This is a genomic window from Stenotrophomonas sp. Sm2128 (genome assembly GCF_030985535.1).
Lineage (GTDB): Bacteria > Pseudomonadota > Gammaproteobacteria > Xanthomonadales > Xanthomonadaceae > Stenotrophomonas > Stenotrophomonas maltophilia.
The window spans coordinates 1-56,886 of sequence record NZ_JAPTFQ010000011.1 but is presented as its reverse complement, the minus strand read 5'-3'; the positions used below and the strand labels follow the sequence as shown (position 1 = coordinate 56,886).

Sequence of the window (56,886 nt, the reverse complement as noted above, 5' to 3'; positions counted from 1 at the left end):
TGGAGCCGGACCTGCGCCCGCTGCTGGGCCGCAAGCTGCTGCTGGACAAGCTGGAGCTGACCAACGCGACGCTGAACCTGGCCAAGAGTGACGAGCCGTTCAAGCTGCCGTCGTGGCCCGATTCGCTGCCGCAGATCGAAATGCCGCTGGCGATCCAGGCCGATGCCATTGCCATCGACGGCTTCCGCATCAGCCAGGCCAACGAGCCGGTGATCGACATCAGCCGTGTGCGGGGTGGCATCGAGATCGCCAACGGCGAGTTCCAGGCGCACAAACTGGTCGTGGACAGCGACATGGGCAATTTCACCGCCCAGGGCCGCTACATCCCGGCCAAGGACTACGACACCGACGTGACCGTCACCGCAGTGTTGCCGGCCCCGCGTGGCCGTACCGCAGCGACGGTGGGGCTGGTGGCACGCGGTGACCTGGCGCACATGGAAGTGGCCGTAGCCGGGCGCGCGCCGAAGCCGCTGCACGCGATGCTGGTGTTCGATGGCCGCACCGATCCGAGCTGGAGCGCCAGCATCCGCAGCGATGAACTGGATCTGGCGCTGCTGTCGCCGGCACTGGCCAGCTCGGCGATCGCACCGCTCGCACTGGACTTCACCGCGGCTGGCAAGGGCGGCAACGCCAACCTGCGTGGCAAGGTGAAGCAGGGTGATCAGGAGCTGGAGCTGGCACCGTCGGTGGTGTCGCTGCAGGACCAGGTGCTGAAGGTGTCGCCCCTGCTGGTGAAAGGGCTTGGCGGTGAGGCACGGCTGGAAGGCACCGCCGACTTCAGCCAGGAAGACCAGCAGAAACTCAATTTCTCGGTGGTCGCCCATGACCTGACCTACGTGCCGGCGCCCGATCCGAACACGGCCGGCAGCGCACCGGTGCCGGTCACCCTGAAGGAAGCGCGCTTCGGCCTGGCCGGTACCTTGAAGGCGTGGGCCGCGATCGGCCGTGCCGATGTCGAACGCGAAAAGCAGAAGGCACAGCTGCAGTTCGACGTACGCGGCAATGACCAGGCCGCGTCGATCCACCAGCTGCAGGCGCAGACGCCGGGTGGGCAGCTGCAGGTGGAAGGCCAGGTGGCGTGGGCACCGCAGCTGGACTGGGATACCAAGGCCACGCTGAAGGACTTCGACCCCGGCTATTTCGTGCCGGGCTGGAACGGCCGCCTGTCCGGCAACCTGGCCTCCAAGGGCCGCCAGCTGCCGCCGCCGGCAAACGCGCCGCCGGGCACGGCCGGCACGCTGGAAGCCACCGTCGACCTGCCGTCGCTGAAGGGCATCCTGCGCCAGCGCAATCTCGACGCACAGGGCAAGTTCGCGCTGCAGGGCGCGCAGGGCCAGGGCGACCTGAAGCTGTCGCTGGGCAGCAGTCGGGTGACCGCGTCGGGCAAGGTCGGCGACCGCCTCGACATCGACGCGCGTTTCGAACCGCTGCAGCTGAGCGATCTGCTGCCCGGCGCCGATGGCGGCCTGCGTGGACAGGTACAGGTGAAGGGCCCGCGCGATGCGCCGGACATCACCGCCGACCTGGTCGGCAACAACCTCAACTGGGACGGCTACGGCGCCGAGAGCGTGAGCATCAAGGGCCACCTGCCATGGCGCGGCGACAGCGGCACGCTGGCGGTGCAGGGCCAGCAGGTCAACGCCGGCATGCTGCTGGAACGCTTGAACGTGGATGCGCAGGGCAGTGTCTCCAACCTGCGCCTGGCCGCGCAGACCCGCAACGAGATGGGTGCGATCGAGCTGCAGGGCAGCGTCCGCCAACAGGGCGCGCAGTGGCGCGGCGAACTGGCGTCGCTGCGTATCGCACCGGTGAAGGGCGATGCCTGGTCGTTGCGTGCACCGGCGGCGTTCGCGATCAACGGCAGCACCTACACCCTGTCCGAAGCCTGCCTGGCCGCGGCCAGCAGCGGCGAGCTGTGCGCACAGGCCAACTGGCCGCGTGAGGGCCTGGTGGTGCGCAGTGATGCGCTGGCGCTGGCGCTGGTGCAGCCGTGGCTGCCGCCGCAGTCCGGCCGCCGCATCTACCTGCGTGGCGATGTCAGCCTGGACGCGCAGATCCGCCCGCGCGGCAATGCCTGGGAAGGCCATGTAGAGGTGCGCTCGAAGGAAGGCGGCGTGCGCCTGGGCGAGAACCGCAACACCGTGGGGGATACCACCCGCGGCGAGCTGGTGCGTTATGACCAGTTCTCGCTCAAGCTCGACATGACCCCGGCCAGCATCAAGGGCTACCTGGGCATGGGCTTCCAGGGCAACGGCTTCGTCGATGCCAGGATGCAGACCGGCTGGGAGGCCAGTGCGCCGCTGAACGGCGAGCTCTACCTCAACATGTCGCGACTTTACTGGCTGGAGCTGTTCTCGCCGGACATCGTGCGCCCGACCGGCCTGATCGAGGGCCACGTCAGCCTGCGCGGTACGCGCGGCCAGCCATCGCTGGGCGGTGACGCCCAGCTGAGCAACTTCAAGGGCGAATTCCCCGCGCTGGGCCTGACCTTCGACCAGGGCAAGGGCAGCTTCGTGGCCCAGCCCGACGGTTCGGCAAAGATCACCGCGCAGGCCAACTCGGGCCAGGGCACGCTTTATGTCGATGGTGGCCTGTCGTGGTTCGGCGATGCACAGCCGCTGCAGCTGAAGATCCACGGCGAGAACGTGCTGCTGTCCAACACCAGCGAGCTGCGCATCGTCGCCAACCCCAACCTCGACTTCACCCTGGCCAAGGCGGCGATGGAGCTGCGCGGCACCGTGCACGTGCCCGAGGCCGACATCGATCTCGAACGCCTGGATCGTGGCACCTCGGTGTCCGAGGACGTGGTGGTGCTGGACCCGGCCGACCCGGAAGAGTCGCGCACCTCGCCGCTGGACATGGACCTGACCGTCAGCCTCGGTGACAAGGTGAAGATGACCGGCTTCGGCCTGAAGGGCGCGCTGACCGGCAAGATGCAGGTCTGGGCCAAGCCTGGCCGCGAAATGACCGCCAATGGTGGCCTGGAAGTGAGTGGTCGCTACAAGGCATACGGGCAGGACCTGACCATCACCCGTGGCAACCTCACCTGGAACTACAACGCGGTGTCCGACCCGCGCATCAACATCCGTGCCGAGCGCCGGATCGGTGATGTCACCGCCGGCATCGACGTGACCGGGCGTGCACAGCAGCCGCGCGCGGACGTGTGGTCCGAGCCGGCGATGTCGCAGTCCGAGGCACTGGCCTACCTGGTGCTGGGGCGCAGCCTGACCGGTGCCAGCAGCGACCAGGCCCAGCAGGTCAACGCGGCCTCGGCGGCGCTCTCGGCTGGCAGCGGCCTGCTGGCCTCGCAGCTGGGCGCCAAGCTGGGCCTGGACGATGCCGGCGTGAGCCAGTCGCGCGCGCTGGGCGGCTCGGTGATTGGCGTCGGCAAGTACATCTCGCCCAAGCTGTACGTCGGCTACGGCGTGTCGCTGGTCGGTGCCGGTTCGGTGATCACGCTGAAGTACCTGCTGCGTCGTGGCTTCGACGTGGAAGTGGAGTCGAGCACGGTGGAAAACCGGGGGTCGATCAACTGGCGGCGGGAGAAATAACCCGCCGCCTTCTCTCCGGTAGCGCCGGACCCTGCCGCGCCCGATTCATGCGAGAGATTCGTGTTGGTCAGTTGTCTTTGGCCAGCTGCAAAGAAGCGCGGCGTTCAAGTTCGTCCAATGATCGCCCGTCAGCGGATTTCCAGTCGTCCCATCCGTTGGATGGTCGTCCAAGCAGACAACCAGAGGCGGCGCTGGGAGATCGGAACTGATGATCCTGAGTGAATCGGATGTTTCGGCCGTCTTCGATGATCACTTTCTCGGCGAGCAGCTGCTCTCGAACCGCTCTGGAAGCGGCGCCGAAGGACGCGACGACCTCCCGACGCCCCACAGATCCTTTGAGGACAACCATTCCTTCGCTGCCGTAAAGTCCCTTCGCTTCCGTATCAGGTCCTTTGCAGAGAAGTTCTGTTGCTTGGCTTCTATCTGCGAGTGGTTTGAACGGTGTGTAGCCCAATGTAGCCAGCAAGACGGAAGCTGTCTCGTGTATCTCTTGGCAATCGGCTTCCAGCGGGGGCGGCGTATGGGGCCGAGATCCTCCATTGACGTTCTCTAGCCGGAAACGTGCGGCTCTCCGTGCCTCCTGAATGGAATGCCATTCCAGATAGCCGACATGGGTGCTGGTGAATGCATTGGTTAGGGAAAGTACGGCAACAGCCCGATTCCATGAATCACGAGTACCTTGATGCGTGTACAGGCGATCTTTGAGTGCCCCAGTTTGGCCGATGTACATTGAAGGCGAACTTTCGTCATCCTCACTTCCAAACAGGAAGTAAAGTCCCACTTGCGTTGACTCCGGCATTTCCAGAAATCGGGACAGCAACTTTCTAGGAATCTCCACGGCTCGCACTGTTCGCGTGGTGATCTCGGCAATCCGGATGCCAGTTGGATCGCCATGTGGGAGAAAGATCTGGATTGTTTGGGGTCGGGGATTCAAAGAGCACGCCCTGTGTGATTCCGGATTCAATAGCGTATCCGGCAGCGTGCCACGCGAAAAGGCAGTACCCCCAACCATCGGCCGTTGCCCCATCCGGCCCCAGCGGCTATGGTCCCGGGCTGTTCTGTCGTACCGGATTGCCTCATGTCATCACGCAAAGCCCTTCCCACCGCCCTGGCCCTGGGCCTGACCCTCGCCGCCGGTGCCCACGCCGATGAAGGCATGTGGATGCCGACACAGCTGCCGGAGCTGGCCAAGCCGCTGCAGGCCGCAGGTTTCAAGGGCAATCCGGCCGACCTGGCCAATGTCACCGCGCCGCCGCTGAGCGCCGTGGTGCGCGCCGGTGGTGGTACCGGTTCGTTCGTGTCCGCCGACGGCCTGCTGCTGACCAACCACCACGTGGCGATGGGCGTGATCCAGTACAACAGCTCGCCCGAGCACGACCTGATCACTGGTGGCTTCATCGCCAACGGCCGTGCCGACGAGCGCCCGGCCAACCCGGACTTCCGCGTGCTGGTCACCGTCGGCTTCGACAAGGTGACCGATCAGGTGCTGGCGCAGGCGCGTGGCAAGACCGGCCGTGCCTACTTCGATGCTGTCGATGCGGCCAGCAAGCAGATCGTGGCCGAGTGCGAGAAGGACGGCAGCGTGCGCTGCTCGGTGGCCAACATGTACTACGGCACCGACTTCTACCGGATCGCCCAGCTGGAACTGAGCGACGTGCGCCTGGTGTACGCGCCGCCGCGTGCGATCGGCAACTACGGCGACGAGATCGACAACTTCATGTGGCCGCGCCACACCGGCGACTTCACCCTGCTGCGCGCCTACGTGGGCAAGGACGGCAAGCCGGCCGCCTACAGCAAGGACAACGTGCCCTACCAGGCCCCGGCACACCTGCAGATGTCGGTGGAAGGCCCGAAGGAAGGCGACTACGCGATGCTGGCCGGTTACCCGGGCATCACCTACCGCCATCGTACCGCGGCCGAATTCGCTGGCCAGATCGATACCGTGCTGCCGCGCCGCGTATCGGTGTTCCAGCAGATGATCGACACCATCGAGGCCGCCAGCGTGAAGGATGCACAGGCGCGCACCCGCTACGCCTCGCAGCTGCAGTCGTTGAAGAACAACCGCAAGCGCGCTGCCGGTGAGCTGGAAGGCCTGCTGCGCAGCGACGCCAAGGCCCAGCGTGCCGCCGACGAGACGGCGATGCTCGCTGCCACCGACCGCAGGTACCAGGGCGACATCAAGGCCTTGCTGGCCAACCTGTCGCAGGGCGCGGCGGTGGGCGAGCGTGACCTGCTGCTGGACCAGATGGCCGCGCAGAGCCAGCTGCTGCGTTCGGCGTTGCTGCTGGAGCGCCTGCGCATCGAATCGGCCAAGCCGGACGCGCAGCGCGAAAGCGGCTACCAGCAGCGCGACCAGGCGATGATCGAAGGCGTGCTCAAGCAGGTCCAGCGCCGCTACGCACCGGAGGTCGAGAAGGCGCTGCTGACCACCCTGCTGACCCGCTACCAGCAGCTGCCGGACGCGCAGCGCGTGGCCGAGTTCGACGCGGCCTTTGGCCGTACCCCGCAGCAGCTGGCCAAGGCGCTGGATACCCTGTATGCGGGCACCCAGCTGGGTGACGAGGCGCAGCGCCTGTCGCGCTTCGCTGCCGCACGCGAAGGCAAGGCGCTGGCCGCCGATCCGCTGATCGCCGTGGCCGGCCCGCTGGTGGCCGCGCAGCTGCGCATCGAGAACGAGAGCAAGACCCGCGAAGGCGAGCAGCTGCGCCTGCGCCCGGCCTACATGCAGGCGCTGTTCGCCTGGCGTGCCAAGCAGGGCCGCGCCGTGTACCCGGATGCCAACCGCACCCTGCGCATCAGTTACGGCAAGGTGGAGGCGCTGCACCCGCGCGATGGCGTGACCTACTCGCCGGTGACCACCGTGGCCGGCATCGTCGAGAAGAACACCAACGCCTATCCGTTCGATGCGCCCAAGCCGCTGCTGGCGGCGATTGCCAAGGGTGACTTCGGCAGCACCGCCGATCCGGCGCTGAAGACCCAGACGGTCAACTTCCTGACCAACCTGGATACCACCGGCGGCAACTCCGGCTCGCCGGTGCTCAACGCCAAGGGCGAACTGATCGGCCTGAACTTCGACAGCAACTGGGAATCGGTCAGCGCCAGCTGGTGGTTCGACCCGCGCTACAAGCGCGCCGTGCACGTGGACATGCGCTACCTGCGCTGGCTGCTGGCCAAGGTCTACCCGGCGCCCGAGCTGCTGAAGGAAATGGGCGTGCCGGCCCAATAACGCCGGTACCTGGCAGGTGCCCACCGCTTCCTGGTGGGTGCCCATTGATTCCCGGTAGGTGCTCACTGTCAGTGGGCACGGATGTCCCCGTCACGACCAACGGTCGTGACCCACCGCCATGACCTACCCTCACGACCAACGGTCGTGATCTACTGGCCCCTGTTCCGACGGAAACGCACGCGTGGTCTCCAGCTGGATCCTGCTGCTGGTCTCGGTTGCCTATGCCGCGCTGCTGTTCGGCGTGGCGTGGTGGGGTGACCGCCGGCCGATGTATCCCGATCGGCCGTGGCTGCGGCCGGTGGTGTACAGCCTGGCGCTGGCCGTTTACTGCTCGTCGTGGACCTTCTACGGCGCGGTGGGTACGGCCGTGCGCAACGGCATCGGCTACCTGCCGATCTATATCGGTCCGTTGCTGCTGCTGTTGTTCGGCTGGCGCATCATCGAACGCCTGGCGCTGATCGCCCGCAGCCAGAACGTGGTCTCCATCGCCGATTTCATCTCCTCGCGCTTCGGCCGCTCGCGGCGGTTAGCGGCACTGGTGGCGATCATCGCCCTGATCGGCATCATTCCGTACCTGGCCCTGCAGTACAAAGCGGTGGCGATGAGCCTGCAGGTGCTGACCGGCAACAGCGGCCCGACCGGCTTCTTCACCGATCCGGCGCTGTACGTGGCGCTACTGATGGCGCTGTTCGCCACCCTGTTCGGTACCCGCCAGGTCGATGCCACCGAGCACCACCACGGCATGATGCTGGCCATTGCCTTCGAATCGGTGATCAAGCTGCTGGCGATGCTGGCCGTGGGCGTGTTCGCCTACCTGTGGCTGAGCAACCGCACCGACGCGGTCGTCGAGTCGGTGCATACGCTGTTCACCGGCCTGCCGCCGGTGGGCTTCATCTCGCAGACCCTGCTCAGCTTCCTGGCCATCATCTGCCTGCCACGCCAGTTCCACGTGGCCGTGGTCGAGTGCGGTGACGTGCGCGACGTACGCCGCGCGCGCTGGATGTTCGGTGGCTACCTGGTACTGATCTCGGGCATGGTGCTGCCGATCGCCACCGCCGGCGTGACCCTGTTCGGCACCGGCGGCAGCGTCGCCGACGACTCGATGGTGCTGGCCCTGCCGCTGGCCGAAGGCCGCAACGCGCTGGCGCTGATCGCCTATGTGGGCGGCTTCTCCGCCGCCACCGGCATGGTCATCGTCTCGTCCATTGCGCTGGCCACCATGGTCAGCAACGATCTGGTGATGCCGGTGCTGCTGCGTCGCAGTGGCGACCATCAGGAAGCCGCCGACGTTGCCTCGCGCGTGCTGTGGATCCGCCGCCTGGCGATCCTGCTGCTGGCGCTGATGGCCTACAGCTACTACCGCACCAGCAGCAACGACAGCACGCTGGCCTCGTACGGCCTGATGGCGTTCGCGGCCGTGGCGCAGTTCGCGCCCGGGCTGATCGGCGGCCTGTACTGGCGCGGCGCGAGCCGGCGTGGTGTCGAGGTGGGCATGCTGCTGGGCTTCGCCACCTGGCTGTACACACTGCTGCTGCCGGCGATGACCATGGCCGGCTGGGTCGATGCTGGCTGGGTGCAGCACGGCCCGTTCGGCATCGAGTGGCTGCGCCCGCAGCAGCTGTTCGGCATGACCGGCTGGGACCCGCTGACCCATGGCACGTTCTGGTCGCTGCTGGTCAATGCGGCGACGATGATGCTGGTGTCCGCGCGCTGGCGGCCCGGTGTGGACGAGCGGCTGCGCGCCGCGCCGTTCCTCGACCCGTATGCCGAGCGCCCGTCGGTGGCCGGTGGCTGGCCCGGTCATGTGCACGTGGGCGACCTGCTGGCACTTGCCTCGCGCGTGGTCGGCGAGCGCCATGCGCGGCGTTCGTTCTTCGAGCAGGCACAGTCGCTGGGCCGCGAGCTGCAATCCTCGGCGCCGGCCGACCGGCCGTGGGTGCAGTTCACCGAGCGCCTGCTGGCCGCGTCGATTGGTGCGGCCTCGGCGCGCCTGCTGCTGACCAGCCTGCTGCGCGGCTCGGGCATGGACCTGGGCGAAGTGGTGGCGGTGCTGGACGAAGCCGGGCAGGAACTGCGCTTCAACCGCGAGATCCTGTCGACCACACTGGAGAACATCAGCGCCGGGGTCAGCGTGGTCGATCCGGACATGCGGCTGACCGCATGGAATCGTCGCTACCAGGACATGTTCGGCTACCCCGACGGCATGCTCTATGTGGGCCGCCCGGTGGCCGACCTGATCCGCTACAACGCCGAGCGCGGCGAGCTGGGCGAGGGCGATATCGAAGTGCAGATCAATCGCCGCATCGGCTACATGCGCGCCGGTTCACCGCACGTGTTCGAGCGCACCCGCAGCGACGGCAAGGTGATCGAGATGCGTGGCCAAGCGCTGCCCGGCGGCGGTTACGTGACCAGCTACAACGACATCACCGACTACAAGCACGCGGAAAAAGCGCTGCTGGAAGCCAACGAGACGCTGGAACAGCGCGTGGCCGAGCGTTCGCATGAGGCCGAGGTCGCACAGCAGTCGAAGACCCGCTTCCTGGCGGCGATCAGCCATGACGTGCTGCAGCCGTTGAATGCGGCGCGCCTGTTTGCTTCCGCGCTGCGCGATAGTGATCACGTGAGCGACGAGCAGAAGCATCTGGCCGAACGCGTGGATGCGTCGCTGCGCGCGGCCGAAGAGCTGCTCGATGGCCTGCTGGATGTATCGCGTCTGGATGCCGGTGGCCTGCATCCGGTGATCGGCGAGTTCGACGTGAGCGCGCTGATGCGCGAGCTGGCCGCACAGTACACCCCGGTCGCCGCCGGTCGTGGCCTGCGCCTGGACCTGTTCGCGCGCCCGGCGTGGGTGCGCAGTGACCGCCGCCTGCTGCGCCGCGTGCTGCAGAATTTCATGGCCAATGCGCTGCGCTACACCCGCCAGGGCCGCATCGTGCTGGCCGTACGCCAGCGCGGCGACGAGGTGGAGCTGCAGGTCTGGGATACCGGCCCCGGTATTCCCGAGCATCACATGCGGCAGATCTTCGAAGAGTTCCACCGTTACCAGCAACCGTTCGATTGGGGTGAGCAGGGGTTGGGGCTGGGCCTGTCGATCTGCCAGCGCATCTCGCGCCTGCTCGACCATCGCCTCAATGCACGCAGTCGCGTGGGTCGTGGTTCGATGTTCTCGATCATCCTGCCGCGGGTGGCGCCGCTGCCGGGCTACACCGAGCTGGCCACGCCGGTACAGGCCGTGACCACACCATTGCGCAGCGATTCGCTGGCCGGCCTGCGCGTGCTGTGCGTGGACAACGACGAAGAGATCCTCGACGGCATGCGCGCACTGCTCGGTCGTTGGCAGGTGCAGGTGATCACCGCCGCCACCGTTGACCAGGCGCTGGAAAAGATCGCCGAGCGCCCGCAGGTGATGCTGGTGGATTACCACCTGCACGACCGCATGGACGGCCTGGACGCGCTGGTGGCGTTGCGCGAAGCCGCCGGCTACCCGCTACCGGGTGCGTTGCTGACCGCCGATGGCCGCGACGAGCTGAAGCGGATGGCACGCGAACGCGGCTACCGCGTGCTGACCAAGCCGATCAAGCCGGCCTCGCTGCGCGCCTTCCTGGGCGCGCTGCGCGACGCGCAGTAGTGCCGGCCGCTGGCCGGCAACCACGACGTGAAACCATGCCAGGCAAGCCTGGCATCTACCAAAGCTTCATCGGCCTGGCAGTAGATCCACGCCATGCGTGGATGTGACGTCAGGTAGTGCCGGCCGCTGGCCGGCAACCACGCAATCGCTCGCTTTCGACGCGTTACCCCACGCCGTGCAGGTGCTCGTAGAGAATCGTCGCGCCGATGATCACCAGAATCACGCCGCCGATGATCTCGGCACGCTTGCCAACCATGCTGCCCAGCACGCGGCCGAGCATGATGCCGGCGGTGACCATGGTCAGTGTGCACAGGCCGATGACCGCGGCCATCACGCCGATATGCACGTCCATGAAGGCCAGGCCGATGCCCACCGCCATCGCGTCGATGCTGGTGGCAAAACCGGTCAGCGCCAACTTCCAGAAGCCGTGGTGCTGCGAGGGATCTTCATCTGCCTCGCCGCTGTCCGGGCGCAGGCCGTTGTAGATCATGTGGATGCCCAGCGCGCCGAGCAGGCCGAAGGCGATCCAGTGGTCGAAGGCTTCGACATACTGCAGGGCGGCACGGCCGAGCAGCCAGCCGATGATGGGCGTGATCGCCTCGATGACGCCGAAGATGATGCCGGCACGCAGTGCATCGCGGAACACCGGCTTGCGCATGGCCGCACCCTTGCCGATCGCCGCGGCGAAGGCATCGGTGGACATGGCAAAGCCGATCAGGAGGATCGAAATGGGGGACATGGGCGGCTGCTGAGGTCGGGCTAGGACGGACGCACGGCCTGCGCTCGCGCCCAACCTGACGTTGCGCGCGCGGGCCGCTGGTCTCGCCAACCATCATGGTTGTCCACGCCACGGCGCACTGGCCGAGTATGTTGACGTGGACGATTCCTGCGTAGGAATCCGGCTACTCCCCAAGGGGACGCGAAGCTTAGCATCGCGATTCGCGCGTGGCGCATTTCCAGCGAAACGCGCAGGCAGGGCTGGTTTGTATAGCGATGGCTATACCGCGAGCACAGCAGCGCCTGGTAGTGCCGGCCGCTGGCCGGCGTGGCTCCCACCACAACCGGCTACATCACGTGCATGTCGTACAACCTGGGCCCACTGAACACTGCACTCTCACGATCAAGATCGAACGTGGCGGTCAAGTCGCACCGCTCGCCATCAGCGAATAGATCCAACTCCACGTGAATACCCGATGGGTGCTCATAGACCAGGGCCTCGGCGCGGATGTACTCATCGCTGGGGACATCAATCCGGAAATGATTGATGGGATCTGGCGGATCGGAGAAGTACTCGAGGGCTGCGCGCCTGAAGTCGTCGGTCCGGTCAGCAGGAAAGCCGGGAGGACAAGCGCCGTCTGGACAGCCTTCGCGGACGAAGGCAATCAACCTGCGGATGGATTCCCGTTCTTCCGGTTGGAGCTGTGGCCGAGACCCCGTGGTATCGAGCGGATTGTTCATTGTCAGGGTGTATGGAATGACAGCAGCAGTTTGCAACGGCAGCCGGTTCAGCCACAGAGCCGAAAGCGTCGTTTGAGTCGGCGATGTTGCCCAGGTGGCGCCGGGCCCTGCCCGGCGAGCACGGCGGCGACGCCGTTCCAGGCGATTGCCGGCCAGCGGGCGGCACTACCTCAATCTTCTTCCGGCGGCAGCACGATGGCGTCGTCGTCGATGGCCAGCTTGCCGGCCATCAGCACGGCCTGGGTGCGGTTGGTCACGCCCAGCTTGCGCAGGATGGCGGTGACGTGGGCCTTGATCGTCGCTTCGGAAACGTTGAGGTCGTAGGCGATCTGCTTGTTCAAGCGACCTGCGCCCAGCATCTGCAGCACGCGGAACTGCTGCGGGGTCAGCTCACGCAGGCGCTGGCCGACTTCGCGTTCTTCGCTGCCGGTGGGCGGCACGTTGTGCGCTTCCGGCGGTGCCCAGGTCTCGCCATCGAGGATGGTGCCCAGTGCGTGGCCGATGGTGTCCGAATCCGCAGACTTCGGAATGAAGCCCAGCGCGCCGTGGTCGAGCGCGCGGCGCATCACCGTGGCTTCTTCGCGCGCGGACACCACCACCACCGGCAGGTGCGGGTGCAGCGAACGCATGTGCACCAGCGCGTTGAAACCCTGTGCGCCAGGCATGTTGAGGTCCATCAGGACCAGGTCGGCGTCGTTGTGCTGGTCGGCCAGCGCATACAGCGCTTCCACGCTGTCTGCCTCGAACAGCTGCACGCCGGGGATGACCCGCTGCACGGCGCCGCGCAGGGCTTCGCGGAACAGCGGGTGGTCATCGGCAATCAGGAGGGTGGTCATGGTCGGGGGGAACCGTGGGGGAAAGCAGATGGGGTCAGAGCCCTTTCATTGCGGAAAGGGATCCGACCCCGGTCGTACATCAGCGCACCTTGCGCTCGTCCACCAGTGACGCCACCACCGACGGATCAGCCAGGGTCGAGGTGTCGCCGAGCTGGTCCGGCGCGTTCTCGGCGATCTTGCGCAGGATGCGGCGCATGATCTTGCCCGAACGGGTCTTCGGCAGGCCCGGCGCCCACTGCAGGTGGTCGGGCGTGGCGATCGGGCCGATCTCCTTGCGCACCCAGGCGATCAGCTCCTTGTGCAGCTCGTCGCTCGGTGCCTCTTCGGCCACCAGGGTGACGTAGGCGTAGATGCCCTGGCCCTTCACGTCGTGCGGGAAGCCGACCACGGCCGCCTCGGCCACCTTCGGGTGCGAAACCAGCGCGCTTTCCACTTCAGCGGTGCCGATGCGGTGGCCAGACACGTTGATCACGTCGTCGACGCGGCCGGTGATCCAGTAATAGCCGTCCTCGTCGCGGCGGCAACCGTCACCGGTGAAGTAGCTGCCCGGGTAGGTGCGGAAATAGGTATCGATGAAACGCTGGTGGTCGCCGTACACCGTGCGCATCTGGCCCGGCCAGGAATCACGGATGATCAGGTTGCCCTCGGTCGGGCCGTCCTGGATCTCGCCATCGGCATTGACCAGCGCCGGCTGCACGCCGAAGAAGGGCAGGGTGGCCGATCCCGGCTTGAGATCCATCGCGCCGGCCAGCGGCGAGATCAGGATGCCGCCGGTTTCGGTCTGCCACCAGGTATCGACGATCGGGCAGCGGCTGCCGCCAACCACCTCGTAGTACCAGCGCCAGGCTTCCGGGTTGATCGGCTCGCCGACGCTGCCGAGCAGGCGCAGCGAGGCGCGCGAGGTCTTCTTCACCGGCTCGTCGCCCTCGCGCATCAGCGCACGGATGGCGGTCGGGGCGGTGTAGAAGATGCTGACCTTGTGCTTGTCGATGACGTTCCAGAAGCGCGAGGTGTCCGGGTAATTCGGCACGCCTTCGAACATCAGCGAGGTCGCGCCGTTTGCCAGCGGCCCGTACACGATGTAGCTGTGGCCGGTGACCCAGCCGACGTCGGCGGTGCACCAGTAGATGTCGTCCTCGCGCAGGTCGAACACCGCTTCATGGGTGTAGGCCGCGTACAGCAGGTAACCGCCGGTGGTGTGCAGCACGCCCTTCGGCTTGCCAGTGGAACCGGAGGTGTAGAGGATGAACAGCGGGTCTTCCGCGTTCATGCGTTCCGGTTCGCAGGTGGACGGCTGGCTGTCCACCACATCGTGGAACCAGCGGTCGCGCGGGGCCTGCATGTCCACCGCGCCGCCGGTGTGGCGCACCACCAGCACGGTTTCAACCGTGTTCGTGCCCGGCAGCTTCAGCGCGGCATCGACGTTGGCCTTCAGTGGAATCTTTCGACCACCACGCAGGCCCTCGTCGGCGGTGATGATCAGCTTGCTCTGGCAGTCGCTGACGCGGTCGGCGATCGAGTTCGGTGCGAAGCCACCGAACACCACCGAGTGGATCGCACCGATGCGCGCGCAGGCCAGCATGGCCACCGCGGCGTCGACGATCATCGGCAGGTAGATGGTGACGCGGTCGCCCTTCTTGACGCCGAGATTGCGCAGTGCATTGCCGAGGCGGCAGGTGCGCTCGTACAGCTCGCGGTAGGTCACGTGCTGGGCCGGTGCATCCGGGCCATCGGGCTCGAACAGCAGGGCGGTCTTGTCGCCGCGTGTTTCCAGCTGGCGATCCAGGCAGTTCACGCTGGCATTGAGCTCGCCATCTTCGAACCACTTGATGTGGAAGTCGGAAAGGTCGTAGCTGACGTTCTTGATCCTGGTCGGCTTGCGCATCCACTGCAGGCGCTCGGCGGCCTTGCCCCAGAAACCATCCGGGTCGGTCACCGAAGCCTGGTACTGCTGTTCGTACGACGTCTTGTCGATGCGTGCCTTGGCGGCGAATTGCGGATCGACGGGGTAGATATCAGCCATGGCACCCTCACTTGCACGTTGACTTTGTATGTGCGGTCGCAGCATCGCAGCGACCGATCCCCCTCAGTTTGCCCCATCCACCCCCGGCCGCGTCACCACTCTGGTTAGACCATGGTCGAAAGTGAGCGCCCAGCAGGGCCGGGTTCGACCAATGGCGAATAGCCGCTATACATAATCGCCCCGCAGTCTCGGCTCGACCGTGCCCCACGCGCGGCATCACCTTGCCACTTGGGAGAGAGGGCAACATGAGCCACCGTACGTTGAAAGCCGTGCGCACACCTTTGGCGGCCTGCCTGTTGGTCGCCCTGGTCGCACCGGGCATGGCGTTCGCTGAGACCGCCAAAGAGAAAGCGCTGGAAGCACGCGTTGCCGAACTGGAACGCCAGGTCCAGCTGCTGCTGTCTTCGCAGCAACAACAACAGACCCAGATCAGCCAGACCCAGCAGGCGGTGACCGAAGTCCGCACGGTGCAGGCCGGGCAGAAGCCGGTCGCACAGGTACCGGCCGGCAAGCAGCCGATCCAGGTCACCACCATCACCCCGGGCGCAGCGCCGGGCACCACGGTCAAGATCGGCGGCTTCATCAAGGCCGATTTCCTCGCCACCCAGACCAGCGATGGCCAGCTGGCCGACGACGCCACCGGCCGCTCGCTGTACCTGCCGGGCCAGACCCCGGTGGAAGGCGCCGGCGGCAGCGGCAAGCGTTCGGGTACCGACTTCAACGCCCACGCCAAGTTCTCGCGCTTCAACCTGGGCATCGACAACGTGAGCGAATCGGGCAACAAGGCCGGTGCGTTCTTCGAGATGGACTTCTTCGGCAACTCGCTGGGCAACCAGACCGCCACCAATACCTACGGTGTGACCCTGCGCCACGCCTACATGTACTGGAACAACTGGATGGCCGGCCAGACCTGGTCCAACTTCATGGACGCGGCCGCACTGCCGGAAGCGGTCGACTTCGTCGGCCCCACCGACGGCGTGATCTTCGTGCGCCAGGCCCAGGTGCGCTACACCCAGGGTGGCTTCAGCGTCGCGCTGGAAAACCCGGAAACCACCACCCTCACCGGTACCCGCAACCCGGTCACCGGCGCCTGGACCAACACCAGCGCCAACTCCGACCGTGGCAGCCTGCCTGACCTGACCCTGCGCTATGGCTGGAAGGGCGACTGGGGCACCTTCGGTGTCGGCGGCATCGTCCGTCAGCTGAAGGTCGACAACCAGGCCACCGGCGCCAAGGCCGACAAGGTGGCTGGCGGCCTGACCCTGGGCGGCAAGTGGGTGATGGGCGACAGCGATTCACTGCACTACCAGCTGACCGGCGGCGAAGGCATCGCCCGCTACATCGGCCTGGGCATCACTGCCGACAGCGCCTACGACGTGGCCCGCGACGAGCTCAACCCGACCGGTGTGCTGGCCGGCTACGTGGGCTGGCGGCATGCGTTCTCGCCGAAGCTGCGCACCAACCTGATCTACGCGCGCAGCGACTACGACAACGACAGCATCCTCGGCCCGCTGGTGACCAAGAGCGTGCAGAGCATCCGCGGCAACATCTTCTATTCGCCGCTGCCCAAGGTCGATATCGGCGCCGAGCTGATGTACGGCCGCCGCGAAGTGGAGAACGGCAACAAGGGTGACATCACCCGATTGCAGTTCACTACGAAGTACAGCTTCTAAGAGCGTGCCGGCCAGCGGCCGGCACCTACCGAGATGGGGTGCCGGCCAAGGTCGGCATCTACCGAGATGGGGTGCCGGCCAAGGTCGGCATCTACCGAATTGAGTGCCGACCAACGGTCGGCACCCACCAACAACGATTGCTTCGGAGGGGAAGCGTCCCATGTCCAGTACACCCAGCACCGCACATAAAGCGGGCACCCTGACCAAGGGCCACAAGAAGGTCATCTTCGCCTCGAGCCTCGGCACGGTCTTCGAGTGGTATGACTTCTTCCTGTACGGCTCGCTCGCGGCCATCATCGCCAAGCAGTTCTTCAGTGGCGTCAATGAAACCACGGGCATGATCTTCGCCCTGCTGGCGTTTGCCGCCGGCTTCTTCGTGCGTCCGTTCGGCGCAGCCTTCTTCGGCAGCCTCGGCGACCGCATCGGCCGCAAGTACACCTTCCTGGTCACCATCCTGATCATGGGCATCTCGACCTTCCTGGTCGGCGTGCTGCCCAACTACGCTTCGATCGGTTTCGCCGCGCCGGTGATCCTGATCATCCTGCGCCTGGCCCAGGGCCTGGCAATGGGCGGCGAGTACGGCGGTGCCGCCACCTACGTGGCCGAGCACGCGCCGGACGACAAGCGCGGTCTGTACACCAGCTTCATCCAGTGCACGGCCACGCTCGGCCTGTTCATGTCGCTGCTGATCATCCTGGCCTGCCGTTACTTCTTGGGCAATGAAGCCTTCGAAGCCTGGGGCTGGCGCATTCCGTTCCTGGTCTCGATCCTGCTGCTGGGTGTCTCAGTGTGGATCCGCCTGCAGCTGAGCGAGTCGCCGCTGTTCCAGCAGATGAAGTCCGAGGGCAAGGGTTCCAAGACCCCGTTCCGTGACAGCCTGAAGGGCGGCAACCTGAAGCTGATGCTGCTGGTCCTGCTCGGTGCGGCGGCGGGTCAGGCGGTGGTCTGGTATGGCGGCCAGTTCTACGCGCTGTTCTTCCTCAGCAGCATGCTGAAGGTCGATGCCACCACCTCCTACCTGCTGATCGCGGCCGCGCTGGCGTTGGGCGTGCCGTTCTTCATCTTCTTCGGCTGGCTGTCCGACCGTATCGGCCGCAAGAAGATCATCCTGGCCGGCTGCCTGCTGGCCGCCGTCACCTACATCCCGATCTTCAAGGGCCTGACCCACTTCGCCAACCCGGCCATCGAGGAAGCCCGCAGCAGTTCGCCGGCCCTGGTTGTCGCTGATCCGGCCACCTGCTCGTTCCAGTTCGATCCGGTGGGCCTGCGCAAGTTCACCAGCTCCTGCGACGTGGCCACCGCCGCGCTGACCAAGGCAGGTGTGCCGTACGACGTGCAGCCCGCCGCCGCCGGTTCGCTGGCGATGGTGAACGTGGGCAGCGCCAGCGTCACCTCGTATGAGGCCGCTGGCCTGACCAAGGAAGAAGGCAAGGCCAAGGCCGATGCGTTCGGTGCGGAACTGAAGACCGCCCTGACCACCGCCGGCTACCCGGCCAAGGCCGATGGCGCCCGCATCAACATCGCCGGCACCATCTTCATGCTGTGGCTGCTGGTGCTGTACGTGACCATGGTCTACGGCCCGATCGCCGCTTACCTGGTCGAACTGTTCCCGACCCGCATCCGCTACACCTCGATGTCGCTGCCGTACCACATCGGCAACGGCTGGTTCGGTGGCTTCCTGCCGGCGATCTCGTTCGCGCTGGTGGCCGGTACCGGCAACCTCTACTACGGCCTGTGGTACCCCATCATCATCGCGCTGATGTCGGTGGTGATCGGCGGCCTGTTCCTGCGTGAGACCAAGGACGTGGATATCACCAAGTAACCGGTGGGTTCCATGCAGTGAAGGAAAGGCCGCGGTGCAGACCGCGGCCTTTCTGTTTATGGGGTGGTGACCGGGGTCGGATCCCATTCGCGCGCGAATAGGCTCTGACCCCTTGCGGTATGCAGTACACGCTGCAGCCTTGTGCAGTCGATCAACAGTCAGCTCTACCCGCCGTACAGTGCCCTTCTCTGCGAGGGAGTGACGTCAAAGATCCCCGCATCGATCAGCTTCCCGTAGTGGTCCCTGTTGCCTGGGCCTGGTGGGTCGCAGCGAAGCAGATTGTCGAGGGAACCATCGGGTGCATCCGAGGGACTCAGGCGGGCTGAGGCATAGTCCTCCGCAGTGGGACGCACCTCAGAGGGGTGCAGGTCAGGAAGGGCGGGAGAAACCCAAGCGCCAGCGTCATTGAATTGCCCTCCACAGAATTGCCCGATCTGACGCGCAAGCAGGCAACCGCTTCGTGTGTCGATGAAACCGCAGTACTGCCGTTCATGCAGAGAACCGCGCCCATCCGTCAAGCCAACCTCCCCGGATTCCACGTCAGTGACAAGCACATACCGACCGTCAGGGGACGTGGCCGGATCGGGGTCGTACTCGAACAGAGAGTACGAGCGCTTGCTCAGTGCTATGCGGCGCACCAGCTCGCCCTGTTTCATCACCGACAGGTTCCGGTAGCGACCATTTTCCTCGCCGTCGTATCGCAAGGTGATGTTGCTGCGAGCGTTCACCCATCTCCCGCTGCCAGACTTCGCATCCTCTGTTGAAGCCGCTGCTGCGAGCACAGTGAAGATCAAGCTCAACAAATTCATTCTCCAGGAGACCGTCAATTTCAGGCGGGAGCATGTGATGGGCATCAGGGGCTGGTGGTGGTGGCTTCCGGGCATTCACCTTCATCCGCCAGCTGCCGCGTCGAGAACTCCTTGATGCACAACAAGCGCTGTTCACTCTCATCGCCTGCCCGACCAATTTCCCTGCGCAGCTGGTCGGCTCCCGGGCAGCGCGCAGCGCGAGCGACAACGAGGTTGCACACAGGAACAAACGGGAAGTGCACGTCATGGCGTGGAATGTTCAGCTTCTCGTCCCAGGCCTTGAACGGGAAGAGTACATGTAACAGCCCATCTGCCGCCTCATCCTCGCTTGGTCGCGTGAGGGCGACATCCGGAGCATCCCTGAGCAACGTCGCATAGGCGTCCAGGAAGCGACGGCCGTACCGATCACGCTCCGCCGGTGTGCTCGCCTGCCGCAAGGCGGTGTAGTCCGGGAAGAGGCTGTCTACATCGGGTCCGCCGCAGGTCACGCCGGACGAACGTGAGCTGTCATTGTCCGGGGGCTGTACATGGCAGGTCGTACGTTCAAGTCTCTCTGCAAGTATCTCGAGCACCTTGCCAATACTGGCACCAGGTGTGGCATCGCCCTCGAGCTCGCCGACGACGACAGCCAGGCTGTCGCCCACCGATGGGATGTGTTCGCGCTCGGCGTTCAGGCCGACTGCCGCGACATCAATGGACTGCTCGCTGGCATCGGAAGCTCCGGCCATGAGAAGACATCCGGTCAGAAATGCAAATACGCGTCGCATCTACGCATGTTATTGGAGGTGGGATACTACCTTCAGCGCGCTGACGTCGTGCGGCAATGAAACAAGTACGAATCTACATATCAGCCCAGTATTTGATCGTACCGGTGCGGGATGACGTATCCAGCCACACGGAAGACGGGGACTTCTAGCAAGAACTGCCAACTTCTGACGCAAATGGCCCGAACTCCCTTTGTTCGCCAGTACGCTCCATAGCATGTGTGATTCATCGAATCGGATCGGGGAATGCGCAGCGTACTTCTGGCAGCGATCATCACTGTCTCAGCGCCAGCGGCCGGCGCAGAAACGCATGTAGCCGCCGGCGGTGCGACACCGCAGGGAAGCCTGCGAGTCGAGGAAAGATCGCCCGTGATCAAACAACTTTGCAAGACAGAGAAGGTCTGGCTGTCCTGGAACAAAGCCGTACCAAACGCAACGCTGGTGACCTGCGATTGCAGTTGCACATCGCATGACAACTCAGGATGGCTTGTTGAGGCGCAACCGGAAGTCGACACCTATCGGGTACATCGAGTCTCTCTCGGCAAGGTTTTCAGTCCCACGGAGTTACGTCGGGCTGGTGCGCGGATTCAGGACATCGTCTCGTCGCATCCGTGGTGTTCAGCCGCCAGACCGAGCGTGCCGACGAATGCCGTGTTCGCGACGTTGGTGAAGCAGCCCACGGAATCGGGCGATGAGCCTTACTGCTTTACACCCCACTTCTTCGTAGGTGATCCAAAAGCCCCCCTGAGAAGAACTCCAGTTTCGGGTGAACTGTTCTCCGATTCGCCCGCAGCAGAATCAGCAGTGATCGCGCGGGAGGTCAAGATGCTGCGTGACTGGAGGCGGGAGTTTGCGCCTGAGTAGGGCCTTGGTGCCCTCGGACAAGAAATGAGGGCTATACATTATGGAGTTTCAATGATGTTTGTTTTGAAGCGCGTGGCGCTGGCATTTCTTGCTGGCCCACCTCTGCTCTTGTCTGCCTACGCTGTGGAAGCCAGCGCGATCTATGGCGTCAACCACACCCATTGGGCGATCAACCGGTTCAGTGTCGATGGCCGTTCGGCGATTGACATTATTGGTCCGTATCAAGGTGGCGGTGGAGGGTGCTGCTACATGGCCCCAGATCAATGGCAACCAGGAACGATGGTACGGGTCGATTGGGAAACGGGGGTAGGAGGCTCAAAAGGATTTCCTGGATTTGCTGATGAGGCGAAGTACGACGCCTGGCTGCAGCAGATCGAGGCACAAAAGAGGACGCACAGCAAAGTCGTCCCCGTCCCGGATTACACCGATCAGAGAGTCTGCGGCATCACCGTGCACTTCCTGCCATGTGATGACATTCAGGTCACCACCTCCTGTTACGCCTACGGCAGCCCCGAGTACCCGATCAAGATTCCGCTTGAGTTGCCAGAACCGCAGTCTTGCCCGGCACAACGTACCGACCAGCAGAAGGCGTATTGATGGACGGGTTTGCATGCGAGGGTGAACGCATGCAAGGCGGTTGGGATGTACCCGAATGAGACCCCGCGCCACGGTGTGAAGGTTGGCATGCGAGCCGAGTACGGCTCGACCCTACAATCGGCCCATGACCACCATCGCTCCAGCCGACCTCCGCGCCCTCCTGCACACCCTGCGCAGCGCCTGGCAGTCGCAGCGGCCCACGCTCGACCAGCGCGAAGCCGACCTGCGCCGCCTGCGCGAGGCCTTGAAGCCCCGCCTGGACGAGATGGCCCAGGCCATCGCCGAGGACTTCGGCCACCGTGCCCACGTTGAATCGAAGCTGGCCGATGGCATGAGTGTGCTGTCGGCCATCGACCACCTGCGCCGCCACCTGCGGCGCTGGTCGAAACCGCAGCGGGTCGGCGCCGGCTGGCGGTTGTGGCCGGCACGCGCGCAGCTGCGGCCGACGCCACTGGGTGTGGTCGGGGTGATCTCGCCATGGAACTATCCGGTCACCCTTGCCCTGGTGCCGCTGGCCACCGCGATTGCTGCCGGTAACCATGTGCTGCTGAAGCCTTCGGAACACACCCCGCGCACCAGCGCGTTCCTGGCCGATCTGCTGGCCAGTGTGTTCCCGCCCGATCGGGTGGCGGTGGTGCAGGGCGGGGCGGATGTGGCGGCGGCGGTGTCCTCGCTGCCGCTGGACCATCTGCTGTTCACCGGCTCGACGGCGGTCGGCCGCAAGGTGATGGCCGCCGCGGCTGAGCATCTGGTACCGGTCACACTGGAGCTGGGCGGCAAGTCGCCGGCGATTGTCTGCCGCGATTTCCCGCTGGACAAAGCCGCCGCGCGGCTGGCCACCGGCAAGTGGTTCAACGCGGGCCAGACCTGCATCGCGCCGGATTACGTGCTGATCGATACGGTCCGCCAGCGCGAGTTCGTACAGGCGCTGCAGCAGCAGGTGCGCGAGCGCTATGGCGACTTCAGCGATGCCGACGACTACACCCGCATCATCAATGAAGGCCAGTACCGGCGCCTGCAGGGCTACCTGGCACAGGCGCGGCAGCGCGGGGTGCCGGTGATTCCGCTGGCGCAGGTGGATGACGCGCGCGCCGACCGCGAGCGCCTGCTGGTGCCGACCGTGGTGCTGGACCCGCCGGACGACCTGGACCTGATGCGCGAGGAGATCTTCGGGCCGATCCTGCCGGTGCGGGCCTATCCGGACCTGGAGGCGGCGCTGGCCGACGTGCTGTCCCGCGACCGGCCGCTGGCGCTGTATCCCTTCAGCCACGACACGGCGACGGTGGAGCGCATCCTCGGCCAGGTGGTGGCCGGCGGGGTGACGGTGAACGACACGCTGCTGCACTTCGCCGCCGATGGATTGCCGTTTGGCGGGGTCGGGGCCAGCGGCATGGGCGCGTACCATGGCCGGGCCGGGTTCGATGCGATGAGCAAGCGGCTGCCGGTACTGTGGCAGTCGCGCTGGGCGGCCAGCGACCGGCTGCGCCCGCCGTACTCGAAGATTGCGGGGTTGTTGAAGCTGCTGCTTCGGTAGTGCCCACCTGGGGTGGCACGCGTGCCAAGCGCACCCGGGTAGAATGCCCGCATGAAAATCGCCTCGTGGAACGTCAATTCGCTCAATGTCCGCCTGCCGCACCTGGAGCAGTGGCTCAAGGACTTCGGCCCGGACATCGTCGGCATCCAGGAAACCAAGCTGGAGGACCACAAGTTCCCCGATTCGGCGCTGATCGCCGCCGGCTACCGCAGCGTGTTCGCCGGCCAGAAGACCTACAACGGCGTGGCGCTGCTGTCGCGTGAGCCGGCGCAGGACGTGCAGATCGGCATTCCCGGTTTCGAGGACGAGCAGAAGCGCGTCATCGCCGGCACCTTCGGCGACCTGCGGGTGATCAACCTGTACGTGGTCAACGGCCAGGACATCGGCACCGACAAGTACGCGTACAAGCTGCGCTGGCTGGAAGCGGTGCATGCGTGGGTCGCGCAGGAGCTGCAGCGCCACCCGAAGCTGATCGTGATGGGCGACTTCAACATCGCCCCGGACGCCCGCGACGTGCACGACCCGGAGGTGTGGAACGACAACCACATCCTGACCTCCACCGCCGAGCGCGGCGCGCTCAACAAGCTGCTGCAGCTGGGTCTGCACGATGGCTTCCGCCTGCACAACGACGAGGCGGGCACCTTCAGCTGGTGGGATTACCGTGCCGCCGGCTTCCGCCGCAACCTGGGCCTGCGCATCGACCTGACCCTGGTCTCCGACGCGCTGAAGGGCAGCGCGGTGGCCTCGGGCATCGACCGCGAGCCGCGCACCTGGGAACGCCCGAGCGACCATGCGCCGGCGTGGGTGCAGATCGGTTGAACGAACAGGGCCCGACGATTGCCGGGCCCGTTCTGGAACATCTGCCGGCCAGTGGCCGGCACTACCCTCAGATCACCGTATGCTCTTGCGGGTGAACAGGTTGACGATCGCCAGCAGGATCACCGCGCCGATCAGCGAGAACAGGAAGGTGCGGATGGTGATCGCTTCGTTGATGCCGCCGCCGAACAGCCAGCCGGAAATCAGCGCGCCGACGATGCCGACCACGATGTTGAGGATGATGCCCTGCTGGGCATCGCGCTTCATGATGATGCTGGCCAGCCAGCCTACGATGCCGCCGACGATCAGCCAGATGATGATGCCCATGATCGAACCTCCGGTGGGAAACTGTGACCAGTTGACGCGCACGGCCGTGAACCCGTCGTGCAATTGCGTGATGGGCGCGTGCGGATGAGCCTGCCAGCCACCCTCGACGGCCCGTGGCGCTTCGGTCCGGTAACGGTCTGGCGGCGTCCGCACGTGCCGGGCCAGCGCGGTGAACCGCAGGCCCGGCAGGTACTGGCGCAGGCGCTGGGCAGCGATCCGCAGACGCTGCCACTGGTCCGTGACGACAAGGGCCGGCCGGAGCTGAGCGGCCCGTTGGCCCACTACGGGACCGGCTGGAGCCACAGCGGTGAGGTGCTGCTGGTGGCGCTGGGCGAAGGCGTACGGCTGGGCGTGGACCTGGAACTGCTGCGGCCGCGGCCGCGTCTTCTGGAAATCGTGCGGCGCTTCTTCCACCCGCAGGAGGTGGCCTGGCTGGAACGCCTGGACGAGGCCGACCGCGAGCACTGGTTCTTCCGCGTGTGGTGCGTCAAGGAAGCCATCCTGAAGGCGCACGGCCAGGGCATCTCGTTCGGCCTGCACCGCCTGCAGCTGGCGCCGGGGGCCGATGGCGCCCTGCACCTGCGCTGGTGCGACCCGGAACTGGGCGAGGCCGCGCGCTGGCACCTGCACGAATGGCAGGCCAGCGGCCAGTTCCGTGCGGCGTTGGCCTGGTATCCGCACTGAAGCGGGGAATCAGCGCGCAAAACCGGCGATAATGTCGGCATGAGCGAACACCCACTTCCCGCCAGCGTGGCTGCCACGCTGGAACAGGGCCTGGCCAGCATGGGCCTGGACGCCGCGCTGGCGCCGCCGCTGCTGCGCTACCTGGCCCTGCTGCACCGCTGGAACGGCACCTACAACCTCACCGCCATCCGCGACCCGCAGGAGATGGTTACCCGCCACCTGCTCGATTCGCTGGCGATGCAGCCGTTCGTGGCTGATGGCAGCCTGGCCGACCTCGGTACCGGCCCCGGGTTGCCCGGCATCCCGCTGGCGATCGCCTGCCCGGGCCTGCAGGTCACCCTGGTGGAGAGCAACGGCAAGAAGGCGCGCTTCATGCGCGAGGCCGTGCGCCAGCTCGGCCTGGGCAACGCCCGCGTGGCCGAATCGCGGGCCGAAGCGCTGGACGAGGCCGGTCGTTACGACCAGCTGACCGCGCGCGCAATGGATACCCTGGCTGGCATCGTCCGCGTCGGCGGCCATCTGCTGCGCCCCGGTGGCGTGCTGCTGGCCATGAAGGGCGTCTACCCGCATGAGGAGATCGCGGAACTGCCGGCTGGCTGGCAGGTGCGTGAGGTGACCCCGCTGAGCGTGCCCGGCCTGGCCGGCGAACGCCACCTGGTCACCGTTACAGGTCCCTGATTTTCGCCGCCAGCCCTTTGTGGAACAACGGGTTGGCGATCCACGATTTCCGCAAGGGGCCGGTTGTACGCATAATGACCGGTCCCAACCATCCGTCGACGAGGCACACCCGCATGGCCCGCATCATCGCCATCGCCAACCAGAAGGGTGGCGTCGGCAAGACCACGACCGCCGTCAACCTGGCCGCTTCCCTGGCCAACGCACCCAAGCGCGTGCTGTTGGTCGACCTGGACTCGCAGGGCAACGCGACCATGGGCAGCGGCGTGGACAAGCGTGAGCTGGCGGCCTCCACCTGCGATCTGCTGCTGGGCGAGAACAGCGCCGCCGATGTGCGCGTGCAGACCGCCGAAGGCTACGACCTGCTGCCGGGCAACATCGACCTGACCGCCGCCGAGATCCAGCTGATGGGCCAGAGCGAGCGCGAGCAGCGCCTGAAGCGCGCATTGGCGCCGATCCGCGACGAGTACGACTACATCCTGATCGATTGCCCGCCGGCGTTGTCGCTGCTGACGCTCAACGCGCTGGCCGCCGCCGATTCGGTGATCGTGCCGATGCAGTGCGAGTACTACGCACTGGAAGGCCTGAGTGCGCTGGTGGAAACCATCGAAGCCCTGCGCACCAGCCTGAACCCGGCGCTGGAGATCGAAGGCGTGCTGCGCACCATGTTCGACGTGCGCAACAACCTGGCCAACGCAGTGTCGGCCGAGCTCACCGAGCACTTCGGCGACCGCGTGTTCCGCACCATCGTGCCGCGCAACGTGCGCCTGGCAGAGGCACCCAGCCATGGCCAGAGCATCGTCGGCTACGACCGCGCCTCGCGCGGTGGCGTGGCCTACCTGGGCCTGGCCGGCGAGATCATCCGCCGCAACAACGAACGCAACAAGGCCGCCAAGGCCGTGGAGACCGTCTGATGACCAGCAGCAAGCCGGCAGCCAAGAAGCGAGGCCTCGGCCGTGGCCTGGACGCGCTGCTGGGCCCGAAAGGCGCGGTCAGCCAGGTGCAGGCCACCACTGCGGTGATCGAACCGCTGCCGGGTGAAGTGCTGCGCAAGTTGCCGGTCGGCCAGCTGCAGCCGGGCAAGTACCAGCCGCGCCGCGAGATGGACGAGGGCAAGCTCTCCGAGCTGGCCGACTCGATCAAGTCGCAGGGCGTGATCCAGCCGATCCTGGTGCGCCAGCTGCCGGCAGGCAACTACGAAATCGTCGCTGGTGAGCGCCGCTGGCGCGCATCGCAGCTGGCCGGCCTGGACGAAGTGCCGGTGGTGGTGCGCGAGCTGGAAGACCGCACGGTCATCGCGATGGCGCTGATCGAGAACATCCAGCGCGAAGACCTCAACCCGCTGGAAGAAGCCGAGGCGCTGCAGCGCCTGATCAGCGAGTTCACCCTGACCCATGCCGAGGCCGCCGAGGCCGTCGGCCGCTCGCGCGCGGCGGTGTCCAACCTGCTGCGCCTGCTGGAGCTGCCGGTGGCGATCCGGCTGCTGCTGGAAACCCGCCGCCTGGAAATGGGCCACGCCCGCGCGCTGCTGACCCTGGCTCCCGAGCTGGCTGGCAAGCTGGCGCAGGAAGCGGCCGATGAAGGCTGGTCGGTGCGCGAGGTCGAGCGCCGTGCGCAGGCCTTCGCCGCCGGCAAGGTGCCGAGCAACCGCCCGGTGGCGACGCCGAAGGTGCAGCAGGCCGACATCGCCTCGCTGGAAACCGAACTGTCCGAAGCACTGGGTGCCAAGGTGGCGATCAACCACGGCCGGGGCGGCAAGGGCAAGCTGATCATCCACTACACCGACCTGGATACCCTGGACGGCGTGCTGGAAAAGCTGCGTACGCGCCAGGGCTGAGCCCGGCGCAGCGCCAGGGGGTGCGGCCTGTTCCCGCCGCGTCCTGCAGATGACAGGGAACGCACCGCCGCGCGTGCCGGGGATGCACTGCTCTCCGGTCCGTGGCCTCATCCAGGGAACAGGACATGAGCAACGAATACGAGGACGTCAGCCCGGACGGCACCCAGATACTGGTACATCGCCGCGAAAAGGACTTCGTGCCCGCCATCGGCGAAGAACAGCACATCGAGGCGATCAGCGCCCACCTCGAACGCCATCTGGGCCCGGTGTCCGGTGTCTTCCACGAGATCATCTCCGACCTGGTGCACATCGACGTGCACGTGGTGCCGGCCAATGACCACTGCCCGTACCTGCGCCTGGTCACCTCCGGCATGAGCGACCTGCCGATGACCGTGCCCGCCGAGGTGGACGCGGACGTGCCGCGCTACATGGAACTGATGGTGACCCTGCCGGCCGACTGGCCGATCTCCCAGGACGCCTTCGAGGACGAGCGCAATTACTGGCCGGTGCGCCTGCTGAAGGGCATGGCACGGTTGCCGCACGAGTACGACACCTGGCTGGGCTTCGGCCACACCATTCCCAACGGCCATCCCAGCGAGCCCTACGCGCCGGGCGTGGGTTTCGATGGTGCCATCGTGCTGTCGCCGGTGACCGCCCCGGAGGACTTCGCCACGCTGGTGCTGGAGGACGGCAGGACCATCAGCTTCATGAGCCTGGTTCCGCTGTACCCGGAAGAGATGGACCTGAAGCTGAGGAAGGGCGCCGAGGCGCTGCTCGACCGCTTCGATGCGAAGAACATCCAGGACGTGATCGAACCCGGCCGCACCAACGTGGCGAAGAAGCGTTTCGGTTTGTTCTGAGACCGGTAACATCAGGGGCCTGAACTTCGTTTCCAGGCCCCTGTCATGACCATCCTGCTCACCGGCGCTGCCGGCTTCATCGGTGCCTACACCGCCCGCGCGCTGCTCGAGGCCGGCCAGCCCGTGGTCGGCCTGGACAACTTCAACGACTACTACGACCCGCAGATCAAGCGCGACCGCGTGGCTGCGCTGTGCCCGGCGCTGGACCTGCGCACCCTGGACCTGACCGACCAGCAGGGCCTGGCGGCACTGTTCGACGAGGTGAAGCCGACTGCGGTGATCCACCTGGCCGCGCAGGCCGGCGTGCGCTATTCGCTGGAAAACCCGCACGCCTACGTCGACAGCAACCTGGTCGGCTTCGTCAACATGCTCGAACTGTGCCGCCACCGTGGCGTGCAGCACCTGGTCTATGCCTCCAGCAGCTCGGTCTACGGCGATTCGGCCACGCCGCCGTTCTCCGAGGACCAGCGCGTGGACCAGCCGCGCTCGCTGTACGCGGCGACCAAGGCGGCCAACGAGCTGATGGCCTACACCTACGCGCAGCTGTATCGCCTGCATGCCACCGGCCTGCGCTTCTTCACCGTGTATGGCCCGTGGGGCCGGCCGGACATGGCACCGCTGCTGTTCTCGCGCGCGGTGCTGGCCGGGCGGCCGATCGACGTATTCAACGAAGGCCGCATGCAGCGCGACTTCACACATGTTTCCGACATCGTGTCGGGTATCCTCGGCGCCCTCGCGCATCCGGCCGACGGTCCGGTGCCGCACCGGGTGTTCAACCTCGGCAACCATACGCCGGTCGAGCTGGAGCGCTTCATCAGCGTGATCGAGCAGGCCGCCGGCCGCCCCGCGCAGAAGGTCTACAAGCCCATGCAGCCCGGTGACATGGTGCGCACGATGGCCGATACCCGGCGCGCCCATGACGCATTCGGCTTCGACGCGGTGACCCCGATCGAAGAAGGGCTGCCGCCTGTCGTGCAGTGGTGCCGCGAGTACTTTGGCGACCGCGCCTGAGGACGGATCCTCACGCCACCAGGTTCATCTTCGGATAACCTCGGTTTCGGAGAATGCGCGGTCTTTGTCCCCCCTTGGCCGAGTGCCTTATGAGCCAACCCGAGCTTTCCGTTGTCGTCCCGGTGTTCAACGAGCGCGACAACGTCGCCCCGCTGGTTGCCGAAATCACCGCTGCGCTGCGTGGCCGGCTGCCGTTCGAGATCGTCTACATCGATGATCACTCGCGCGATGACACCCTGGCGGTGCTGCAGGGCCTGAAGGCGACCACACCGGAACTGCGGGTGCTGCACCACGTGGACCAGAGCGGGCAGAGCACCGCCGTGCGCACCGGTGTCAAGCATGCGCGGGCGCCGTGGATCGCCACCCTGGATGGCGATGGCCAGAACGATCCGGCCGATATCCCCAAGCTGCTGGCCGCGCGCGATGCCGCCGAGGCGCAGGTGAAGCTGTTCGCTGGCTGGCGCGTCAACCGCCAGGACAGCGGCAGCAAGCGCTGGGCCAGCAAATGGGCCAACGCCATCCGTGCACGCATGCTGCGCGACGATACGCCCGATACCGGCTGCGGCATCAAGCTGTTCGAGCGCAGCGCGTTCCTCGACCTGCCGTATTTCGACCACATGCACCGCTACCTGCCGGCGCTGATGCAGCGCGCCGGCTGGAAGACCACCAGCGTGCCGGTCAACCACCGCCACCGTACCGCCGGCGTGTCCAAGTACAACAACCTGGGCCGTGCACTGGTCGGCATCCGTGACCTGCGCGGCGTGGCGTGGCTGATCACCCGCAGCAAGCGCACCGCAGTGGAGGAGCGTTGATGGACCTGGAGCTGCACTGGCTCGACCAGCCGCTGACCTGGTTGTACTGGACCGGCCTGCATGTGACCGGCTGGAAGCTGATCGGCTATACCGGCGCGCTGATGTTCGGCGGCCGCTGGCTGGTCCAGTTCATCGCGTCCAAGCGTGCGGGCAAGCCGGTGATTCCGCGCCTGTTCTGGTACATGAGCGTGGTCGGCAGCCTGATGACGCTGAGCTACTTCCTGTTCTCCGCCAAGCAGGACTCGGTGGGCGTGCTGCAGAACCTGTTCCCGGCGTTCACCGCGCTGTACAGCCTGCAGCTGGACATCAAGCACCGGGGCTGGAAGCGGGACAAGGCCAGCCATTGAGGCTGCGCCGGGATGCGGTCTGCCGTGGGTAGAGTCGACTGTCAGTCGACTTTCGCGCGGAGCACGGGGTTTGCTGCATATGGCGGAAGAGCAGCCGACTGACAGTCGGCTCTACCACGCGCCTCCGGCGTTGGGGCCCCGGCCTGCGGCTGGTTCCCGGCCCTGCCTGCCGTGGGTAGAGTCGACTGTCAGTCGACTTTCGCGCGGAGCGCGGGTTTGCTGCATATGGCGGAAGAGCAACCGACTGACAGTCGGCTCTACCACGCGCCTTCGGCGCTGGGGCCCCGGCCTGCGGCCGGTTCCCGGTCCTGCCTGCGCTGCAGGCAGGACCTTCGTCCCATGCCACGGGCCGTGGGCGGTGCCATCATCGGGGTCTGCCTTCCCGGGAACCTGTGCTCGTGAAAACCCGTCTTGCCGTTGCCCTGCTGATTGCCCTGTCCGCGCCCGCCGTGGCCCTTGCCGTGCCGCCTGCCACCGCCGCACCGGCCAGCGTGGCCACCGAATCGCCCGCCGATGCCGCCTTCCGCGCGCTGTACGAGAAGGAATGGAAGTGGCGCCAGCAGGGCGGCGGCGAGGCCAGCGAAGACGAAGACGCGCCGGCCAATGCCACCCGCATGCCCGATGTCGGCCCGGCCGCGCAGCAGGCGCGCCTGAAGGTGTGGGACGAGACCCTCGCCGCGCTGAAGAAGATCGACCCGAAGACCCTGTCGCCCGACAACCAGGTCAACTACGCGATCTACCACGACCAGGTGTTCAACCTGGCCGAAGAGACGCGCCTGCGCGGCTACGAGATGCCCTTCAACGCCGACTCCTCGTTCTGGTCCAACCTGTCCTTCATGGCCCGGCGCGAGATGAAGACCGTGCAGGACTACCAGAACTACATCGCACGGCTGAACGATGTGCCGCGATACTTCGGCCAGCAGACCGAGAACATGCGTGCCGGCCTGAAGCGTGGCTTCAGCGTGCCGCGTGCCGTGCTCGATGGCCGCGAGGTCTCCATCGCCACCGTCGCCGAGCTGATGGATCCCACCGAGTCGCCGCTGTACGCGCCGTTCAAGAAACTGCCCAACAGCATTCCGGCCGCCGAGCAGGCCAGGCTGCAGGCGCAGGCGCGTGAAGCGATCAGCGGCAAGGTGGTGCCGGCGTTCCAGCAGCTGCGCACCTTCTTCGTCAACGAGTACGTGCCGCAGGCGCGCACCACCCTGGCCGCCGAAGCGATGCCTGATGGCAAGGCGTACTACAAGCAGCAGATCCACGAATACACCACGCTGGACCTGTCGCCGGACGAGATCCATCGCATCGGCCTGGATGAAGTCGCACGCATCCAGAAGGAAATGAACGACATCATCAAGCAGGTGAAGTTCAAGGGCAGCTTCGCCGAGTTCCTGACCTTCCTGCGTACCGATCCGCAGTTCTATGCCAGGACGCCGGAAGAGCTGCTGTCGCGTGCCGCGTGGATCTCCAAGCGGGCGGACGGCCAGCTCGGCAAGTACATGACGCTGCCGCGCGCGCGCTTCACCATCGTGCCGGTGCCGCCGGATATCGCGCCGTTCTGGACCGCCGGCCGTGGTGGCATGGGCACCTACTGGCTCAATACCTACAACCTGCCGTCGCGCCCGCTGTACAACCTGCCGGCACTGACCCTGCATGAGTCCGATCCGGGCCACGCGCTGCAGGGCGCCATTGCCGCCGAGCAGAAGAACCTGCCCGAGTTCCGCCGCAATGCCTACATCTCCGCCTATGGCGAAGGCTGGGCGCTGTACTGCGAGAAGCTGGGCGTGGAAATGGGCATCTACGAAACCCCGTACGAGGATTTCGGCCGCCTGACCTATGAGATGTGGCGCGCCGCGCGCCTGGTGATCGACACCGGCGTGCACAGCAAGGGCTGGACCCGCGAGCAGGCGCTGGCCTACCTGCGTGACCACACCGCGCTGAGCGAGCATGAAGTGACCACCGAAGTGGACCGCTACATTTCCTGGCCGGGCCAGGCGCTGAGCTACAAGCTGGGCGAGATCGCCATCGTGCGCCTGCGCGCGCAGGCCGAGAAGGAACTGGGCGACAAGTTCGACATCAAGGGCTTCCACGACACCCTGCTCAAGCAGGGCTCGGTGCCGCTGCCGGTGCTGGAACAGCAGATCCAGGCCTACATCGCCGAGCGCAAGAAGGCCTGACCGCTACCGGGTAGTGCCGGCCGCTGGCCGGCAACCTGCACGCACCGCGATCGTTCGACATTGCCGGCCAGCGGCCGGCACTACCTCGGACCGGGAAACGGGGTCGGATCACAGGATCCGACCCCGTGGTCTTTCACCCCACCGCCCGCGGCTTGGCTACCCGCGCCGCGAAGGTCGGCAGCACCAGCAGGGTCAGCACGGTGGCGGTGATCAGGCCACCGATCACCACCGTCGCCAACGGCTTCTGCACTTCCGCACCGGAACCGCTGGCAATCGCCATCGGAATGAAGCCGACGATCGCCACCAGCGCCGTGGTCAGCACCGCACGGATACGGCTCGATGCACCGTTGATCGCTGCCTGCAGCGGCAGGTCACCGGCATCCAGGCGTTCGCGGATCGCCTGCATCAGCACCAGGCCGTTCAACGTGGCCACGCCGGATACCGCGATGAAACCCACCGCTGCCGACACCGAGAACGGCATGCCACGCAGCAGCAGCGCGAGGATGCCGCCAACCAGCGCCAACGGCACGCAGCTGAACACCAGAATGGCTTCCTTGCCGCTGCGCAGGGCCATGAACAGCAGGCTGCCGATCAGCAGGAACACCACCGGCACCACCGTCGCCAGCCGCTTCTCCGCGCGCTGCAGGTTCTCGAACTGACCGCCCCAGGTCAGGTAGGCACCCGGCGGCAGTGCCACGTCGGCCACCGCTGCCTGTGCCTCGCCGACGAAGCCGCCCAGGTCGCGGCCACGCACATTGGCCTGCACCACCACACGGCGGCTGCCATTGTTGCGGCTGATCTGGTTCGGCCCTTCGCTCACCGTGATGCGCGCCACCGACGACAGCGGAATCACCAGCCCTGACGGCGTGGCGATCGGCAGTGACGCGAGCTGGTCCGGATCGTTGCGCGAGGCATCGTCCAGGCGCACCACCACGTTGAAGCGGCGGTCGCCCTCGAAGATCTTGCCGGCCGCCGTGCCGCCGATGCCGGTGGACAGTGCATCACTGACGTCTGCGGCGGTCAGCCCGTACTGCGCCGCCGCCACGTGGTCGATCGCCACGTTGAGCGTAGGCAGGCCGGAGATCTGTTCCACCCGCACGTCGGCCGCGCCGTTCACCGCACGCAGCTTCAGCGCCACTTGATCGGCCACCTTCTGCAGCTGGCTGAAGTCATCGCCGAAGATCATCACCGCCAGGTCGGTACGCACGCCGGAGATCAGCTCGTTGAAGCGCAGTTCGATCGGCTGGCTGAACTCGAAGCTGTTGCCCAGCTGCTGCCCGGCCAGCTTTTCGAAGCGCGCCACCAGTGCGTCCTTGGCCAGCGTCGGATCGGGCCAGTCCTTGCGCGGCTTCAGCACGATCACACTGTCGGAGATGTTGGTCGGCATCGGGTCGATGGCCGCCTCGGCGGTACCGGTACGCGAGAATACGGTTTCCACTTCCGGCTGCTTGGCAATTGCTTTTTCCAAAGCCAGCTGCATCGCCAGCGACTGCTCCAGCGAGGTCGAGGGCACGCGCAGGGCCTGCATCGCCACGTTGCCTTCGTCCAGCGTCGGCATGAACTCGCGGCCCAGCAGCGAGAACGCGCCGATGCCCACCACCACCATCATCACCGCACCGGCCAGCACCGTGCGCGGATGCGCCACGGCCTTGCGCACCACCGGTTCGATGCGTGCACGCAGCACGCGGATCAGCTTCGTCTCGTGCTCGCCACCTTCGGCATGCGTATCGCCGTCCTTTACCTTTGGCTCGCGCACCAGCAGCGCGGCCATCGCCGGAACGAAGGTGAAGGAGAACAGGAAGGCACCGACCAGGGCCAGCATGAAGGTCGCCGCCATCGGGTGGAACGTCTTGCCCTCCACACCTTCCAGCGTGAGGATCGGCGCGAACACCAGCAGGATGATCAGCTGGCCGAAGGCCGCAGGGCGCGCCATCTTCATCGCCGAATCGGCGGCCACGCGCAGCCGCTCCATCGCGGTCAACGCACGGCCCAGTTCGGCGCGGCGCTGGCCCAGCATCAGCAGGGTCGATTCGACCACGATCACCGCACCGTCCACCAGGATGCCAAAGTCCAGCGCACCCAGGCTCATCAGGTTGCCGCTGATCCCGAAGCGGTTCATGCCGATTACTGCGAACAGGAACGACAGTGGAATCACCAGCGCGGTGATCGCTGCTGCACGCAGGTTGCCCAGCAGCAGGAACAGCACCACCACCACCAGCAGCGCGCCCTCGGTGAGGTTCTTGGCCACGGTCTTGATGGTGGAATTGACCAGCACGCTGCGGTCCAGCACCGGCGCGGCCACGATGTCGGCCGGCAGCGATTTGTTCACCTGTTCCAGGCGCGCCGCAGCGGCCTGCGCCACGGTGCGGCTGTTGCCGCCGGCAATCATCAGCGCGGTACCCAGCACGGCTTCATGGCCGTTGCGGCTGGCCGCACCCAAGCGCGGCGCGCGGCTCAGCTCGACCTCGGCCACATCGGCCACGCGCACCACCACGCCATTGCGGGTCGCCACCGGCGCCTGTGCCAGATCCTCGGTGGTCAGCGCCAGGCCATCGGCACGCACCACCAGTCCTTCGCCGGCGCGCTGCACGAAACCGGCACCGGCCTGCACGTTGGAACGCTGCAGGGCGGTGACCAGATCGGCCAGGCCGAGGCCGTGCGCGGCCAGCCGTGCGCTGTCCGGATGCACGCCGTATTCCTTGACGTAGCCACCGACCGTATCGACGCCGGCCAGCCCCGGGCTGGAACGCATCTGCGGCGCGATGATCCAGTCCTGCACGGTACGCAGGTAGGTGGCACGTTCTTCCGGCGTGCGCAGCAGATTGCCTTCCGGCGTGCGGTAGACCTCGCCGGCCTGCCAGCCCGCTTCACCCGGCTTGGCCAGCCTGGCCGGATCGAACGCGGTGAAGTCCACGGTCCACATCAGCACTTCGCCGAGGCCGGTGGTAACCGGCGACAGCATCGGCGACGCGCCATCGGGCAGGTCTTCAGATGCCTCGCGCATGCGTTCGGCCACCTGCTGGCGCGCGAAGTAGATGTCGGTCGCATCGGTGAAGATCGCGGTGACCTGCGAGAAGCCATTGCGCGACAGCGAACGCGTGGTGGTCAGGCCAGGGATGCCGGCCAGCGCGGTTTCCAGCGGGTAGGTCACCTGCCGCTCGATCTGCTCCGGGGTCAGCGCCGGTGCCACCGTGTTGATCTGCACCTGGCGGTTGGTGATGTCCGGCACCGCGTCGATCGGCAGCTTGCCCAGCTGGAACAGGCCCACCGCGGCGATCAGCGCCGCCATGAACACCACCAGCCATCGGTGGCGCACCGCTGTTTCAATGATCAGCTTGAACATGGTCGCCTCCTCAGTGGCCGTGCTCGGCTTCGCCCTTGGCCAGTTCGGCCTTGAGCAGGAAGGCATTGGCACCGACGATGCGCTCGCTGCCGGTCAGGCCACCGAGGATCTCGATGCGTTCACCAGCGCGACGGCCGGCCAGCACCGGCTGTGCCTTGAAGCCGCCTTCGACGGCGACGAACACCGCGCTGCTGCCATCGACGTTCTGCACTGCATCGGCCGGGACGCTGAGCGAGTCGTCCTGGCCTTCGGTGACCACCACCGCCGATACCGGCGAACCTGCCGGCGGCAACGAGGCATCCACCGGCGTGGCACGGATGACCGCGACGCCGCCCTGCTGGCGCACATCGGCGGCCGAACCGGTGACGGTGGCGGTGAAGCTGCCACCCGGCACGCTGACTTCCAGCTTCATGCCGGGCGTGACCTGCGCGGCCAGCGCCGGCGGTGCGGTGAACACCAGCTCGTTCATCGTCGGGTCGGCGACGTCGGCCACCGCGCTGCCGGCGGCGACCACGCCGCCCGGGGTGACCTGCACGTTGCCGACGATGCCGGCCACCGGGCTGGTGATGCGCACGCGACCGCTGGCATCGGGCGCACCGTTGGCGGCGGCCTGGGCCTGCGCGGCAGCAGCCTGGGCCTGTGCCGCCAGCGAACGTGCACGGGAGGCTTCCATCTCCTGGCGGGCGACCACGCCCTGGTCGACCAGCGCCTTGTCGCGGCCATAGGCCAGCCGCGCGGCTTCGGCTTCGGCCGCTGCGGCCAGCGCATTGGCGCGGAACACCGCCGCTTCGCCGCTGACCACGATCGCCAGTGCCTGGTTCTGCTTCACCGCGGTGCCCGGTGCGACCAGAACGCGTTCGACGCGGCCGGTCACGGTCGACGCCACCGAGGCGCGTGCACCGACCGACGGTTCGACCCGGCCGGACAGGCGCGTGGAGCCACCGCCACCGCGACCGATCGCGACCACTTCGATACCGGAGGCCTTGATCTGCTCCGGGGTCAGCTGCACCACGCCTTCGTCGGCGTCAGCAGGTGCCTTCGCGGTTTCTGCCTTGGCTTCCTTGCTGCCGGCGGCATGGCCGTGGCCATCGTCGGTGCCGGCCTTGGCCGCAGCGGGGTTTTCATTGGCAGGCGTCTGCGCGTTGCCGGCGCAGCCAGCCAGCAGGACGGTCAGCAGCACGCCGCCGATCAGCGGGAAAGTGCGGGAGAGAGTCATGGAGCCTCCACAAAGGGTGCGCGCCCTTCCAGGCGGGCAAGATCGATTTCCGCGGCGACGCGCGACAGGCGCGCATCCACGGCGGTGCCGCGGGCGGCGATGAGGGCGCTGCGCGTGCTGCGCAGTTCCAGCTGCGAGATGCGTCCGGCGTCGAAGCCAATGCGGGCCAGGCGATACGCCTCTTCGGCGGCGACCACGCTTTCATCGGCGGCGTGGGTACGGCTGCTGGCGGCCTTCAACCCGGCCACCGCAGAGAGGCGCTCGGCCTCGCTGTCGCGGCGCTGCTGGTCCAGGCGTGCTTCGGCCGCGCGCTGGTCGGCATTGGCGGCGCGGATGCCACCGCGGTTGCGGTCGAACAGCGGGATGCTGAGGCTGACCCCGAGGTTGTAGGCGCGCTCGCCGCCTTCGCGGAAGCGGGTCTGCGCGGCGGTGACACTGAGGTCGGGCAGGGCACGCTTGCGCTCCACCTCGACCAGCTTGCCCGCCGCATCGGCTTCGGCTTCGGCAATGCGCACCGCCAGCGCCACGTCGGTGGCACCGCGCGGCAGCGGCGGCGCACGGTCGAGCAGGCTGTCGTTGATCGACTGCACCGGTGCATCCAGCAGTGCAGCACCGGCCAGGCGGGCCAGCGCGGCATCGCGGAACGCCTGCGCTTCATCCAGCGCTGCGCTGGCGTTGGCCACCTCGCTCTGCGCCTGCACCGCACGCAGCTGCGGTTCGCGGCCCTGCTTGACCAACGCGTTGACGGCGTTGGCGTCAGCGCGGGTGAGGGTCAGTGCTTCTTCGGCCAGGGTGTAGCGGCGCAGTGCACTTTCCGCCTGTGCGTAGACCACCGCCAGCTGGCTGGCCACGTCGCTGCGGCTTTGGGCACCACGCAGGTTGGCGGCCTGTGCTTCGGCCCGGGCCGCACGGACGCGCGCGCCACGCTGGCCCCAGACCTCCAGCGGCTGGGACAAAGTGAGCACGGTATCGGCCTTGCCCATGCCGCCGTAGGAGCCGGTGCCCCAGGCATTTTCAGCTGAGTAGGAGAGGGAAGGGTTGGGCAATGCACGGGCCTGGTCGGCGCGCGCGTCGGCGGCCTCGGCCAGCGCCGCACCCACGCGGGTGCCGGGCAGCTGGTCCAGGCGTTCAAGCAGGGTGTCGTAGGAAGGGGCGGCTTGCGCCATCACCGGTGCCGCCGGGGCCAGGCCCAGCAACACGGCGACGACCAGCCCGGCCGCGCGCGGCGACCGAGGTGTCAGGATCGACATAGGGGGGATTCCGGTTGTGAGTGAAACGGGAGCCCGCAATCGCGGGACGCGCTCAACTCACGCCCGGGGGGGACGCGTCAATTCATCCTGGGCGACCGCATAGGTCGCCGCGTCGCCGGCATTCATCCAGCGCGCCGGCAGTGGCGCACCGAAGGCGGCGAGGGTACTGGCCGGCAGGCTCAGGTTGGAGTGGTGGCAGTGGTTGTGGCCACAGGCACCAACATGCTTGCCGTCGGTATCGCCATCGGAATCCGGTGCGGACTCCACGTGCACCGTGCTGGCGTGCGGTTCCACCGTGCAGGCCAGCGCGTCGGCCACCGGCACGACCACGAATGCCGCCATCAGCAGCATCATCAGGTACGTACGCAGTTGGCGGGTGATCCGGCGCATGGAAGGGAGGCTAGCAAGCGGTTTTCGCCGGATACAATATCAATGGCCGCTTCGGGAATACGTCGGAATCTCCCGTTCAGGTGGGCCGGGCGCGGGGTCGGATCCCTTTCCGCCGGAAAGGGCTCTGACCCCGACACCTTGCTGCCGGCCAGCGGCCGGCACTACCGGTCTGCAGGCAGCTTCGCGATCACCTTGATCTCGAACTGGAACCCATACAGCCAGGTCACGCCGATGCCGGTCAGGGTCGGGTGCGGCGCCTCGCCCCAGTACTCGGGCACGATCGCCCAGGCCTTCTCAAAGTTCTTCTCTGGATCGACCAGGAACACGGTCACGTCGATCACGTCATCGAACGTGCAGCCCGCAGCAGCCAATACCGCATTGAGATTCTCGAAGGCGCGGCGCACCTGCGCTTCGAAGTCCGGCTCGGGCGAGCCGTCCTCGCGGCTGCCGACCTGGCCGGAGACGAACAGGAAGCCATTGGATCGGATCGCCGGCGAGTAGCGGTTGCGCTCGTACAGGGCCTGGCGGCCGGCGGGGAAAACGACATCACGCTGTGACATGGGGAAGATCCCGTGGGAGAGAACGCCATCCTCCACGTCAGTGCTGTCTGGATAAACCGCGATGATCGGCCTAGATTGATTGCCAATTCCAAACAATCATGGCCCGCCATGGACCGTTTCGAGGCAATGCGGGCCTTTGCCCGGGTAGTGGAAACCGGCAGCTTCACCCGCGCCGCGCAGACCCTGCAGATCAGCCGAACCACGGTCACCCAGCTGGTGCAGCAGCTGGAGGCACACCTGCGGCTGCGCCTGCTCAACCGCACCACGCGCCGGGTCAGCGTCACCGCCGACGGCGCGGCCTACTACCCGCGCATCGCCCGCCTGCTGGCCGAGCTGGAAGAAGTGGAGGGCGGGCTGGGCGACGCGGCCACCCAGCCACGCGGGCGGCTGCGCGTGGATGTGCCCGGGCCGTACGCGCGGTTGCGGCTGGTGCCGGCGTTGCCGGATTTCCAGGCGCGCTACCCGGAGATCCAGCTGGACATCGGCGTCAGCGACCGCGAGGTCGACGTCATCGCAGACAACGTCGATTGCGTGATCCGGGGTGGCACCCCGACCGACCCGGCACTGGTGGCGCGACCGCTCGGCGCCCTGCCGATCGGTTTCCACGCCAGCCCCGGCTATGTGCAGCGTTTCGGCCTGCCGACCGATCCGCGCGCGCTGGAAGGCCCCGATCACCACATGGTCGGCTTCCTCAGCCCGCGCAGTGGCCGGGCGCGGGTGTTCAGCGCGCAGCGCGGCGATGAGCGCGTTGAGGTGCAGGGCCGCTATACGGTCGGCTTCGATGATGGAAACGCCTATCTGGCCGCGGCGCTTGCGGGGCTGGGCGTGGTGGCGCTGCCCAGCTACATGGCCGAGCCGCACGTGGCGCGCGGCGAGCTGCTGCCGGTGTTGCAGGACTGGCAGCTGCCGCCGATGCCGATGCACGTGATGTTCCCGCCGAACCGGCACATGAGCCAGCGGCTGCGGGTGTTCATCGATTGGGTGGTGGAAGCGTTGGGGTGAGTGCATCGGTCGCGTGCGAAAATCGGCGTGCACGTACTGGAGAACGCACACCCTGATGAGCCGCATCGTTGCACTGGATACCGAAACCACCGGCATCTCCCACCGCCTGGGGCACCGGGTGATCGAAATCGGTGCCGTCGAACTGATCGATGGCCAGCTCACCGGCCGCCAGTTCCACACCTACCTGCAGCCGCAGCGCAAGGTGGATTGGGGCGCACAGCGCGTGCACGGCATCAGCGATGCGATGCTGGTGGGCAAGCCGCTGTTCTCCAGCAAGGCGGCCGAACTGCTGGAGTTCCTGCGCGGCAGCGAGATGGTCGCGCACAACGCTACCTTCGATGTGGGCTTCCTGGACAACGAGCTGCGCCTGTCCGGTATCCCCGGCACGCTGTCCCAGCACTGCCGCATCACCTGCAGCCTGAAGCTTGCGCGGGGACGCTGGCCGGGTCAGGGCAACAAGCTGGATGATGTGCTGCAGCGCCTGCGCATTCCCAGCCAGCGCGGCCTGCATGGCGCGTTGAAGGATGCTCACCTGCTGGCGCAGGTGATTCCGCACCTGCGCTGAGGCCTGGCCGCTGTCACACCGGCCGCAACCAGCGCTCGATCATTGCAACGCCACAGGCCACCCCGTCCTCATGGCTCATCGTCGCGCCCAAGGCAGCAGCCCGTGTACGCGTTGCGTCGGTTTCAACAAAGGTGATGGCTGCCGCCAGCGTTGCTGCGTCCAGCCGCTTCGGTGACAACGGTGCCGGTGCCACGCCCAACCGATACAGACGATCAGCCCAGAAGAACTGATCGGCGGCGAACGGCATCACCAGCGAAGGAACACCGGCGCGGCAGGCCGAATGCGTGGTGCCGCTGCCACCGTGGTGTATGGCGAATGCGCAACGCGGGAACAGCGCTTCGTGTGGAGTCGGCCCCAGTACGAAGACCGAATCGGGCAAGCGCATCGCAGGCAGTCCCACCCAGCCAGGAAACAGCAGCACCCGGCGTGGCGCCAGCGCCTGCAGCAGGGCCGGCAACACGCGCTCGCGATCAAAGCCGGTCATGCTGCCGAAGCCCAGATACACCGGCGCCGGGCCGGCATCGAGGAAGGCCTGCAGATCGGCCGGGGGTATCCAGGGCGCATCAGGAAGGCGCCATTGGCCACAGACGATGTGGTCGGCCGGCCAATCCGCCGGTGGCGGCAGCAGCTGCGGCGAGATGCCATAGAGCATCGGCAGGCCGGGCCACAGCGAGCGGCGCGGCGATTGCCCCAGCTGCTTGCGGGCTGCGTTGATCGGCCGACGGAACTGGCGCCAGATCAGGCCGTTGACCAGCCCATAGCTGGCGCGGTTCAACCAGCCCGGCGAGCGTCCCGGTGGCAGGAACGGAGAGCGGAAGGCCCGCGTCGGGGTCAGCGGGATCATGCCGGTGCCGATGACCGGCAGTCCGCGGCGTTCGCCCACGCTCATGCCGACAAAGGCCGCCAGGCCACCGGTCAGAATCGCATCGCAGCCTTCGGCAGCGGCATCGGCCTGGCGCATCCAGCCGCTGACATGCTGCAGCGCCATCCGTGCCAGCCCGCTACTGGCGGCGGCAACACCGTTGCCACGCGAGACCAGCGCGACCACTTCGTCATGGATGTCACCTTCAAGAGCCGCATGGGGCACATCCAGTGCCTGCGCGCTGCCCAGGGTGCCGCCATCGGCAAGCAGTGTCACCTCGTGGCCTGCGCCGATCAGCCCATGGCAGAGCATGGCCAGGGGACGCGTATCGCCTTCGGTTCCGTAGGTCAGGGCCAGCAGCCGCATGGAAAGCTCTGCAGTGAACCGGAGCAGTATGCCGGTTGGCGGGCTCCCGGCCCTGCCGGTTCAGCCGCAGCCTGTGGGTAACTTGCGCAAGTGCTTGAACCCGTGCATAATGCGCGGCTCGCTGTGTCCGGTTTTCTACCGGGCGGCGCCCCCGGGAGCACGTCCCCGGCCGCCCAACGCCAGCGTAACCCTTTGATTCTCTTGACGTGTGGTGGGCAACCATCGAGGCCGCCGTCTCCCGGGCTACGGGCTGACAACTACTACTATCGAGGTGCGCAATGTCCCGCGTATGCCAGGTTTCCGGCAAGCGAGTGCAGACGGGTAACAACGTCTCGCACGCCAACAACAAGACCCGTCGTCGTTTCCTGCCGAATCTGCACGAGCGCCGTTTCTGGGTGGCCAGCGAGAACCGCTGGGTCAAGCTTCGTGTTTCCGCGCATGCACTGCGCACCATCGACAAGAACGGCATTGATTCCGTTCTGGCTGAGCTGCGTGCGCGCGGCGAAAAGGTCTGAGGAGTAAAGCATCATGGCAGGCAAGCGCGATAAGGTCCGTATGATTTCCTCGGCCGGTACCGGCCACTTCTACACGACCGACAAGAACAAGAAGAACACCCCGGGGAAGATGGAATTCCTGAAGTACGATCCGGTCGTGCGCAAGCACGTCCTGTACAAGGAAGGCAAGATCAAGTAATCCGCAAGGATTGCTGGTCCCCGCGAAGAAACCCGCCCTTGTGGCGGGTTTTTTCATGCCCGATGTTCCCGTGGAGGGTGCCTGTGGGTGCCGACCGTTGGTCGGCACACTCCCTCCCCACCCCCGGTAGGTGCCAACCTTGGTTGGCACGCTGCTTCAACGCAGTCGAGCGCGGCTCGACTCTACAAAGGCCGGTGGGCAGAATGGCCCATCACCTCCCGACGGGCGACACGATGCTGTTCGAGTGGTTGCTGGGTTCCTACCTGCTGCTGATCGACTGGCTGATCCGGCTGGTCGCGCTGTGCTGGATTCCCACCCGCACCACGCCCGGCGCGGCGCGCAGCTGGCTGCTGCTGGTCGGCTTCGTACCGCTGCTGGGCCTGCCGCTGTACCTGCTGTTCGGCCATCCGTGGCTGTCGCGCGAGCGCATCCGCCGCCAGGCCGAGGCCTCGCAGGTGATCCGTGAGGAGCAGGCGCTGCAGCATCGCCTGCGCTGGACCCCGCAGCCCGACACCGCCAGCGCCGAGATCGTGCCGCTGGTGCAGCGCCAGGGCGATTTCATGCCGGTGCACGGCAACGCCGTCGATCTGCTGACCGACTACGACGAGTCGCTGCGCACGTTGATCGCCGACATCGACCAGGCCGAAGACCGCGTGCACCTGCTGTACTACCTGATGTTCGATGACGCGGTCGGCGAGGCCATTGTCGAGGCCTTGCAGCGTGCCGCCGCGCGTGGCGTGCAGTGCCGCGTGCTGCTCGATGCGGTGGGCGCCAAGCGTGGCCTGCGCGCCTATCGCAAGCGCCTGCAGGCGCGCGACATCGAAGTGCGCGCGATGCTGCCCGGTGGCCTGCGCTGGCGCCGCAGCGGGCGCATGGACCTGCGCAACCACCGCAAGATCGCGGTGATCGACAACGAAGTGGCCTATGTCGGTTCGCAGAATCTGGCGGGCCCACAGTTCGTGCCCGGTCACCCGAACCGCGAGCTGGTGGCGCGCGTACGTGGCCCGGCAGTGGCGCATCTGGAAGCGGTGTTCGCCAGCGACTGGTACATGGAAACCGGCCAGCGGCTGGACGTCATCGCCGATGTGCCCGAGTGCAGCGACGACATCGCCACCCAGCTGCTGCCCAGCGGCCCGGCCTACCCGTACAGCAACGCGCGTGATGCGGTTGCGGCGTTGATTCATCTGGCGCGACGCCGGCTGGTGATGGTCACCCCGTACTTCGTGCCGGACGAAGCCACACTGAGTGCGCTGCGTATCGCCGCATTGTCCGGCGTGCAGGTGCAGCTGATCCTGTCGGCCAGCAACAACCAGCGGCTGACGTCGTGGGCGCAGGAGGCGTACTACGACGAGCTGCTGCGCTGTGGCGTGCGCATCGCCCTGTACGAACCGCAGTTCCTGCACGCCAAGCACATGAGCGTGGACGAGGACATCGCCGTGCTTGGCTCGATCAACATGGACATCCGCTCGTTCGCGCTGAATGCCGAAATCGGCCTGATCTGCTACGACCGCGCGCTGGTGCAACAGCTATGCGCGATCGAGGATGGCTACCTGCGTGAAGCGTGGCAGCTGGATCTGCAGCAATGGCGCAGCCGCCCCACGTGGCGGCGCAGCCGCGAGGGCATCGCACGGCTGGCCGATGCGTTGATGTGAGTGGCGCGCACAACCGGCGGGATGGGTGCAACCGGAGGGGTAGAGTCGACTGTTAGTCGACTATCGCGCGCAGCGCGGGATTTTCTGCAAGAGCAGTCGACTGACAGTCGACTCTACCCCCGTCATTCCCATCATCGCCGATGGCCTACAATCGGCGCATGACTGATTCACCGCGTAATGGCGAACTGGACCTGGCGATCATCGGTGGTGGTGCGGCCGGGGTGCTGGTGGCGATCCAGGTATTGCGCCAGGCCCACGCGCCGCTGGCGCTGGCCATCTTCGAACCCGCCTCGCAGCTGGCCCAGGGTATCGCCTATGCCACGCCATGGCCGGAGCACCTGCTGAACGTACCGGCGGCGAAGATGAGTGCGTTTGCCGACCAGCCCGGCGATTTCCTCGACTACCTGACGGCTACCAACGCCTACCCGGGCGAGGCGCGCGAGGTGCTGGGCGAGCGTTACGTGTGTCGCCATTACTTTGCTGCCTACCTGCAGCAGCGCCTGCAGGAGGCCGCTGCGGCCAGCCCGGCGCAGCTGCAGGTGATCGCGCAGCCGGTGCTGGGCCTGCAGCCGGATGACCACGGCTACCAGCTGACATTCGGCGATGGCAGCACGCTGCACGCCGCGCAGGCGGTGCTCGCCACCGGGAACAGCATGCGGCCGCTGCCGGTGGCCGGTGCCGAGGCACTGCCCGCCGATGACGTGATCGAGGCCTGGGACTACGACGGCGTACGCACCCTGGCCGGCGAGCAGGCTGTGGCCATTGTCGGCTCCGGCCTGAGCATGGCCGATACCGTGCTGGCTCTGGTTGCCGCTGGTCACACCGGCCCGCTGCATGTGATCTCGCGCCATGGCCTGCTGCCGTTGCCGCATGCGCATGGCGGCCTGCCCACGTTCGACCCGGCCACGCTGCTGCCGATGAACCTGCGCCAGCGCCTGCGCGCATTGCGCCGGTTCGCTCGTCAGGCGCAGGCCGACGGCCTGCCGTGGCAGGGCGTGATGGACCGTATCCGTCCGCACGGGCAGGCGCTGTGGTGCAGCCTCGACGAGGCCGACCAGCGCCGCTTCCTGCGCCATGTGGTGCGCTACTGGGACGTGCATCGCCACCGCATCGCCGAAGAGGTGGACGCGCAGCTGCAGACCCTGCAGGACAGCGGCCAACTGCGCATCCACCGCGCCCGCCTGCAACGCGTCTGGCGCGAAGGCGAAGCCCTGCAGCTGTCTGGCCGCGACACCTCCGGCAATGAACAGCAGTGGACGATCGGCGGGGTGATCAACGCCACCGGTGTGGAAACCCGTGCCAGTGCACTGCGCAATCCGTTGCTGCAGCAACTGCTGGCCGATGCGCTGGCCCGCCCCGGCCCGCATGGGCTGGGCCTGGACAGCACGGTGCCGGGCGACCGCCTGTGTGCCGCCGGTGGCCAGCCGCAGGCACGGCTGGGCGTGCTCGGCAGCCTGCGCATCGGCAGCCTGTGGGAAAGCCTGGCGGTGCCTGAACTGCGTCAGCAGGCGCAGGCACTGGCCACCCAGGTGGTCGCAGGAGCCGCGACGGCGATGCCGTAAAATGGGGGCATGGATGTCTCCCACCTGCTTGATGGCCTGAACCCGGCCCAGCGCGAAGCCGTCTCCGCTCCCCCCGGCCACCACCTGGTGCTGGCCGGTGCCGGTTCCGGCAAGACCCGCGTACTCACCCACCGCATCGCCTGGCTGCATGAAGTCGACGGCGTGCCGACCCACGGCATTTTCGCGGTGACTTTCACCAACAAGGCGGCCGGCGAAATGCGCCACCGCATCGACGCACAGCTGCCCCATGGCAGCCGTGGCATGTGGATCGGTACCTTCCACGGCCTGGCCAACCGCCTGCTGCGCCTGCACTGGCAGGACGCGAAGCTGCCCGAAGGCTTCCAGGTGATGGACTCGGACGACCAGCTGCGGCTGGTCAAGCGCGTGGTGCAGGCGCTGGAGCTGGACGACGGCAAGTACCCGGCCAAGCAGATTGCATGGTGGATCAACGCACAGAAGGACGAGGGCCGACGCCCGCAGCACATCCAGCCCGAGCCGCACGATGCGTGGCTGGAAACCATGCGCCAGGCTTACATCGAATACCAGGCGCGCTGCGACCGCGCCGGCCTGGTGGACTTCGCCGAGCTGCTGCTGCGCGCGCATGAACTGCTGCGCGACAACCCGGCGTTGCTGTCGCACTACCGCGCCCGCTTCCGCGAGATTCTGGTGGACGAGTTCCAGGACACCAACGCCATCCAGTACGCCTTCGTGCGCGTGCTGGCCGGTGATTCCGGCCACGTGTTCGTGGTCGGCGACGATGACCAGGCCATCTACGGCTGGCGCGGCGCCAAGGTCGAGAACGTGCAGGGCTTCCTGCGCGATTTCCCAGGTGCGCAGACCATCCGCCTGGAACAGAACTATCGCTCCACTGCCAACATCCTCGGCGCTGCCAATGCGGTGATCGCGCACAACCCGGATCGCATCGGCAAGCAGCTGTGGACCGACAGTGGCGACGGAGAACCGATCGACCTGTACGCGGCGTACAACGAGATGGACGAGGCGCGCTACATCGTCGAGCGTGCCCGCCAGTGGGTGCGCGACGGTGGCAGCTACACCGAAGTGGCCGTGCTCTACCGCAGCAACGCGCAGTCGCGCGCGCTGGAAGAGGCGCTGCTGAGCGAACAGGTGCCCTATCGCGTGTACGGCGGCATGCGCTTCTTCGAACGTGCCGAAATCAAGGACGCGCTGGCTTACCTGCGCCTGCTGTCCAACCGCAACGATGACGCCGCCTTCGAGCGCGCGGTCAACACGCCTACCCGGGGCATCGGCGACCGCACGCTGGACGAAGTGCGCCGCGAGGCGCGCGCGCAGGGCATCTCGCTGTGGGAAGCAACGATGCTGGTCACCCAGGGCAACGCGCTGGCCGCACGCGCGCGCAATGCACTGGCCGGCTTCTTGGGGCTGGTCAACGAGCTGCAGGCGCAGACCGTGCACATGACCCTCGCCGAGCGCGTGGACCACGTGCTGGCCCGCTCGCAGCTGCGCGAGCACTGGAGCAAGGAAAGCCGCAATTCGCTGGATTCGGAATCGCGCACCGACAACCTCGACGAACTGGTCTCGGTCGCTTCGCGCTTCGTGCGCCGCGCCGACGACATCGAGGAAGTGGGCGAGGACATGGACGAGCTGGTCGCGTTCCTGGCCTACGCCGCGCTGGAGGCCGGTGAAGGCCAGGCGCAGGCCGGCGAGGACGGCGTGCAGCTGATGACCCTGCATTCGGCCAAGGGCCTGGAATTCCCGCTGGTGTTCCTGGCGGGCATGGAAGACGGCCTGTTCCCCAGCGCACGTTCGCTGGAAGAAAGCGGGCGGCTGGAGGAAGAGCGCCGCCTGGCCTACGTGGGCATCACCCGCGCGCGCCAGAAGCTGGTGCTGAGCTACGCCGAGTCGCGCCGCATCCACGGCCAGGACAACTACAGCCTGCCGTCGCGCTTCCTGCGCGAGATTCCGCGCGAGCTGCTGCACGAAGTGCGCCCGAAGGTGCAGGTCTCGCGGCCTGCCTCGATGGGCGCCAGCCGGGTGATGGGCCATGCCTCGATCGAGGCGCCGCCAGTCAAGCTCGGCGCGCTGGTCACCCATCCCAAGTTCGGCGAAGGCATGGTGACCGACTACGAAGGCAGCGGCGCGCACGCCCGCGTGCAGGTCGAGTTTGCTGATGCCGGCAGCAAGTGGCTGGTGATGGCCTACGCCAACCTGACGGTGATCTGATCACCGTCAGGGGGCGGGAATTCCTGTAGAGCCGAGCCATGCTCGGCTGCTTCAGGCGGGAAAACCAGCCGAGCATGGCTCGGCTCTACAACAGCGGTCGGCTATCAGCCGATGGTGAACTTCTCCACGGCTGCCACCAACCCGGCGCGGTCCATCGCTTCTTCATCCTGGCGGTTGCGGATCAGCGCGTAGTGGCCTTCCGCCGGCGACAACACCTCGATCACTTCGCCGCGGTAGTTGGTGATCTCGATGAAGCCGTTGCTCACTCCGCTAACGTTATCGATCTCCGCTATCAATGTCTCCAGGCTCACAATGGCACCGTCCTTGTCCGTGCCGCCACCAGTGCGGGGATTGTCGAAGTACACGCTGATCTTCGGCTGCCTGGTCCTATGCAAGTTGTTGACGTCAACGATGTGATGTGTGGACCACCTGAAATCCTCTGCTGATTCGTTGCCGTTGAACTCACACCGGAAGATCGGCAGGCACAGGAACAGACCCGTGCGCTTCTCGATCCCATTCAGAAGCCCGTGATAAGTGCTGGGAACCGCCATCGCATGAGTGAACCCATAGGCGTTGGAAGGAATTTCAAAGATCGTTGGCCCATCATGTGAAAGACGGGGCGGCGCGTTCAGCACAACGCTGGCGGCGAACTCCGGATCATCGACATTTTTGGACGCGATCGCGAGGTCATGTTCCTTGGCATTTCTGATGCAGCAATAGAGCACGTACGTCGCGACTACGTACTTGCTGAAGTAGCAGTCGTGCGCCTCGGCTACCTCTGCGAACGTCGTTAACAGGTCATCCTTGGTGATCATGGGCATCTGGACGGTGGAAAGGCCCATGATGGTCTTTCGAGTGTTTTCCGGCCATGCAACTTGTCCGAATGTACCTGAGTGGGGTCAGAGCCCTTTTCCGTTGGAAAAGGGATCCGGCCCCGATTAGGCTGCGCGCATGACCCGCAACGTGCTCTTCCTCTGCAGCCAGAACCGCCTGCGCAGCCCCACCGCCGAGCAGGTATTCGCCGATTGGCCGGGCATCGAGACTGCCTCGGCCGGGTTACTGGCCGATGCCGAGGAAGTGCTCAACCCCGAGCTGCTGCAGTGGGCCGATATCGTGTTCGTGATGGAGCGCGCCCACCGCAACCGGCTGTCCAGCCGCTACAAGGCATGGCTGAACGGCAAGCGGGTGATCTGCCTGGATATCCCGGACGACTACGATTACATGGACCCGGTGCTGGTTGAGCTGCTGAAGCGCAAGGTCACGCCGTTCCTGCGTTGACGGGCTGTTATAGAGCCGAGCCGATGCTCGGCGGCGTCTGGCGCGAAAAGCAGCCGAGCATCGGCCCGGCTCTACTAGAAGGACAGAGCGTCAGTCCTGCGCCTTTGAACCGGCCGCCGCATCCTGTTCGGACATCGACTGCTGCAGGCTGCTGGTGAAACTCTTTACCGCGCGCTCCAGTGCGATCTCCCAGTTCTCGCGTGATGGCACCTGGAAGATGTTCGCGCCATGCCCGGTGGCGGTGAAGGCACGGGTCTGGCCGTCCTTCCGCGCAACGACCTGCACCGAAATGTCGGCCAGCATCTGTTGTGTGGATGACACCATCCGGAAGAAGTTCGCCGGCATCTTGACCGAGAAATCGGTGAGCGAGGCCTCCAGTTGCGTACATGAGGTTTCGCACTGATCGGCGGTGCGATAGCCCATGTTTCGCAATGCCTGGATCATGATTTCGCGCGTCTTGTCCGCCGCTGTGGTGGACTCGATGGAGACAAGGACGCCGTTGCCTTGACGAACCACCCCGGCAATGTTCTTCGCACGGTCGGCTGCCGCAACTTCCGGGTAATAGACCGGACGACCGTCGCGCACGGGCCCCACCACCACTACCGGACCCTGTTCGGGATTCACCCGGATATCGGGCACGTTCACGCGCACCACTTCGGTGCGGATGCCGCAGCCGGTGAGCAACAGCAGCAGCGCCGGTGCAATGATCGACTTCATGTATTCCCCCTGTTGGAATGATGTCCTTGCGACGCGCATTATCGCTTGGCTGGCAGACGGGGGGGGCTTTGGTCTGGGCAGGGAAAGTCGGCCGAGCATCGGCCCGGCTCTACAATAGGCGGCACTTCTTCCAGGAACGCCCCCATGACCGAACCCACGCTGCACGTCACCGTGACGTTGAATGCCAAGCTGCAACCCGAACACCGCCATGAACTGTTCGAGGATCCGCTTGACGCGTTGTTGCAGGCGGCCCAGGTGGGCGAGCTGACGGGCGGCGGCACTGCGATGTCCGATCTGGGTGAGGTCGAATACGGCGACATCGAAGTGGCGCTGGTCGATGCCGATGGCGTGCCGAAGCTGATCGACCTGCTGGAGCAGTTGGGTGCACCGAAGGGCTCGAAGATCCACGGCGCGGGCGAGGCCGACCTCAGCTTCGGCGTGACCGAGGGCCTGGGCATCTACCTGGATGGCCTGAACCTGCCGGACGAAGTCTACGAGCAGTGCGATTCCAACCACGTGTTCGAGCAGCTGTCGGAGAGCATCGACGGCCTGGGCGAGATCTGCAGCTGGTGGCAGGGCCCGACCGAGACCGCGCTGTACATGTACGGCCAATCGTTCGAGGTGATGCGCGATGCGATCGCCGGATTCGTGGCCAGCTACCCGCTGTGCCAGAACGCGCGCATCGTGCAGATCGCCTGAGCGACGTTGTTGTAGAGCCGAGCCCATGCTCGGCTGCCTTTCCCGCCAGAAGCAGCCGAGCACGGGCTCGGCTCTACAGAGAAGGGCGGGCCGGGCCTGTCCCCCGGACCACGTGACGGTGCGCACACGCCGCTGCGCGACGCCGGATTGATCCTGCTCAAGGCGCCGCCTCCACATCCGGTGTGCAATGGTGTCGTTCCCATCTGGCAGACCGCCACGGAGCCCCACCATGTACAAGCGCATCCTGATTGCCACCGACGGGTCCGAGCTGGCCGACAAGGGCCTGGCGAAGGGCTTGGAGCTGGCCAAGGACCTCAACGCCGAGGTCGATATCGTCACTGTTTCCGAGCCGTGGGCGGTCGGCATGTACGACGCCATGGGCTGGAGCGTGGGTTACATGAACAGCCCCGAGTACAAGGCCGACCGCGAGGAAGGGGCGCAGAAGGTACTGCAGCCGGCGCTGGCCAAGGCCGCCGAGCAGGGCATCACCGCCAACCCGGTACACGTGCTGGACCGCTATGCGGCCGACGGCATCATCGAGACCGCCGGCGAGCGCAACAGCGACCTGATCGTGATGACCTCGCACGGCCGCCGTGGCGTGACCCGTGTACTGCTGGGCAGCCAGACCGCCGAAGTGCTGGCACGCAGCACGCTGCCGGTGCTGGTCATCCGCTGATCCATACCCGCAGATTCAAGCGTTCCCGGGGAGGGGACCCGACGCCGGCCGCAGGATGCGCGCCGGCGTTGTTTTTTGTGGGGGATCGGGGGCGGATCCACGCATGGCGTGGATCTACTGATAGGCGGTCTCCCACGCATGGCGTGGACCCACGTTCGTTGTCCCGGTAGATCCACGCCATGCGTGGATGGGCCGTGCCAATCACCCTGAGGGGGTCAGAGCCCTTTCCTGTGGAAAGGGATCCGACCCCGGTCACAACCCCGGTCACCTCACCAGCTGTACAGCTTCCAGTACACCGGCGACACACCGTCCTTGTCGTTGTCGAAACGGCCGTCGCCGTTCTTGTCGTACATGTAGAACGGAGCACCGCGCGATGGCGTCACCTTGACCATGCGCAGCTGGCCGGACACACGGTATTCCTCGATGACATCGCCGTTGTCCATGGTGCGCTTGGAGACATCGGCGCCCTTGACGTCCACTGGGGGAGCACCTGCGCCACCCATGCTGGCGCAGCCAGCGAGCAGGAGCAGGGAAGCCAGCATCAGGGTCTTCATCGGCGGGGGCCTTTGCCTGGAGAGAGCCCTGATTATGCCCCATCGCCAGGTGCGTGCCGTGTCGTCGCGGTGCAGGCACGGGCGCGTAGAATCGGCCCATGAGCAGATTAGTCCTGATCGACGGGTCCAGTTACCTGTACCGCGCGTTCCACGCGCTGCCGCCCCTGTCCAATGCACAGGGTGAACCCACTGGCGCACTGTTCGGCGTGGTCAACATGCTGCGTTCGACGCTGAAGGAACGCCCGGCCTACGTCGCGTTCGTGGTCGATGCGCCCGGCAAGACCTTCCGTGACGACCTGTACGACCAGTACAAGGCCAACCGCCCGCCGATGCCCGATGAGCTGCGCAGCCAGGTCGAGCCGATGTGCCGCATCGTCGAGGCGCTGGGCATCAGCATCCTGCGCGTCCCCGGCGTGGAAGCCGACGATGTGATCGGCACGCTGGCCCTCCAGGGCCTGGCGCAGGACCTGAAGGTGACCATTTCCACCGGCGACAAGGACTTCGCCCAGCTGGTGCGCCCGGGCATCGAGCTGGTCAACACCATGACCGGCAGCCGCATGGATTCGGATGCGGCGGTGATGGAGAAATTCGGCGTGCGCGCCGACCAGATCATCGACCTGCTGGCGCTGATGGGCGACGCGGTCGACAACGTGCCGGGCGTCGAGAAGTGCGGGCCGAAGACCGCTGCCAAGTGGCTGGCCGAGTACCAGCACCTGGATGGGGTGATGGCGGCCGCGCCCTCCATGAAGGGCAAGATCGGCGAAAACCTGCGCGCGGCACTGGAGCGGCTGCCGCTGAACCGCGAGCTGGTGACCATCCGTACCGACGTGCAGCTGGACGCCAGCCCGACCACGCTGGCCCTGCGCGAGCAGGATGTGCCGGAGCTGACCGAGCTGTATACGCGCTATGGCTTCACCCAGGCGCTGAAGGAGCTGGGCGCGCCGGTGCCGGCACCGGTGGCCGCCAGCGAGGCGACCCCGAGCCTGCGCGGCACTGCGGCCGGCTTCGCGCGAGGCAGCGTCGAGGCGCCCGCCGCCGGCACGCTGGATCCGGCACTGTCCGCGCCGGGTGAATACGAGACCGTGCTGACCGCCGAGCAGCTGCACGCCTGGGTCGAACGCCTGCAGCAGGCCGACCTGATCAGCTTCGATACCGAGGCCGACGCGCTGGACGCGATGCGCGCGCGCCTGGTGGGCATCAGCCTGGCCGTCGAGCCGGGCAGGGCGGCGTACATTCCGGTCGGCCACGATTACCCGGGTGCGCCGGCCCAGCTGCCGATGCAGCAGGTGCTGGACGCACTGCGCCCGGCGCTGCAGGACCCGGCGAAGAAGAAGCTGGGCCAGCACGGCAAGTACGACCTGCATGTGCTGCGCCGCCACGGCGTGGCGGTGCAGGGCTACCACGATGACACCATGCTCGAGAGCTTCGTGCTCAATTCCACCGCCACCCGCCACGACATGGATTCGCTGGCCCTGCGTTACCTGGGCTACAGCACCATCAAGTTCGAGGACGTGGCCGGCAAGGGCGCCAAGCAGATCCCGTTCTCGCAGGTAGGCATCGACGAAGCCAGCCGCTATGCGGCCGAAGACGCCGACATCACCCTGCGCCTGCACCACGCGTTGCAGCCGCAGCTGCTGGCCGAGCCGGCGCTGGACAGCGTGTACCGCAACATCGAGATGCCGCTGGTGCCGGTGCTGGCCAGCATTGAAGCCAATGGCGTGCGGATCGACACCGACGAACTTCGCCGGCAGAGCCAGGACCTGTCCTCGCGCATGCTGGCCGCGCAGCAGAAGGCCACCGAGCTGGCCGGGCGCAGCTTCAATCTGGATTCGCCCAAGCAGCTGCAGGCGGTGCTGTTCGACGAGCTGAAGCTGCCGGCGGTGGTGAAGACCCCGAAGGGCCAGCCCAGCACCAATGAAGAGGCGCTGGAGGCGATTGCCGACCAGCATGAGCTGCCGCGGGTGATCCTCGACTACCGCGGGCTGGCCAAGCTGCGCAGCACCTACACCGACAAGCTGCCGGAGATGGTCAACCCGGACACCGGCCGGGTGCATACCAGCTACCACCAGTCCGGTGCCGCCACCGGCCGCCTGTCCTCCTCGGACCCGAACCTGCAGAACATCCCGATCCGCACCGAGGATGGCCGCCGTATCCGCCGCGCGTTCGTGGCGCCGGAAGGCTTCCAGCTGCTGGCGGCCGACTATTCGCAGATCGAGCTGCGGATCATGGCGCACCTTTCCGAAGACCCGGGCCTGGTGCGTGCCTTCGAGCAGGGTGCCGACGTGCACCGTGCCACCGCCGCTGAGGTGTTCGGGCGCACGCTGGAGGAGGTGACGCCGAACGAGCGCCGCGCCGCCAAGGCGATCAACTTCGGGCTGATGTACGGCATGAGCGCCTTCGGCCTGGCCCGCAACCTGGGCATCGACCGCGGCCAGGCGCAGGATTACGTGGCGCTGTACTTCAGCCGCTACCCGGGCGTGCGCGATTTCATGGAGCGGATGCGCCAGCAGGCCCGCGACCAGGGCTATGTGGAAACCCTGTTTGGTCGTCGCCTGTACCTGAACGACATTCATGCACGTAACCAGGGCCTGCGCGCCGGTGCCGAACGCGCGGCGATCAACGCGCCGATGCAGGGCACCGCCGCCGACATCATCAAACGCGCGATGGTGGACGTGGACCAGTGGCTGCGTGACAGCGGCGCACCGGCACGGATGATCCTGCAGGTGCACGATGAACTGGTGTTCGAAACCGAAAGCAGTTTCGTTGAAGACTTGCGTTTGCAGGTGGTCGAGCGCATGTCGCAAGCGGCCAAACTGCGGGTGCCGCTGGTGGTCGATACCGGCGTCGGCAACAACTGGGACGAAGCGCACTGAGGGTATTTCAGGCCGAAAACGACGTGAATTCGTTCATTCGTCAGAGGTTTCTGACTCGATCATGAATGTTGTCCTGATCGAGGTTCATTAAATTGGGCCCCTTCACGAACCGTTAGTGTTCGGAGTGCTTCTATAACTCTCGACAGGCGCAACGCCTGTTGTGGATCTCTCCCATCCCCTGGAGCAGATCTCGGAACGGGGACTCCTCCCCAAGTGCCCGTTCCCCGGCCCCGTTGACCTCCCCCTGGTCAGCGGGGCTTTTTATTTGTGCCGCCGCAGCACCAGGGATGGGGTCAGATCCTTGGTGCTAGGCTGGGCTACCGTTCCACAGGGGAAGACCATGCCCGATCTGTTTGCACTGGCAATGCCCTGGTGGGAGTTCATCCTGCGCGCGGTGGTGGTCTATGTCGTGGTGCTGGGCATGGTCCGGCTTGGCGGCAAGCGGGCTCTAGGACAGATCACGCCCTTCGACGTGCTGTTGATCGTGCTGCTGGGCAATGCGGTGCAGAACGCGCTGCTGGGCACCGATACCTCGCTGGGCGGCGGCCTGCTGCTGGCCGCGACCCTCATCCTGCTCAACTATGGGGTGGGCTGGCTGACCACCCGGAATCGACGCATGGAGCGGATGATCGAAGGAGAACCTACCGTAATCGCGCGCGATGGCCGGCTTTTGGAGGGTGTTCTCCGCCGCGAACTGATCAGCCGGGCCGATTTCGATGCTGCGTTGCGCCAGCAGGGTGGCCTGCGGATCGAGGATGTGCAGATCGCCCTGCTGGAGACGACCGGGCACATCACCATCCTTCCGCGGAAGGGCACCTGATCGTGCAGCACCGAGCATGGGCTCGGCGCTACAGGGCATCATTCACGGTGTGCAGCGGGTATTGCCGGCCGCCGGTTTGCGCTCGTAATAGGCGAATTGATTGCCGCTGTCGATACCGACCAGGTTGCCGTTCTGCAGCAGCTGCAGCACGAAGTCGCTGCCGATATCGCGGTGGATGAGGATGCGGCCGTCGCTCAGGCTTGCCCGCAGTGGCTGTTCGCGGCCACGGGCCTCAACCACACCACCCTCGAGGAAACGCAGCTGCGACAGCACGCTGCGCTCGGCTTCAAAGCTGCCACAGGGCAGTGCGGCGGCCGGCACCGGCGTGAGCGCTGCCGCGGGGGCGCTGGCGAGAACGGCAAGGTCTTTGGCCGGACCGCAGGCCGGGGCATCCGCGCGCTGTGCACAGGATCGCTGCAGCGCATCGCGGGCCTCCTGCAGGCGGCCACTGCTCCACAAGGTTTCGGCGGTGTCGGCGCAGAACGTTTCGCCCTGTTGCACGCGGCAAAGGTCGATCAGTTCATCAAGCTGTGCAGGTGGCAGAGGCGCATCCACGGAATGCTGCAGGCCGAGCAGGGCCTTGCCCATCATTTCCGAGGCAATCTCTTTGGCTGCCGTCATGCAACCCTCGGCGTCGAACGAGGGCAGCTCCTCCCTGCAGATCTCGGGAATCGGCGGTTCTTCCTTTCTGGGCGCTGCGTCCTTGGCCTGCTGCTGGTAGGTCTCCAGCAGGCGCATGCAGGCTGCGCCCACGCCCTCGGCGCACCAGGCGTGCAGTTTCACGGGTGCGGCCTCTGGCAGCGCCTCCAGGCACTCGGAGGTGTTCATCACGCAACCGTCCTCGACGGGCTGCGGCATCGTCTTGCAGGCGGCGGCGTGCTCACGGGTGAACTCGCGATAGGGCGTGCTGATCGTGCGGTCGTTGTCCGAGAAGTACCAGTTTTCCAGCTGGCCCGTGGAGAGGTTGCCGGTACCGAGCACGTCTTCCTGGCGGGCGATGCGCAGTTCCTCGGTGGCCTGGTAGGGGCCGGACAGGAAGCCGTGGCCTTCGCTCTCCAGGGTCAGCGTGGTGTTGCCGCTGCTGTCCTTGTAGGTGCCGCAGGCCATCGACTGCGCGGCGGCCGGCAGGCTGGCCGAGGCCAATGCAAGCAACAGCAGGGAGCGCCAGCCCACAGCGCGGGGGCGGGGGGAAACAGCAGCGGGCATGGGGTCATCCTTGAAGGAAGTGAGCAGGGCCTGTCCGGTGCGGGGCGCACCACAGGCGCGAGAAGGGGCCCCCCC

48 protein-coding genes and 1 riboswitch (1 of these 49 only partly in view) are annotated in these 56,886 nt (G+C 66.4%); of the genes, 30 read left to right on the top strand and 18 right to left on the bottom strand.

Translation table 11 applies throughout. The features are described 5' to 3' along the window. Positions 1–3,551, top strand: partial view of a translocation/assembly module TamB domain-containing protein gene (locus O0K41_RS05310; RefSeq protein ID WP_164222685.1) — the 3' portion only. 307 nt of this gene lie to the left of the window's left edge; only the last 3,551 of its 3,858 coding nucleotides appear in the window; its start codon lies beyond the left edge, outside the window; it ends in the stop codon at positions 3,549–3,551. Between the two features lie 67 nt (positions 3,552–3,618). On the opposite strand, the gene O0K41_RS05305 is transcribed toward O0K41_RS05310, so the two are convergent. Then, positions 3,619–4,332, bottom strand: a complete 714-nt coding sequence (locus tag O0K41_RS05305) for a GIY-YIG nuclease family protein (protein WP_204310885.1) — start codon at positions 4,330–4,332, stop codon at positions 3,619–3,621. 297 nt (positions 4,333–4,629) lie between these two features. Between O0K41_RS05305 and O0K41_RS05300 the strand changes: the two genes are divergently transcribed. Both O0K41_RS05300 and O0K41_RS05295 read left to right on the top strand, forming a co-directional pair. Then, a complete protein-coding gene (locus tag O0K41_RS05300) occupies positions 4,630–6,777 on the top strand; it encodes a S46 family peptidase (RefSeq protein WP_164222683.1) in 2,148 nt (715 codons plus the stop codon). 181 nt (positions 6,778–6,958) lie between these two features. After that, complete coding sequence (locus tag O0K41_RS05295) at positions 6,959–10,405, top strand: PAS domain-containing hybrid sensor histidine kinase/response regulator (RefSeq protein ID WP_164222681.1); 3,447 nt, start codon at positions 6,959–6,961, stop codon at positions 10,403–10,405. Between the two features lie 163 nt (positions 10,406–10,568). On the opposite strand, the gene O0K41_RS05290 is transcribed toward O0K41_RS05295, so the two are convergent. From O0K41_RS05290 to acs, 4 genes are all read right to left on the bottom strand, one after another. After that, entirely contained in the window at positions 10,569–11,144 is a 576-nt protein-coding gene (locus O0K41_RS05290) for a manganese efflux pump MntP family protein (RefSeq protein ID WP_164222679.1), read from the bottom strand. Positions 11,145–11,232: 88 nt separating this feature from the next. After that, a riboswitch (yybP-ykoY riboswitch) is annotated at positions 11,233–11,322 on the bottom strand. 148 nt (positions 11,323–11,470) lie between these two features. Then, positions 11,471–11,863, bottom strand: coding sequence for a hypothetical protein (locus O0K41_RS05285; RefSeq protein WP_308304450.1), 393 nt, complete (start codon positions 11,861–11,863; stop codon positions 11,471–11,473). A 170-nt stretch (positions 11,864–12,033) separates the two neighbouring features. After that, entirely contained in the window at positions 12,034–12,699 is a 666-nt protein-coding gene (locus tag O0K41_RS05280; RefSeq protein WP_006477308.1) for a response regulator transcription factor, read from the bottom strand. Positions 12,700–12,778: 79 nt separating this feature from the next. Next, positions 12,779–14,722 (bottom strand): acetate--CoA ligase, encoded by a 1,944-nt coding sequence (gene acs / locus O0K41_RS05275; protein ID WP_164222675.1) that lies wholly within the window; start codon positions 14,720–14,722, stop codon positions 12,779–12,781. 245 nt (positions 14,723–14,967) lie between these two features. Here acs and O0K41_RS05270 point away from each other — a divergent pair, with 245 nt between their 5' ends. Both O0K41_RS05270 and O0K41_RS05265 read left to right on the top strand, forming a co-directional pair. Continuing rightward, entirely contained in the window at positions 14,968–16,395 is a 1,428-nt protein-coding gene (locus tag O0K41_RS05270; RefSeq protein ID WP_164222667.1) for a DcaP family trimeric outer membrane transporter, read from the top strand. A gap of 160 nt (positions 16,396–16,555) precedes the next feature. Beyond that, entirely contained in the window at positions 16,556–18,217 is a 1,662-nt protein-coding gene (locus tag O0K41_RS05265; RefSeq protein WP_164222664.1) for an MFS transporter, read from the top strand. A 164-nt stretch (positions 18,218–18,381) separates the two neighbouring features. Here the strand turns inward: O0K41_RS05265 and O0K41_RS05260 are convergent, their stop codons facing one another. Together O0K41_RS05260 and O0K41_RS05255 are read right to left on the bottom strand one after the other, a co-directional pair. Further along, positions 18,382–19,026 (bottom strand): hypothetical protein, encoded by a 645-nt coding sequence (locus O0K41_RS05260; protein ID WP_164222660.1) that lies wholly within the window; start codon positions 19,024–19,026, stop codon positions 18,382–18,384. A gap of 44 nt (positions 19,027–19,070) precedes the next feature. Continuing rightward, positions 19,071–19,754, bottom strand: coding sequence for a hypothetical protein (locus O0K41_RS05255; RefSeq protein WP_150828028.1), 684 nt, complete (start codon positions 19,752–19,754; stop codon positions 19,071–19,073). 282 nt (positions 19,755–20,036) lie between these two features. Between O0K41_RS05255 and O0K41_RS05250 the strand changes: the two genes are divergently transcribed. The 4 genes from O0K41_RS05250 to xth all read left to right on the top strand — a co-directional run bounded on the left by O0K41_RS05250 (position 20,037) and on the right by xth (position 23,604). After that, positions 20,037–20,654 carry a hypothetical protein gene (locus tag O0K41_RS05250; RefSeq protein ID WP_126411534.1) on the top strand — a complete coding sequence of 206 codons (618 nt, stop codon included), beginning with the start codon at positions 20,037–20,039 and terminating at the stop codon, positions 20,652–20,654. 51 nt (positions 20,655–20,705) lie between these two features. Then, complete coding sequence (locus tag O0K41_RS05245; protein WP_275575614.1) at positions 20,706–21,251, top strand: DUF3304 domain-containing protein; 546 nt, start codon at positions 20,706–20,708, stop codon at positions 21,249–21,251. Positions 21,252–21,375: 124 nt separating this feature from the next. Then, positions 21,376–22,785 (top strand): coniferyl aldehyde dehydrogenase, encoded by a 1,410-nt coding sequence (locus O0K41_RS05240; RefSeq protein WP_164222654.1) that lies wholly within the window; start codon positions 21,376–21,378, stop codon positions 22,783–22,785. Positions 22,786–22,836: 51 nt separating this feature from the next. After that, positions 22,837–23,604, top strand: coding sequence for an exodeoxyribonuclease III (gene xth, locus O0K41_RS05235; protein WP_164221828.1), 768 nt, complete (start codon positions 22,837–22,839; stop codon positions 23,602–23,604). 72 nt (positions 23,605–23,676) lie between these two features. On the opposite strand, the gene O0K41_RS05230 is transcribed toward xth, so the two are convergent. Then, the gene (locus O0K41_RS05230; RefSeq protein WP_005411656.1) at positions 23,677–23,928 is read right to left on the bottom strand and encodes a GlsB/YeaQ/YmgE family stress response membrane protein; all 252 of its coding nucleotides are present in this window, start codon (positions 23,926–23,928) and stop codon (positions 23,677–23,679) included. Positions 23,929–24,012: 84 nt separating this feature from the next. Between O0K41_RS05230 and O0K41_RS05225 the strand changes: the two genes are divergently transcribed. The 9 genes from O0K41_RS05225 (at position 24,013) to O0K41_RS05185 (ending at position 32,325) form a co-directional block, all read left to right on the top strand. Then, positions 24,013–24,612 carry a 4'-phosphopantetheinyl transferase superfamily protein gene (locus O0K41_RS05225; protein ID WP_164221830.1) on the top strand — a complete coding sequence of 200 codons (600 nt, stop codon included), beginning with the start codon at positions 24,013–24,015 and terminating at the stop codon, positions 24,610–24,612. Positions 24,613–24,651: 39 nt separating this feature from the next. Further along, a complete protein-coding gene (gene rsmG / locus O0K41_RS05220; protein WP_012481632.1) occupies positions 24,652–25,290 on the top strand; it encodes a 16S rRNA (guanine(527)-N(7))-methyltransferase RsmG in 639 nt (212 codons plus the stop codon). A gap of 113 nt (positions 25,291–25,403) precedes the next feature. Continuing rightward, positions 25,404–26,201, top strand: coding sequence for a ParA family protein (locus O0K41_RS05215; protein ID WP_005411653.1), 798 nt, complete (start codon positions 25,404–25,406; stop codon positions 26,199–26,201). Continuing rightward, positions 26,201–27,124 (top strand): ParB/RepB/Spo0J family partition protein, encoded by a 924-nt coding sequence (locus tag O0K41_RS05210; protein ID WP_005411652.1) that lies wholly within the window; start codon positions 26,201–26,203, stop codon positions 27,122–27,124. Before O0K41_RS05215 ends, O0K41_RS05210 begins: the two co-directional genes overlap by 1 nt. Positions 27,125–27,249: 125 nt before the next feature. Then, complete coding sequence (locus O0K41_RS05205; protein WP_088435751.1) at positions 27,250–27,984, top strand: suppressor of fused domain protein; 735 nt, start codon at positions 27,250–27,252, stop codon at positions 27,982–27,984. 45 nt (positions 27,985–28,029) lie between these two features. Then, entirely contained in the window at positions 28,030–28,995 is a 966-nt protein-coding gene (locus tag O0K41_RS05200) for an NAD-dependent epimerase/dehydratase family protein (protein ID WP_049449876.1), read from the top strand. 89 nt (positions 28,996–29,084) lie between these two features. Continuing rightward, positions 29,085–29,807 carry a glycosyltransferase family 2 protein gene (locus tag O0K41_RS05195; protein WP_010482377.1) on the top strand — a complete coding sequence of 241 codons (723 nt, stop codon included), beginning with the start codon at positions 29,085–29,087 and terminating at the stop codon, positions 29,805–29,807. Then, positions 29,807–30,154: a lipid-A-disaccharide synthase N-terminal domain-containing protein gene (locus tag O0K41_RS05190; protein ID WP_005414908.1), complete on the top strand. Its 348-nt coding sequence runs from the start codon at positions 29,807–29,809 to the stop codon at positions 30,152–30,154. The genes O0K41_RS05195 and O0K41_RS05190 overlap by 1 nt, the downstream gene beginning before the upstream one ends. Before the next feature lie 398 nt (positions 30,155–30,552). Continuing rightward, positions 30,553–32,325 carry a DUF885 family protein gene (locus O0K41_RS05185; protein ID WP_005411647.1) on the top strand — a complete coding sequence of 591 codons (1,773 nt, stop codon included), beginning with the start codon at positions 30,553–30,555 and terminating at the stop codon, positions 32,323–32,325. A 133-nt stretch (positions 32,326–32,458) separates the two neighbouring features. On the opposite strand, the gene O0K41_RS05180 is transcribed toward O0K41_RS05185, so the two are convergent. From O0K41_RS05180 to O0K41_RS05160, 5 genes are all read right to left on the bottom strand, one after another. Continuing rightward, positions 32,459–35,668, bottom strand: coding sequence for a CusA/CzcA family heavy metal efflux RND transporter (locus tag O0K41_RS05180; RefSeq protein WP_108270108.1), 3,210 nt, complete (start codon positions 35,666–35,668; stop codon positions 32,459–32,461). Between the two features lie 10 nt (positions 35,669–35,678). After that, entirely contained in the window at positions 35,679–36,884 is a 1,206-nt protein-coding gene (locus O0K41_RS05175) for an efflux RND transporter periplasmic adaptor subunit (RefSeq protein ID WP_049448172.1), read from the bottom strand. After that, a complete protein-coding gene (locus O0K41_RS05170) occupies positions 36,881–38,134 on the bottom strand; it encodes a TolC family protein (protein WP_049448175.1) in 1,254 nt (417 codons plus the stop codon). The genes O0K41_RS05175 and O0K41_RS05170 overlap by 4 nt, the downstream gene beginning before the upstream one ends. A gap of 57 nt (positions 38,135–38,191) precedes the next feature. Beyond that, a complete protein-coding gene (locus tag O0K41_RS05165) occupies positions 38,192–38,524 on the bottom strand; it encodes a hypothetical protein (RefSeq protein ID WP_049448176.1) in 333 nt (110 codons plus the stop codon). A gap of 161 nt (positions 38,525–38,685) precedes the next feature. After that, positions 38,686–39,084: a RidA family protein gene (locus O0K41_RS05160; RefSeq protein WP_049448179.1), complete on the bottom strand. Its 399-nt coding sequence runs from the start codon at positions 39,082–39,084 to the stop codon at positions 38,686–38,688. 108 nt (positions 39,085–39,192) lie between these two features. Between O0K41_RS05160 and O0K41_RS05155 the strand changes: the two genes are divergently transcribed. After that, positions 39,193–40,086, top strand: coding sequence for a LysR family transcriptional regulator (locus O0K41_RS05155; RefSeq protein WP_164221832.1), 894 nt, complete (start codon positions 39,193–39,195; stop codon positions 40,084–40,086). 55 nt (positions 40,087–40,141) lie between these two features. Next, on the top strand, positions 40,142–40,651 hold the full coding sequence (gene dnaQ / locus O0K41_RS05150; protein ID WP_049448181.1) for a DNA polymerase III subunit epsilon: 510 nt from the start codon (positions 40,142–40,144) through the stop codon (positions 40,649–40,651). Positions 40,652–40,664: 13 nt separating this feature from the next. Here dnaQ and O0K41_RS05145 read toward each other — a convergent pair whose 3' ends face one another. Beyond that, positions 40,665–41,879 carry a glycosyltransferase gene (locus O0K41_RS05145; protein ID WP_108270104.1) on the bottom strand — a complete coding sequence of 405 codons (1,215 nt, stop codon included), beginning with the start codon at positions 41,877–41,879 and terminating at the stop codon, positions 40,665–40,667. Positions 41,880–42,157: 278 nt separating this feature from the next. Between O0K41_RS05145 and rpmB the strand changes: the two genes are divergently transcribed. The 5 genes from rpmB (at position 42,158) to uvrD (ending at position 47,988) form a co-directional block, all read left to right on the top strand. Continuing rightward, entirely contained in the window at positions 42,158–42,394 is a 237-nt protein-coding gene (rpmB, locus tag O0K41_RS05140; protein WP_005411638.1) for a 50S ribosomal protein L28, read from the top strand. A 10-nt stretch (positions 42,395–42,404) separates the two neighbouring features. Then, entirely contained in the window at positions 42,405–42,572 is a 168-nt protein-coding gene (gene rpmG, locus O0K41_RS05135) for a 50S ribosomal protein L33 (RefSeq protein ID WP_169411268.1), read from the top strand. A gap of 233 nt (positions 42,573–42,805) precedes the next feature. Further along, positions 42,806–44,224 carry a cardiolipin synthase gene (gene cls / locus O0K41_RS05130; protein ID WP_164221875.1) on the top strand — a complete coding sequence of 473 codons (1,419 nt, stop codon included), beginning with the start codon at positions 42,806–42,808 and terminating at the stop codon, positions 44,222–44,224. 140 nt (positions 44,225–44,364) lie between these two features. Then, positions 44,365–45,786, top strand: a complete 1,422-nt coding sequence (locus O0K41_RS05125; protein ID WP_164221834.1) for an FAD/NAD(P)-binding protein — start codon at positions 44,365–44,367, stop codon at positions 45,784–45,786. A gap of 9 nt (positions 45,787–45,795) precedes the next feature. Next, positions 45,796–47,988 (top strand): DNA helicase II, encoded by a 2,193-nt coding sequence (gene uvrD / locus O0K41_RS05120; RefSeq protein WP_164221836.1) that lies wholly within the window; start codon positions 45,796–45,798, stop codon positions 47,986–47,988. A gap of 104 nt (positions 47,989–48,092) precedes the next feature. Here uvrD and O0K41_RS05115 read toward each other — a convergent pair whose 3' ends face one another. Next, entirely contained in the window at positions 48,093–48,830 is a 738-nt protein-coding gene (locus tag O0K41_RS05115; RefSeq protein WP_237398806.1) for a hypothetical protein, read from the bottom strand. 109 nt (positions 48,831–48,939) lie between these two features. On the opposite strand from O0K41_RS05115, the gene O0K41_RS05110 reads away from it, so the two are divergent. Beyond that, positions 48,940–49,266 carry a low molecular weight protein tyrosine phosphatase family protein gene (locus O0K41_RS05110; protein WP_164221838.1) on the top strand — a complete coding sequence of 109 codons (327 nt, stop codon included), beginning with the start codon at positions 48,940–48,942 and terminating at the stop codon, positions 49,264–49,266. A 90-nt stretch (positions 49,267–49,356) separates the two neighbouring features. On the opposite strand, the gene O0K41_RS05105 is transcribed toward O0K41_RS05110, so the two are convergent. Then, positions 49,357–49,983: a hypothetical protein gene (locus tag O0K41_RS05105; protein ID WP_049448191.1), complete on the bottom strand. Its 627-nt coding sequence runs from the start codon at positions 49,981–49,983 to the stop codon at positions 49,357–49,359. A 144-nt stretch (positions 49,984–50,127) separates the two neighbouring features. Here O0K41_RS05105 and O0K41_RS05100 point away from each other — a divergent pair, with 144 nt between their 5' ends. Further along, positions 50,128–50,682, top strand: a complete 555-nt coding sequence (locus O0K41_RS05100; protein ID WP_049448193.1) for a hypothetical protein — start codon at positions 50,128–50,130, stop codon at positions 50,680–50,682. A 229-nt stretch (positions 50,683–50,911) separates the two neighbouring features. Further along, positions 50,912–51,358 carry a universal stress protein gene (locus O0K41_RS05095; protein ID WP_005411629.1) on the top strand — a complete coding sequence of 149 codons (447 nt, stop codon included), beginning with the start codon at positions 50,912–50,914 and terminating at the stop codon, positions 51,356–51,358. Between the two features lie 269 nt (positions 51,359–51,627). Here the strand turns inward: O0K41_RS05095 and O0K41_RS05090 are convergent, their stop codons facing one another. Then, the gene (locus O0K41_RS05090) at positions 51,628–51,912 is read right to left on the bottom strand and encodes a DUF2782 domain-containing protein (protein ID WP_005411628.1); all 285 of its coding nucleotides are present in this window, start codon (positions 51,910–51,912) and stop codon (positions 51,628–51,630) included. 98 nt (positions 51,913–52,010) lie between these two features. Between O0K41_RS05090 and polA the strand changes: the two genes are divergently transcribed. Together polA and O0K41_RS05080 are read left to right on the top strand one after the other, a co-directional pair. Continuing rightward, positions 52,011–54,785 (top strand): DNA polymerase I, encoded by a 2,775-nt coding sequence (gene polA / locus O0K41_RS05085; protein WP_308304448.1) that lies wholly within the window; start codon positions 52,011–52,013, stop codon positions 54,783–54,785. Positions 54,786–55,125: 340 nt separating this feature from the next. Beyond that, complete coding sequence (locus O0K41_RS05080) at positions 55,126–55,605, top strand: YetF domain-containing protein (protein ID WP_024957711.1); 480 nt, start codon at positions 55,126–55,128, stop codon at positions 55,603–55,605. A gap of 42 nt (positions 55,606–55,647) precedes the next feature. On the opposite strand, the gene O0K41_RS05075 is transcribed toward O0K41_RS05080, so the two are convergent. Continuing rightward, positions 55,648–56,811: a hypothetical protein gene (locus O0K41_RS05075; protein WP_164221841.1), complete on the bottom strand. Its 1,164-nt coding sequence runs from the start codon at positions 56,809–56,811 to the stop codon at positions 55,648–55,650. Positions 56,812–56,886 lie beyond the last annotated feature (75 nt).

What these genes read in the sequence shown, in the direction of transcription:
- O0K41_RS05300 (WP_164222683.1), top strand. Translation starts at nt 4,630, where the DNA reads ATGTCATCACGCAAAGCCCTTCCCACCGCCCTGGCCCTGGGCCTGACC.
- O0K41_RS05290 (WP_164222679.1), bottom strand. Translation starts at nt 11,144, where the DNA reads ATGTCCCCCATTTCGATCCTCCTGATCGGCTTTGCCATGTCCACCGAT.
- O0K41_RS05285 (WP_308304450.1), bottom strand. Translation starts at nt 11,863, where the DNA reads ATGAACAATCCGCTCGATACCACGGGGTCTCGGCCACAGCTCCAACCG.
- O0K41_RS05280 (WP_006477308.1), bottom strand. Translation starts at nt 12,699, where the DNA reads ATGACCACCCTCCTGATTGCCGATGACCACCCGCTGTTCCGCGAAGCC.
- acs (WP_164222675.1), bottom strand. Translation starts at nt 14,722, where the DNA reads ATGGCTGATATCTACCCCGTCGATCCGCAATTCGCCGCCAAGGCACGC.
- O0K41_RS05270 (WP_164222667.1), top strand. Translation starts at nt 14,968, where the DNA reads ATGAGCCACCGTACGTTGAAAGCCGTGCGCACACCTTTGGCGGCCTGC.
- O0K41_RS05265 (WP_164222664.1), top strand. Translation starts at nt 16,556, where the DNA reads ATGTCCAGTACACCCAGCACCGCACATAAAGCGGGCACCCTGACCAAG.
- O0K41_RS05260 (WP_164222660.1), bottom strand. Translation starts at nt 19,026, where the DNA reads ATGAATTTGTTGAGCTTGATCTTCACTGTGCTCGCAGCAGCGGCTTCA.
- O0K41_RS05255 (WP_150828028.1), bottom strand. Translation starts at nt 19,754, where the DNA reads ATGGCCGGAGCTTCCGATGCCAGCGAGCAGTCCATTGATGTCGCGGCA.
- O0K41_RS05250 (WP_126411534.1), top strand. Translation starts at nt 20,037, where the DNA reads ATGCGCAGCGTACTTCTGGCAGCGATCATCACTGTCTCAGCGCCAGCG.
- O0K41_RS05245 (WP_275575614.1), top strand. Translation starts at nt 20,706, where the DNA reads ATGATGTTTGTTTTGAAGCGCGTGGCGCTGGCATTTCTTGCTGGCCCA.
- O0K41_RS05240 (WP_164222654.1), top strand. Translation starts at nt 21,376, where the DNA reads ATGACCACCATCGCTCCAGCCGACCTCCGCGCCCTCCTGCACACCCTG.
- xth (WP_164221828.1), top strand. Translation starts at nt 22,837, where the DNA reads ATGAAAATCGCCTCGTGGAACGTCAATTCGCTCAATGTCCGCCTGCCG.
- O0K41_RS05230 (WP_005411656.1), bottom strand. Translation starts at nt 23,928, where the DNA reads ATGGGCATCATCATCTGGCTGATCGTCGGCGGCATCGTAGGCTGGCTG.
- O0K41_RS05225 (WP_164221830.1), top strand. Translation starts at nt 24,013, where the DNA reads ATGAGCCTGCCAGCCACCCTCGACGGCCCGTGGCGCTTCGGTCCGGTA.
- rsmG (WP_012481632.1), top strand. Translation starts at nt 24,652, where the DNA reads ATGAGCGAACACCCACTTCCCGCCAGCGTGGCTGCCACGCTGGAACAG.
- O0K41_RS05215 (WP_005411653.1), top strand. Translation starts at nt 25,404, where the DNA reads ATGGCCCGCATCATCGCCATCGCCAACCAGAAGGGTGGCGTCGGCAAG.
- O0K41_RS05210 (WP_005411652.1), top strand. Translation starts at nt 26,201, where the DNA reads ATGACCAGCAGCAAGCCGGCAGCCAAGAAGCGAGGCCTCGGCCGTGGC.
- O0K41_RS05205 (WP_088435751.1), top strand. Translation starts at nt 27,250, where the DNA reads ATGAGCAACGAATACGAGGACGTCAGCCCGGACGGCACCCAGATACTG.
- O0K41_RS05200 (WP_049449876.1), top strand. Translation starts at nt 28,030, where the DNA reads ATGACCATCCTGCTCACCGGCGCTGCCGGCTTCATCGGTGCCTACACC.
- O0K41_RS05195 (WP_010482377.1), top strand. Translation starts at nt 29,085, where the DNA reads ATGAGCCAACCCGAGCTTTCCGTTGTCGTCCCGGTGTTCAACGAGCGC.
- O0K41_RS05190 (WP_005414908.1), top strand. Translation starts at nt 29,807, where the DNA reads ATGGACCTGGAGCTGCACTGGCTCGACCAGCCGCTGACCTGGTTGTAC.
- O0K41_RS05180 (WP_108270108.1), bottom strand. Translation starts at nt 35,668, where the DNA reads ATGTTCAAGCTGATCATTGAAACAGCGGTGCGCCACCGATGGCTGGTG.
- O0K41_RS05175 (WP_049448172.1), bottom strand. Translation starts at nt 36,884, where the DNA reads ATGACTCTCTCCCGCACTTTCCCGCTGATCGGCGGCGTGCTGCTGACC.
- O0K41_RS05170 (WP_049448175.1), bottom strand. Translation starts at nt 38,134, where the DNA reads ATGTCGATCCTGACACCTCGGTCGCCGCGCGCGGCCGGGCTGGTCGTC.
- O0K41_RS05165 (WP_049448176.1), bottom strand. Translation starts at nt 38,524, where the DNA reads ATGCGCCGGATCACCCGCCAACTGCGTACGTACCTGATGATGCTGCTG.
- O0K41_RS05160 (WP_049448179.1), bottom strand. Translation starts at nt 39,084, where the DNA reads ATGTCACAGCGTGATGTCGTTTTCCCCGCCGGCCGCCAGGCCCTGTAC.
- O0K41_RS05155 (WP_164221832.1), top strand. Translation starts at nt 39,193, where the DNA reads ATGGACCGTTTCGAGGCAATGCGGGCCTTTGCCCGGGTAGTGGAAACC.
- dnaQ (WP_049448181.1), top strand. Translation starts at nt 40,142, where the DNA reads ATGAGCCGCATCGTTGCACTGGATACCGAAACCACCGGCATCTCCCAC.
- O0K41_RS05145 (WP_108270104.1), bottom strand. Translation starts at nt 41,879, where the DNA reads ATGCGGCTGCTGGCCCTGACCTACGGAACCGAAGGCGATACGCGTCCC.
- rpmB (WP_005411638.1), top strand. Translation starts at nt 42,158, where the DNA reads ATGTCCCGCGTATGCCAGGTTTCCGGCAAGCGAGTGCAGACGGGTAAC.
- cls (WP_164221875.1), top strand. Translation starts at nt 42,806, where the DNA reads ATGCTGTTCGAGTGGTTGCTGGGTTCCTACCTGCTGCTGATCGACTGG.
- O0K41_RS05125 (WP_164221834.1), top strand. Translation starts at nt 44,365, where the DNA reads ATGGCCTACAATCGGCGCATGACTGATTCACCGCGTAATGGCGAACTG.
- uvrD (WP_164221836.1), top strand. Translation starts at nt 45,796, where the DNA reads ATGGATGTCTCCCACCTGCTTGATGGCCTGAACCCGGCCCAGCGCGAA.
- O0K41_RS05115 (WP_237398806.1), bottom strand. Translation starts at nt 48,830, where the DNA reads ATGGGCCTTTCCACCGTCCAGATGCCCATGATCACCAAGGATGACCTG.
- O0K41_RS05110 (WP_164221838.1), top strand. Translation starts at nt 48,940, where the DNA reads ATGACCCGCAACGTGCTCTTCCTCTGCAGCCAGAACCGCCTGCGCAGC.
- O0K41_RS05105 (WP_049448191.1), bottom strand. Translation starts at nt 49,983, where the DNA reads ATGAAGTCGATCATTGCACCGGCGCTGCTGCTGTTGCTCACCGGCTGC.
- O0K41_RS05100 (WP_049448193.1), top strand. Translation starts at nt 50,128, where the DNA reads ATGACCGAACCCACGCTGCACGTCACCGTGACGTTGAATGCCAAGCTG.
- O0K41_RS05095 (WP_005411629.1), top strand. Translation starts at nt 50,912, where the DNA reads ATGTACAAGCGCATCCTGATTGCCACCGACGGGTCCGAGCTGGCCGAC.
- O0K41_RS05090 (WP_005411628.1), bottom strand. Translation starts at nt 51,912, where the DNA reads ATGAAGACCCTGATGCTGGCTTCCCTGCTCCTGCTCGCTGGCTGCGCC.
- polA (WP_308304448.1), top strand. Translation starts at nt 52,011, where the DNA reads ATGAGCAGATTAGTCCTGATCGACGGGTCCAGTTACCTGTACCGCGCG.
- O0K41_RS05080 (WP_024957711.1), top strand. Translation starts at nt 55,126, where the DNA reads ATGCCCGATCTGTTTGCACTGGCAATGCCCTGGTGGGAGTTCATCCTG.
- O0K41_RS05075 (WP_164221841.1), bottom strand. Translation starts at nt 56,811, where the DNA reads ATGCCCGCTGCTGTTTCCCCCCGCCCCCGCGCTGTGGGCTGGCGCTCC.